The sequence below is a fragment of the Anaerobiospirillum sp. NML120511 genome, from assembly GCF_023050955.1.
GTDB lineage: Bacteria > Pseudomonadota > Gammaproteobacteria > Enterobacterales > Succinivibrionaceae > Anaerobiospirillum.
The window spans coordinates 1-44,134 of the sequence record NZ_JALKIK010000039.1 but is presented as its reverse complement, the minus strand read 5'-3'; the positions used below and the strand labels follow the sequence as shown (position 1 = coordinate 44,134).

Below are 44,134 nucleotides of genomic sequence, written 5' to 3'. Positions count from 1 at the left end.
TAGCGATTTTTCGCTATTTTTTATCACTCCATAGATACATCATTTTCAGTTTAAAAAACCTCAAAACTAGATACTACTTTTGAGGCTTTAATTAAGCAAATTTTGCTTTTTTTGATGTGTGGCTATGTTACAAAATAGAATGGAAAGCACTATTCGCAATCAGGCAAATATCTCTGAAAATCAGTCTGATGCACGCAGCAGAATTCGTGACACAGACTTCGCCTCTGAGACTGCAGCTCTGACTCAGAACAATATTATTCAGCAGGCTTCTCAGACTGTACTGGCCCAGGCTAACCAGCGTCCAACTATCGCCCTGAGCCTGTTAGGCGGTTAATTATTACAGATTTCTTTCTCTTTTATCATCGAGGCGGGCTAACACCCGCCTTTTTATTTCGCGTATAAATCCATTTAAATCGATATAGCCTGTATTATGTTTTATAGTGTATTTTGCGTCGCTTACCATGTTGTAGCTCGACAGGATATTCATGTGTTTGCTGTATCGGTATAGGGAGTGCTGCTATAGCTGCGTGAAATGCGGGCGGCATGAAAGAATAAGTCAGGTTGCGGGTGGCTTCTGGACACTGGTGATGTGCGCTGCGGGAAGTGGTGGCGGGGATTTGTTGCTGGGAGGTTGCAGGGAGTGGTGGAGGGGATTTATCGCTGGGAGGTTGCGGGCATAAAAATGGGGGCACACTGTTTGTGGCCCCCGCACCGATTGAACTTCCTTAATAAATGGAACTTTTTGCTGTGATGCACTGTTTCAGGCAAAGAAATCAGGACTGTGTTCCTGACTTATAGCAATCTTGCCGGACGGTTGAACCGGCATGGCCTTCAATGGCCTTTAATATGTGTGTATTACACATCCCATGAATGCGGGATAAACAATATTCTGCAGATACTTTTAATCCTGTCCCGGTAATTTTCATACCGGGACACAACTGCGGGCTTTAGCCTTATTACAGACTGTGGCATAGCAGTTCTTTTTCTGGCCTCCTCATGGCCAGCTGAGCCCGATTAACAGTCGGAGCAGCCGGCGCAGACGATCTGACCATGACATGGCATGTCTGGCATGTCGGGCATATTGCGGCACGTCGTGGCCTGTAGCTGCTCGTCGTGGCATGTCTGGCATATCTGGTATGTCGGGCATGTTGGGGCATGCTGCGGCATTTTGAGGCACGTCGTGGCATGTTGCGGCATGTCATGCCTGTATATGCGCGTTATGGCATATGTACGGGGCATGTATCAGCGCCCGGCCTGAATACAATCAGGCCTGCATCAGGCTTCCCAGAGCACCGGTATTCTTGTCCGGATGCTCGCCTGTCTGCTGGAAAATAACCCAGTTGGCTACATTGGTAGCATGATCGCCAATACGCTCCAGGTACTTGGCCATCATGATAAGGTCCACAATGGTCACTGGTGAGTGCCCCTGCTCAGTGATCAGCGAAACCATCTGATCACGGGCCTTTACAAGGTAATCATCAACTATGTCATCGCGCTCGATAACCTGATTTGCAAGTGCCAGATCCTGAGTTACAAAAGCTTTGATAGCGTCATTAACCATGGCACGTGCGGCTACGGCCATGTCCTCGATAAGCTTGAAGTTGCTTTTTTCAGTGTAGTCGAGGTTCATGACAATTTCAGCAATGTCACTGGCCTGATCGCCAATACGCTCCAGATCAGTAATGAGCTTTAAAGAGGCACTGACCAGACGCAGATCAGAGGCAATAGGCTGCTGATGAAGGATGATGCTCAGACAGAGGTTTTCAATCTCACGCTCTTTCTGATCGATCACGAAATCGGACTGATAAATGCTGCGGGCCAGTTCCTGATCGCCCTGCTGCAGAGCCTTGATGGCATCGTTCAGAGCGTTGTCGCACAGTTTACCCATGGACTCAATTTCGTCACACAGGTTGCGCAGCTGGTGGTTGTAAAGTTCACGCATGGAATTATCCCTATACTTGTTCTGCAGGTAAAACAGGCCTGATAAAGTTTGCTGACATATGCTGTAAACGCAACGCCGTAAAGCTCATAAATGCGTGGGGGGCAATGCTTTGCCTCTGCCTGTCCAGGTTGCTGTTCTGTCAGGCATACCGAGCGTTAAGGCGCACTTGTCGGTGTGGTGCATGGGGCACGCAGTGCCGCATGCGTCGCACTTTGCGTACGGTGAACGCTGATCGCGCGGTGCATGGTGTGCGCGCGGCCGCAGTTCGTTGGTTTTGCAAATGTCAGTAAGCCTGATCCGTCATCATGTCCTCGATGGCCGCCTCTGCCCTCTATCCCATAAAGCAGAGCCTGCAGCCATTGTTGGACAGTGCATGTATCTACCTTGTGACCGGCACAATGCCTGATGATTCAGGCACAGTCGTCGGCATTGATGTTCATAGCACTGTTTTCACGCTGCTATGTGCCTGTCTGGCAGCAAAGCGGCGTAAAAGCCTGGGCTGTAGCAGTCCTGTGGTGCCACCACAGCCGCAGGAATATGATGACGGGCAGGTCTGTTAACCGAAACGGCCAGTGATGTACTCTTCGGTACGCTTGTCCTGAGGCTTGGAGAAGAGCTCATCAGTATTGTTGAACTCAACCAGATCGCCCAGCAGGAAGAAAGCAGTGTCATCGGAGATACGAACAGCCTGCTGCATGTTGTGGGTAACCATGATGATGGTGTACTTGTCCTTGAGCTCAACAGCCAGGTCCTCAATCTTGGAAGTGGAAATAGGATCCAGAGCGGAGGTTGGCTCGTCCATCAGAAGTACCTTTGGCTGTACGGCCAGAGCGCGGGCAATGCACAGACGCTGCTGCTGACCACCGGAAAGACCAAGAGCAGAGGTCTTGAGACGATCCTTGACCTCATCGAAAATGGCGGCCTGTCTTAAGCTGGTCTCAACAATCTCGTCAAGCTCACTGCGGTTTTTGACACCGTGAGTACGTGGACCATAGGCAATATTGTCGTAAATGCTCATTGGGAAAGGATTTGGCTTCTGGAATACCATGCCTACTTCCTTGCGCAGAGCAGATACATCGATGGACTTGTCGAGAATTTCCTGACCCTGATACTCAATGGAACCAGTAGTGGTAACACCTTCAACCAGGTCATTCATGCGGTTAAGAGTCTTGATGAAGGTGGACTTGCCGCAGCCGGATGGGCCAATGAATGCGGTAATGGCATTGGACTTAATCTGCATGTTGATGTCCTTGAGGGCGTGGTGATCGCCATTGCCATACCAGAGGTTGAAGTTGCTGACGTTGAAAACCAGGTTGTCAGATACAGTATTGATCTCGCTCATTTTTGTATTCCTGCCTCATGGGCTTTTATCAGCTGCCGTAAGCTCTTTGCCAGGCCGGCTCATACCATGTTCACATAGCCGGTCTTAACCGGCTGGGGAAGACCAGTAACAGTATTACAGTCACTGTCACTGCTGGTCCTTTACTGCCAGTGATTCTCTGTTCTTTAGTGGCAGCGGCATGAAATGCCTGAGCAGCTGTGGCCTGAGGCCATGTAATTCTTTGCGTTAAGGAAACAGTTCAATCAGTGCCCTCAGGGCGGCACCATACCCTCTCTCTTATGTCTGAGTATTGTTAAGATGTATTCAGTTAAGGCATCTTGCAAGGCGCCAGGCTGTGCAGGCGCCTGTTGCAGCTGTGGGCTGCATCATGGTGTCCTAGACGCGGGCCTTGCCAGCGCGGCGCTTGAGACGTGCTCCCATGGTGGATGCCATGAGGTTGATGATGAAGCTCATAATCAGCAGGATAGCGGCGATTACGAAAGCAACCTCGAACTCACCCTGCTCCTTGGCGTAAACATACAGAGCTACAGTCAGGGTGGAACCGGAGTTGGCCAGACCATCGATAAAGCCGTTTAAGGTGTGGGCAAAGCCGGCGGTGAACAGCAGAGCAGCGGACTCACCCATCATACGGCCTACAGCCAGAATACAGCCGGTTACGATACCGTCTACGCAGCAAGGCAGAACAACAGTCTTGATAACACGGAACTTGGCAGCACCCAGACCAAAAGCACCTTCACGGTAACCTGATGGAACAGTCTTGAGGCTCTCCTGAGTGGTACGGATGATGGTTGGCAGAGTCATGATTACCAGGGTCAGAGCACCAGCAAGCAGAGAGGTCTGCAGACCGAAGAACTGACAGAAAATAAGCATACCTACCAGACCATAGATAATGGATGGAATACCTGCCAGGGTCTCAATGGCATATTCGATGACATTTACGAGACGGCGTGAGGTGGCATACTCATTTAAGTAGATAGCAGCTCCTACACCTAAAGGCAGTACCAGTACCAGGGCGGCGACAATAATGTAAACGGTGTTGAGAATATCAGGCAGCACACCAATGGAACGGGTCAGATAGCTTGGCTTGGTGGAGATGATCTGCCAGGAAAAATGTGGAATTGACTCGATGAGAATGTAGCCAATCAGGAAGAAAACCAGCGATACGGTAAGGCCGGTGCAAAGGTACATCATTCCTTTCATCAAAGAAGCGTACATCTTGCGCTGGAAGGCATTACGGGATGGAGCAAACACGGCTCCGGTCTGGAACTGGCTCTTAGCTGAGCTCTTACTGCCTGAAGAGGCGGACATGGAAACAGTAGTGTCAGACATTTTATTATTCACAGTATGTGTTCCCCTGAATCACAGGTGTTCAGACTTCCGGCGCTGAGCCCCTTACGGGAGTTTTTCGTTTGTATCTGATCTTGTTACCGGGCCGGAATTAATGCTTTTTGCTGGCCTGTCTGTGACAGGGAGACAGTAAATCTGGTATCGGGCAGCTGGTATGTTGTCCCTGCCCGGCCGTTACAGACTCTCGGGCTCTTACTTCTGGCCTTTCTTGAGAATCATGTTAAGGGTGGCATTGATCATCATGATGAAGATGAACAGTACCAGAGCAATAGAGAACAGAGCGTCACGCTGCAGACCTGAAGCATAGGACATTTCTGATGCCACGGCAGTGGTCAGGAAGCGTACGGACTCGAAAATCGATGGCATGTTAGGAACGTTACCGGCAACCATCATAACGGCCATAGCCTCACCAATGGCACGACCTACGCCCAGAACAACTGCTGAGGCGATGCCGCTCTTGGCAGCTACTACGCTGACACGGAAAACGGTTTCAATCTTGTTGGCACCAAGGGCCAGAGAACCAAGCTCGTACTCTTCAGGAACTGCACGTAAGGCAGTGATGGAGACCTTGATGATGGATGGCAGAATCATGATGGTCAGCACCAGGATAGCTGCCAGGAGGCTGGCACCGTCAGGCAGGTTGAACACGCGCTGAACGAATGGAACCAGGACCAGCATACCGATAAAACCGTAAACTACGGATGGGATACCGGCCAGCAGATCGATTAAAGGTTCTACAGAACTGGCAATGGAGCGTGGGGCAATCTTGGCAAGGTATACGGCGCAGAAAAAGCCCAGAGGAAGACCCAGGACGATAGCACCACCGGTGCCGTAAAAAGAGGTAAGGATGAATGGCAGAATACCGAACTTTGGTTCAGCGGCTGTAGAAGCCCAGGTATCGCCAAAAAGGAAATCGTACAGGCCTACTTCAGCAATGGCAGGAAGACCGGCAATGATAAGGTAAATACTGATGAGGATTACGAGAGCAATGTTGATAAGGCCAAAGCACAGGAAGAAATAGCGTGCTGCCTCTTCAATGTCCCAGCGGGAGGATTTTGTTCTGATCATTTCGGCTAAAAGTTCAATCTGGTTTTCAGGCAGATAAACATTGCTGCCCGATGCGCTTTGCGCAGATACGCCCCAGAACAGCAACTGCTCTTATGCAGTACTCCGGGGTGTCATGGTCTGATTACAAACCTCCTGAGCCGGATTAACACAGGGCCCAGGTATGTCCCGACAGCCTGTGGCTGACCGGATTCTGTTATCTGTGATGTCCTCATCGCAGTTGACTGTCTTAATCGTGAGCAGTACAGCCTGTGATGTCTTTAATCTCCTTCCAGGGCCGTCGGACACGGACGGCCCCAGGAGAGCTGCGCAGCATATGCTGCATACTGTGCGGCCTGAGTATGAGACAGAACACTTTTGTATCTTTATTCTGTCCTTACTCCTGCCCGGGCTGTCACCAGCCTGCCGCCGGGCAGATAAGTTACAGTTGCTTATTACTCAGCTACTGGAACAACACCGGTCATCTTTACGATTTCGGAGGCCTCAGGTGACAGAGCGTACTTGAGGAAGGACTTGACGGCATCAGTCTGCTCAACACCCTTCTTGGTAACCATTAAGAATGGACGCTGTAACTTGTAGGAACCGTCCTTGATGGTAGCTTCGCTGGCAACTACACCACCAACGGAAACAGTCTTAATCTTCTTGCTGACAGCGGACAGGGAGGCGTAACCTACAGCGTTAACGTTCTTGGAAACAGTGGTCATAACGTCACCGGTGGAGGTCAGTTCCTGACGGTACTTGCAGGAATCCTTGGTGTCAGTTACGGTCTCAAAGCCGTCACGGGTACCGGAACCGGCTTCACGGCCGATCAGAACGATTGGGTGATCCTCACCACCAACCTGCTTCCAGTTGGTTACTTTGCCGGTATAAACGTCCTTGATCTGCTCGAGGGTGAGGTCAGAAACAGGGTTCTTAGGGTTAACAACAACTACGATGCCGTCCAAGGCAACAACGTGAGCATCCAGGGTCTTGGTCTCATCACCCTTTAAACCACGGGAAGCCAGACCAATGTCGGTACGGCCTTCAGCTGCAGCGGCGATGCCGGCACCAGAACCGGTTGGGCTGTAGGTGAACTTGATGTCCTTGTTCTTCTCAGTGAAGGACTCACCCAGAGCACCAATCAGATACTCCATGGAAGTGGAACCGTCAGTGGAAACAGAGCCGGCAGCGTGAGCAGGAGCTAAAGCGGCGGCGGCTAACATGGCACTGGCAGAAAGGGCGGCAAATAACTTGTTGAATTTCATGGAAACACTCTCCTTGGTTTTGATGCGCTTATGGTAGAAATCAAAAGTTAAATAAAAAAAGCCCAATTGTTAAAAGGCTGTAAAATACCCCGCTATTTTTTGACCATCCTCACACTTTGCCCTCCGCCCTGCTGTAAGCTTGATAAACAGGCCTTTTTCACAGAAAACCCACACACCATCACCCAAAATACACCAGGATCCCAGTAAGGCCATATTTATCGCGTATTTCCCATGGCTGTGGCCCTCAGGCTTTTATTGTTAAAGAATTGTTAAAACACCGCCCGCCCCTGTAATTTTTGGAAAATATTTATCTATTAGTCCGTCACCGGCACCATATACTCCACAAAAACACTTCAGCCAGACCAATATACGTACACTTACCGCCAAACTGCATCTAACCCCGGACCATTCCCTGTTATCCCATTATTAATAATCCCGCCGGCTCAGGGAGCAGTATCCATATGAAGTCATAGCTGTGCCTTACCGCAATGTATACCCGCACTAATCTTCATGCTTTGCCACATACATATAGCAGTGGAGCTGGTAACACCATGCCCAGACCTTTAGCTTTATATAGCAAGGTCACTTTCCCCGGCATCAGATCTCAATATTGTCATGGCCGATGTTGATGGTGCCTGCCTCACACAGCTCAGCCCAGCACCCAAGCCCGAAAAGTTCTCCGTCTTTGCACCTGCCTAAGATTAGCTTTCTCCCCCTGCTGGTTGCCTGCTTGCACAGCCCATAGCATTCCTTCCCATAAACCAGTAAAAGTCTCTGCCTGCGCAGCTGCCACTGATGGGCGTTCATCTCTGGCAGATGCCTGCCTCACACAGCTCAGCCCCGACCCTAAGCCTGAAAAAGACTCTGCCTGCGTACCCGCCACTTATGAGCTTTCGTTCCCTGCCGGTTACCTGCAAACGTGCAGACACATACTCCCTGCAGCTGTAGACACATACTCCATGCAGGCACAGACGACGTTCAGGATCCAATCACAGAGCGCAGTTCCTTACAACTGTGCAGGCGCCCGCCCAGTTCACAGCCTATGGCTATACTTATGCGTCTTTTACATGGCCCGGGCAATGGACAGCGCTCTGAATCAGCCCCTCTTTGCGCAGAGAAGAATAAGCATGCTGTCAGCAGACAGTCCATCCGGGCATGCTCGTAACGATTGCACTCTCGTTCGTGATCCTGATGAAGACTGCCAGGCTCTATGCCCTGTTGCCCGGACCACTTCTTTCCCTGTGACGCTCTTTGCTTGGGAGCTGCTGCACAGTGCCAATAAATAAGCTGTAAAGATGACCAGATCGGCTGTCCATGCTAATCACAACAGCCTGAACGCACCCATGCCCCACATGCATACGCATGGATTTATGTCCGGCATGCTCACAGCCATATACCCCCATGTCTCTCCGGCATGCCCAAAGGCATATGTTTGGATGTTTATCTGGCTGGCTCACTGGCATATACATGGATGTGCGTCAGGGTGGCTCACTGGCATATGCCGGGGGTGTGTCTTGCAAGTTCAGGCTCACGATCATGCTGGCCCTGACTGTCTTTGCGTGCAGGGTATTGCGATTTACAGTCACGGATATAAATATGATATATATCGCTTTCTGTCGTTGTCTCTACCCTGCAGTGAGTAGATAGCCTTTTTCCTGCCTCTGGTATATGATAGGGCCACTCATCCATAAAGGTCAGTCAGCTGCTGTATGCTCTTAGTGCTCACAGTCAGCTTATCCTCCCGGACCGCTCAGGTCCTGCGGCAGTATCAGCCTTTACCATCTGCCGTATTATCTGACCAGTCACTTATTGAATACCGATCCATAACATTATGGCTATCTACTACTTCCTGTTATTCGTAGGAACAATGTACAGCTGGCTGCCCATGGGCTAGGTCTCAACAGCAGCATACTCTCTGTTCCACCTGCGTATATACGCAACTGTATCGAAGATAATGCACCGCAAGGCAAGGCCACTGCCTGCCTCTATTACAGCTCCGCAGCTGCATAGGATAAGTGCTCTGTCTTCAGACAGCCTGTGCAGCAAAGAGTACAGATGATCAGGCACTTGCCTGTCATCTCAGTGCAAGATACGAATTTCAGGCAGAGTGATAAGTATTCCCGCCCCGTGGCCCGGTAGTGTTACCTGTTAATTGCTCCATGGTGACAGCCCGGCTCCTGCCTACCTGAAAATACCCTTTAATAAAAACCGGCAGAACTTTGCTCACTGCTCCGGGAAGTCCGGCGCAGTACCGTTCAGGGCTCACCAGCTTTATGTCCGGCCTGTCCATCCATGATGGTCAAGCTCAGGAACCTGATACTGCGCACGCTTTGCGCCACATGCATCATGACCTTATGAGGCTCAAAGCCCATAAGTGCTGGCACTGCAGCCAGCGATATTGATGAGTGGACGGCCTCATGCGTCCATCCAATGCACATGCCCACAGACATAATCAGGCCGCCGCCAGGCACTACGAGCAAAGACAGTCCAGCCGCATAAGCTGCCAGCTTACCAGTTCTGCAGCCTCAGCTGCATTCTAAAGCTGCCGCTGCACGGTAAGAACAGTGCTCAGTCACTATGGGCTCGAGCACGCTACTGCGAGGAGCCCAGGATGATGCTGCAATGACAGATATCAGGCCAGGCAATACCCGTGGAAGCATAAATAAGGCAGAAAGGCGTAAGACGCCCAGTTCAAAGCCGAGTTCATTCATGCATAAGGACGCATGTTTTCCCGACCGCTGGTCTCAATGACCAGCAACAGTAAGACGTCCGGTCATAAAGATTAAATGAAGCCTGAAAGTCAGGCATAAGGCGGCAATCTCAGGCCTGTGCATTTATACCTGGGAGTATTGCCAGCCACGGTGGCATTTGCCGCCGACTGTCCTCAGTAAAACAGGATTAGTCCATGTCCAATAACGAACAGATTCATGGCGCAGCTGACACAGTGCCAGAGCATGACTGTGTGCCGCCTCTTAAAGATGAGATAAAAGATACCCTCAAGCTTTTTGGCCCTGTTTTCCTGGGCATGATTGCCACTACAGCAACAGGTGTGGTTGATACCATCATGGCCGGTTATGCAGGCTCAGTGCACCTTGCAGGTGTGGCTATTGGCGCGTCCTTCTTCTGGCCGGCTGCTCTTTTTGTTATTGGCCTTGCGCTGATTGTTCAGCCAACCGTAGCCCATCTGCGTGGATCAGGTGACTTCGACAAGATACCGGTTCAGGTATGGCTTGCCACTGTGGTGGTGCTGACCGCCTCATTTATTGTGGCCGTGGGCACCAGTCTTATGCCTCTGCTCTTTGACCTGCTTACTGATGCCGATGAGCAGATGATGTACATAGGACGATGGTATCTGATTTCCACAGCTGCAGGTGTTCCGGGCTTTGCCCTCTTTGCCCTGATGAGAAATTACTGGGAGGGACTGGGGGTTACAGTTCCATCATCGGTCTTTGGCTTTTTTGCTCTCTTTATTAATATCCCGCTCAACTACATCTTTATTTTCGGCAAGTTCGGTGCGCCTGAACTGGGCGGTATCGGCTGTGGTGTAGCCACAACAGCTACGGTCTACATTACTGTCATCCTCATGTACTTTTACGTGCGCCGGGCTCCACGCTTTGCCAGCACCCGTATTTACGGCCGTACCTACCCGGTAAGCTGGCATCAGATAAAGAACTATCTGGCCCTGTCCGTGCCCCTTGCACTGTCTACCACCATTGAGATGACATGTTTTTCCCTGGTAGCGCTCTTCCTTGCGTCATTTGGCGCTGTAACCGTATCAGGCCATACCATTGCCATGAATGTCTCGGGCGTTATCTACATGATTCCGCTGTCACTTGCGTCAGCAGTGGCCATACGAACCGGTGCCGCTCTGGGGGCTGGTCACTGGCAGCGTGCCCGTCAGGCCGCCCGCGCCGCCATTGTGCTGGGCCTTATGCTCTATGCAGGCTACTTTTCGGTGCTGCTGGCTTTCAGAGAGCAAATAGTATCCCTGTACAGTAATGATCCTGAGGTAGTAAACCTTGGTATTACCCTGCTGATGTTCTGCCTTGTCTACCTGCTGCCTGAAAACATCATGACTGTAGCCTCTGGTGTAGTACGAGGCTTTAAGGACACCAGAACCATTTTCATTATTACTCTGGCAATTTACTGGGTAGCCGGTCTGCCTCTGGGCGCCCTGCTGGCCTTTGGCTATGCATGGCCTGAAGAGCTGGGAGCACAGGGCTTCTGGATAGGCTTTATCAGCGCTCTTACCTGCGGCTGCGTGCTCTACGTCTCACGCATTATTTATCTTTTTAGCCGCAAGAAGCTGCCGCACACATTCCATATGACCGATCCAGTCATGAAATAACTGCTCCACCAGGCATGCTGCCCTGCCAGGGCCATGCCCAAAGCAAGACGCTGCCAGCCCGGCCAGCCAGCCAGGCAGCTGTCCTGGCCCATACATCCTGAAGCCTGCCATGGAAGCATCATCCAGAGCCTGCAGAGCAGTATGAAAACATTGCCAGTTAAGCAGGCAGGGCATTACCCATATCCTGCCCTGCAATTTGGAAATCTTATGCAGGCTGGGACTGACACTGCCATGCATTGTCCTGCAATTTGGAAACCTTATGCAGGCTGGGACTGCTACTGTCATGACCTGTCCTGTCCTGCAATTTTGAAATATTAAGAAAAAGGAGATTTTGCCATGTCCTTATACACAAGGCCTGAGAGCATCAGACCAACCAACGCACCTAACAGCCTGTCCTCCTCATCATCTTCCTCTAATGAGTGTGCTGCGGGCAGCTCTTTTGTGGAATACGATCTGACCCTGCCAGAGGGTTTCATGGGTGCCGGCTGCGCACATGTGCTGCCAATATATCGGTCAAAAACTTGATTTCCGGGATAGACATTAATTTATGGAAAACACCATTAAGCCTCAGAGCAGCAACAGCAGTGCTGCCCAGATGGAAATTGTTCCTGGTTATGGCCAGGATATCAGAAGAACCTTCAAGCTGTTCTGGCCTATCTTCCTTGGTCAGATTGCTACTACTGCCATGTCCGTGGCCGACACTGTCATGTCGGGTATTGCCGGATCAGTGCAGCTTGCCGGTGTGGCTATCGGCACCTCTTTTTATCTGCCGGCCGTGCTCTTTATCGTAGGCATGTCGCTGGCCATTCAGCCTACAGTAGCTCAGCTGCGCGGATCAGGACATACAGAGCTCATTGCCCGCAAGATGCATCTTGCCACCGTGATTATTCTGGTAACTTCGGTGATTATCGGCATCATGGTCAGCCTTATGCCTCTGATTTACCGCTTTATGCCTGATGTTGACCAGGAAATGGTCAGGGTAGGTCAGGGTTATCTCATTGCTGTAGCCCTCGGTATGCCGGGATTTGCCATGTTTAATATTCTGCGTGGCTACTGGGAGGGACTGGGCAACACACTGCCATCATCAGTATTTGGCATCCTTGCCCTGGTGCTCAACGTTCCCCTCAACTACATCTTTATTTTCGGCAAATTCGGCGCTCCGGAACTGGGCGGTATTGGCTGTGGCGTAGCAACCACTGTTGCTATCTACATTTCTGTGATCTTCATGTTAATCTACATCAAGACCTCAAAGTTCTACGCCCGCTACCGCATTTACGAGCACATGTTCAAAATCACAGCCAAAGAGGTCAAGGAGTTTCTGCACTTTGGTTTCCCTCTGGCTCTGTCTACCACTATTGAAGTAACCTGCTTCTCCCTGGTAGCCGTGCTGCTCTCTCCTTTTGGACCTGTAGTAGTAGCAAGCCATACAGTTGCCATGAACGTGTCGGCCATTATCTTCATGATTCCTATGGCCATTGCCTCAGCTACCACCATACGTGTGGGTGAAGCCATGGGTGCCGGTCACTGGCTGCGTGCTCAGCGCACCGCCATCGGTGCCATCATCATGGGCCTGTTCTTCTACGTGCTGTGCTTTATCATTGTCATTGCCTTCCACGACCCTATTATCGACATGTATACCGATGATCCTGACGTCTTTGTGCTGGGCTCCACTCTGCTGCTGTACTGCGCTGCTTTTCTGCTGCCTGACAGCCTGCAGGTAATTGGCATTGGCATTCTACGCGGCTTTAAGGACTCCCGCACTATCTTCATCATCACCATTGTGGCCTACTGGATTGTAGGCATGCCTGTGGGCTATACCCTGGGATATGGTCTGACTGGTGAACCTATGGCGGCTCAGGGCTTCTGGATTGGCTTTATCTGTGCCCTTACAGCAGCCTGTCTGCTTTATCTGGCCCGTACTTTCTATCTGTTCAGGACCAGAAAACTGCCAAAGACCTTTGTCCTGTCCAGCTCGGACGTCATGGATGAAGTACGCGAAGAAGTTATGAAGAGCAACGAGCAGGCAGAGCGCGACTTCCTTGCCCAGTCAGGCCACCAGGCCTCCGCTGACGCCAATATGATCGCGTCCTCGCAGTATGCCACCGGCTCAGCCAGCACAGCTGCAGCAACCGCCGCTCAAGCGGCTGACAACGGCAGCCAGTCATATGAGCAAAGTGGACGCTAATAAAGCGGTCACAGCCTTGATAATAATCGCGCAACTCCATGCGCACTGACCGTTAATCCGGTTCAAGCTCAAAGGGCCTGACAGTATTACTGTCAGGCCCTTTTTCATTACAAAACAAGTTGTAAATTATTTGCCAGAACAGGTGCAGGACGGGCACGCGTCTCTATGAGCGACAGCACGTAGCTGCCGCCACCTTTGTCATTACTGTCACTGCCTGCTCCCCTCAATACTCATCTCAAGCCCAAATTATGACTGCCTGCCATCAGCCCACCGTATCCAATATAGCAGAGCGTTACAATTAACTGCCTGATGTTCAAATACTCGTTGAGCTAAGATGCAGTGCATAACTGTGGGCATAAGAGCCTGACAACAGTATGAGTAAATTTGCCTGGCATGACGCGGCATAGCATAGCCTGCGTGGCGTGCATGGCATGACGCAGCATAGCATAGCCTGCTTGGCGTCGTTTGCATGGCATAGCCTGCGTGGCGTCGCGGCATAGCATAGCCTGCGTGGCGTGCATGGCATTGAGTGGCGTGGCATGGCGACAAATGCAGCTTAAGGTTGAGAACTGACTGCGCGCATAAATCAACTGTCGACTATAAACTAACCTCAGGCCATGCGTTCATTCATGCATGCATGCATACATGGATGTATGGATGGATGCACGCTTCATCTTTACCACGAGACACGTGAGCCGGGAATTAATTCCCCATCATACCTGCATGATAATACTTTATAAAATATTTATTAGTTACAGTACATGATTAGCGCACGTAATGCTCCCTTATGGTGGGTGATGCTTAAGGGATCAGTCTGGAGATCCGGCTTTTATAACACTTTATAAAATGAAAGAGGGAGCACTCTTTTTATCGAATGCTCCCTCTGTGAGGTGATTATGGATTGTGCTTTAATGCAGCTCCAGGCTGCAGGTCTGTCCAGGGCCCCCGATCGGGGAGCCGTGGCGGTCAAAGCTGCTGTGACAGCATGACACTCAGGGCAACCGGAGCTGATATGGTGTTTTTGGCTGTGGCTGTTTAGCCCAGAGTCTGGATGGTTATTACAGTCATGGCGGTACTGTCAGGACCTGCCGGACGTGAGAATGAGTAGGACTGGCTGCTGGTTACACACTGCCACTTGTAATTGCCTTCCATCATCTGAACCTGATCAAGGCTGGTCTCGCCGAAGAACTCAATAAGGTCTTCGGTACATTCATTGATGTAATCTGCCTCACCTTCGGCACGGCATACGAACCAGTTGCAGATCAGGCACAGCTCACGGGCACTGCCGTAAACACTGGAGCCTGCATCTTCCCACCACTTGAGAATGGTGTCAAAGGCAAAATCAAGGCGCTGACGGTCCAGATAAACAATTGAGTGACGATAGAGTTCGTAATCAAAGTTTTCATGCTCAGTAGCCAGCTCCATGGTACGGCTGAGCTGATCACGGGTCAGACGCTTATGAGCTGAAATGGACTCATAGGCATCGTTAGGCAGCAGGAAATTCTGGGCATAGCTGTACACTACCGGTACGCCACGCTTGATGTAGTTTGCTACCTTGTTGTTGATATCAGCAAAGTTGCCTGCAATGATATCGTGATGGCTGGTAATGCCATAAGGGCCGGTCAGGAAGTAGTTCTGTTCAGCAAGGATATTTCTGATGCTCTTAAAACTCTGATCGTAACCCATGGCCTTGAGATTATCTGCTATGTCATACAGATCCATGATGGACCACATCAGAGGTGTTTTGTCAGAGCTGCCGCTGGAGCGCTGCAGAATCTGATTAATGGCGGCAATGAGATTAGGATCGCGATTGCCTGCCGGGGCGCGGATCAGATCAAGGGTATCCATGGCAGTACCGGTGAAGAAATTTTCACGCTTAATCTGATCACGTACCTTGTCAAATATGGACTGCACATGGCCGCGCTCTTCACCAGGGGCATGCTGATAACGCGTTGGATTTGGCTGGGCTGGAGTAATACCGTAACCTGCAGAGCTCTTGTAGGAGGCAGTCATGGCCTCAGGAGAATCTCCGGCAGCCACGGCAGCAGCAGCCTGTGGAACACGAACACGGCTCTGGCGTGGTCCACCAATAACACAGACCGCTCCATCAGGACGAGCTCCTACAACAGCTGTGCCGCGCAGTTTGGCCAGCTTGTTTTCAATAATGCTTTCGACCTTACGCTCACCAGCTGAGATCTGCTCACCGCTAAGACCGGTCATGAGGCTGATCATCTCAAATGATGCCGGGCCCTGCATTCTGATCAGGGCAGCCACCATGGCTCTGCGCCTGCTTTCATCTCCGGCGCAGACAGTATCAACAACCCAAAGAAATTCTCTAATCCTGTCTTTATCCATACACTCACCAGAAAATACCAGTTTACCAGGCCGTCCGATCCCCGCCGGCCGCACAAATCCAAAGTTTTACACCTAATTTAGCACATAGGCGTATGGCCCCGTCCTGCAGCTGACCCCTTTTGAGATCTGTGCCGCCTCATGGCCATGAACATTTTTACAAAATGTGCGCCTCCGCACTTTTGCAACAAATTATCATTTTTAAAAATAAAGCACATTCAGACGGGACCTTGAAGTCCTGTTACTAACACAGTGAAATATGTTGAATTGACCCTGATAATCAGGCTCGAGTATCGGAGCTTAAACTTAAGCAGCCCGTTACAGTCACAGCGTAGAGCCTGACGTGCCCAAAGAGCCATATCTGCAAAACTCAGGCCGTTTTTATTCAAAAAAGCCCATAGATACCGGCTTTTTGAGCGTTTATCCCATAAAAATGCCCGCTGTAAACATCAGCTATTAACATGACAGCCTGTTGTCTGAAGCAGCCCGAATCCCGGGAGTGCACTTTCGACCAGCAAAACAGGCAATACGCCAAAAAGCTGCCACATCAAAACATCAGCGCACCACCACCAGAACCAGCAGCCTCAGCACCAGCAGCTCCAGCAAGCCAGCCCCAATTGTGAGCAGGTTACTTTACTATACAATTTCACATGCACCTTGCACTTGTGTCTGCTGCCAGCAGATCATCCCGGAAACTCAGGCGTTAACACAGAGCACAAAGGCCACATAACAGCAAAAACACATGGCCGTGGCATCGCACATAAGACTTTATAAAGCGCGCAATAATCTACGCACGAAGCCTCACTACAGAGCTCTCAAAATCCACTCACACACAGCCTCCACACACCATCTGCCCATCCCATATGAGGCCCAGCCGCCCCGTACAGGAGCCCACGACACCGAATCGACCTGCCCGCCCGCCCTGATGCGACTCCAGATGCCACAGCATCAGGACTGATTGTTTTCCTGCACTCATGAGCTGACTTTTCCTGACCTGCATGTCATTTAATCTGTTGGCTTACTGTCACTGAACAGCATGATTCATACATGTCACTTTATAAAACAGTAAGCAGTATCAGCCTGCCCCTCCTGTGTTTACATGTTCTTACTGCCTGCAGGGCGGCCCCGCTTTGCAGGTGGCTCAGGTGGCAAAACCGATAAAGATGATGCATAAAGTTAAACAGAAAGTATCTGCTCCTGATGGTTGTCCGGGCTAAAGCCTGCTCCCACTAATCAGCATGGTGCCTGCGAAAGTTGTCATTGGGATACATATTGCCATTGGGCAGCAGCTGGCCAGTTGTGTAGCGGCGACGTCCGCCTGTAGACGGGTCTTTGTAGTAAACGGAGACCTCTTTGGAGTTCCTGTCGGCAGCAGCCAGGTCAGGTACAGTTATATCCTGCCTGTCTCTGTAGATATTTCCCATAAATATAGAGCCATGGTTCACGCAACATACATCAGGCTCCTGAACATTCAATGCCATATCAAGGCAGGCAAAAAGCCACACCTGTCGCTTATTTATCATGTTTGTCAGGTCGTTGCTCTTTAATATATGAATCAGATGTAAATTTTGCTTATGGTCAAAGGGGCGGCCCCCAAAAACAACAAAGCCCATATCCTGGCAACAGGTATGGGCAATGGATGATATTTTTCAAACGCCTATTTTACGCCTGCGCAGCCGCTGCGGATGAAACTGTCGCTGCGGCGCCAGTCTGACAGCGGGCAGCCGTTGCAGCTGCAGCGTGCAGCGGCAGCATGCAGCTGCATTGTGCTGCCTGCTTGCGCTGCGAGCTGTCAGGCCATGGCATCAGCTGGAGCTGTCGTTTTTACGGCTGGAGCTCAGTGAGAACCAGTGCAGATAGTACCACCCGTAGAAGCACAGTATGAGCACGGCAAGGCCAATGAAGGATACCCAGTAGCGCCATGGCTCTACGTCGGTGACGCTGGAGCGGCGGTCACTGGAGGCAAAGTTGCCAAAATGACAGCCCTTAGGGGTGCACTTGATCTCACGGCCGTAACCGCCGGCATTATCCCAAAGATAGTGAGGGAAGCGCAGCACAATGCCATCCTGAGCAAAGCGACGCGAGCACTGATCGACAAAGTTGGCCATGAAATTCATAAGGGCCTTAGGGTCAGCGCCCAGACGGCGCATGTCGATATAGCTCACGCCCGGCTCAATGGTCAGCTGATAATTGGAGGCTGAGAACTTGCCACTGTATGAAATTTCATCAAGTGGAGTACCGTCGGCATCAGCATCAACACGGATAGTGACATTACGGCCCAGACGGATATTGCCCTCCACATAGGTGTGGCTGGTCATGCCATTGACATAATCAAGCACGGAGTTGGAGCGCAGAATCAGTGTTTTAATCTGATTGATGGAGCCTGCCGGACCGTTGAGGCTGAGAATGCCGTTATAGACAGTGACACGGTTGGCTCTGACATTGCCAAGAACGGTAGATTTACCTGCAAAATTGCGTACATTCAGGGTTGAGCCTGAGATATCACCGGAGAGCACTACACGTGACTTTTCATTACCAAGGAAGGTATTGCGCTGACGGTCGGTCATCAACGGCTGATTGTTCTCATCAAGGAGTACGCCCAGATTGACATTGGTAGTCAGATGACGGTCGATAATGGTTCGGGCCGTGAGATCGGCTGTGCTTTCATCGCGCGGATACTGCAGAACGGCATCAAGAAGAGCACTGTTGCGGCCGTCATGAACGAGAATAATATCGCCCCTGCCATTGGCACGCGGATTCCAGGAAGAAAAAATGCCGCCATTGACCACAGCCTCAGAGGTGATGTGAATATTCTTCACAAAGGAGGACTCGTCAATCATAATGGCGGCCTGAGCTCCCTCAACCACACCATCGATAATGAGATCGCTTACGGCAGGACCATTGATATCATCGGTAAGAGGCACAGTAGCCGCCTCCTGGGCGTCAGCCTGACCATGCAGATAATCAAGAGTGCGCACACGGGCCCAGGAACCACGGTACTCAATGAGATCAGAGTAGATATTGGATCCCATGTCCACCTTGATGCCTACACCATGGCGGCCCATAGCTCCTACATAGCCTGAAATATAGGCACTGTTGTCACGGCCGTAAGTAAAGCCTATACCTGTCGAATCATTACCTGAGGTCACAATGGATGAGCCCGGGGTCTGCCAGTAATAATTGGAGCTGCCGTCAATACGCACTCCAACTGATCCCTCACCAATGGAGGAAACAATGGCATCATGCACTACGTCATTGTAAGAGCCGTAAATATGCACGCCTGTACCAAGAGGCATGCGTGATGGGCGCTTGACATTGTAGGTACCGGCCATGTGGTCATAAAAGGCATAAGGACGGCGGGCATAACGGGTGATGCGGTACTGTGGGGTTCCAAAGCTGTAAATGGAATTGCCAAAGAACTCACGAGGTTCGAGGCTGTAGCCCAGATCCGAGAGCAGTGCCATTTCAAGCTCGACAGGAAGAGTGTAATTCTTGTACTGATCGGCTGACAAAATGGTATTACGCAGCATCAGCACCGGACGGCCCAGACGGGTAAAGGTCAGAGGAATACCGTAGAGATCGACGGCCTTATCGATGCCATAGCCTGTGGCTACATAATTGCCGTCCTCATCAACACCACCACGACGGTCATGGCCGCTGACCACATCCATGTCAGCAGCCAGATCAATGAGCCTCTGCTCATCCACAGTGCTGCCCTCAGCAGAGCCGCCGGTGCTGCCTGCGCCGCCTGCGCCGGTGGCGCCTGCTGCAGCGCCTGTGGCGGCACCACCAGCCGCGCCTGCTACGGCACTGGCAGCAAGCACGGCAGCGGCTCCCTCAAGCTGCTGTACCTCACGGGCAGCCGCCTTATCTGCACCTGCAGCCGAAGCGGAGGTCGCTGCTGCGACAGATGCTGCATTGACTTCAGTTGACTGTGAGGCACGGGCCACCACATCAGGAACATGCTGCGAGGCTGTGCCCTGATGGCCATGAATTAAAGAAGCCAGATCAATACCGCGCTGATCGGTAAGCTGAGCCTGCTGATGCTGCTTTACCTTAATGGCCTCCTCAGAGGCGCGCCTGCTGGCCTCAGCTGCTGCCTGAGCACGCAGCAGTGCATCACGGGCCACGCCCTCATAGGCAAGAGCCTGAGGAGCGATATTTACGTCAGGCGTACCAAGATTGAGGGTACTGCGTGAGTGCAGATTGAACATACTGAGCTCATTGCCCGGACTCAACAGACGGTTGACCTCAAGACCAACAAAGTAAAGCTGGCAGCGCCTGTCAGCTGAAAAAGGAGTGCAGTCAGGCGCAATGGTTCGATAGCCCGTGTTCTCCCTGACAAACTGCTTGAGCTGCGGGGAATACAGATGACGGTCAAAGGAGTGCAGAGGAGCGGTAAAGACGTCCTCAGTCCCTGAGTAACCAGAATGAAAGCCAATCAGGCGCGCACCGGTATCCATGCCCTGAGCAAAGAAATTGGCCTTGAGCACATTAGGGGTAATCTGACGCGGCACGCCTGTATAAATACCCTCTTTCTGGATATCAGGAATAGGCATGGTCAGCAGCACAATACCGTTGTACTGCTGGTCACCACGGCACTTGCCCTTGAGATCGGCCTCAATATAACTAAGGCCGGCACAGGCCCCCTCAGTATGCAGGCGGTCGCGCACCATGGACAGATGATAAAGGGGATAGGAAGAGCTTGATCCGGTCAGGCTGACCATATTGCCATACTCACTGGCTGGCTTTTTCCTCTCAGCACCGGCTGCCACCATGCCCTGGCCATTTGCAGGGGCCTTGCCCTCAGCATGGGCCTTGCCCGCAGCATGGTCCTTGCCACTGGCACTGGCAGCAGCCCCGTCCTTGAGAGGATCGGGACCACGGCCCAGAGCTACGCCGGGACGCTCCTGGCTTAATTTGTGGGCATCGATAAAGAAGGTAGGAATACGATAGCTCGATGCCTGAGGGGTATACATGTGAAAGAGATAGGCAAGGAAGGAAATGCCTTTGTGCAGCTCTTCGGCCATGGCCTGCTGACGGCTTTCATAAGGAATGAGCATGCTGTCATCAAGCTTGCCCGGCAGAATATTAAGCAGCTCCTCAGATCCGTCTGCAGTGCTCATCAGTGTTTCCACATCACCAAAGACATGCAAATTGAGATAGCGGCTGTTGGCGGCGCTGATATCATCTACAGGATTGGCCTGAGCCCTGTTGATGCCAATTCCGAAGATACGGCGCAGCAGCGATGGCTGATCGTCTTTTTCAGCCACAGGGTCGCGCATGTTCTGATTGCCTGAGTAAACGGCAGCAGCACGGGCACTGGCGGCATCATTTTTGGCCGCATGTGAACGTGAGGCAGCATCCACAAGACGCTCTCCGGTCAGTGGACCGCGTCCAGGGCCGGACTCGGCCCCATTGCGCTCATGCAGTCCGTCCTGAGCTTTCTGAGCCTGCTTAAGATCAGCACTGGCCTGAGCCTGAGCCTGGGCCTGAGCATGGGCCTGAGCCTGAGCCTGGGCCTGAGCCTTGGCCTCCATGGCCTCCCTGGCCTGCTCTTCAAGACGGATAAGGGCCTGCTGGGCAGCAAGGCTCTGCGATCCCTTCATGGACATGTGACTGCCGTTGCCTGCAGCTGAGTCCTTGGCTGCGACGGCAGCACTGGCGGCAACCTCTGCTGGCGCTGCAGCTGAGACACTGCGGGCCTGTTCATAATCATGAACAGCCTTCAGATCACTTATCTCACCCTCAGCAGGTTCAATAAATTCATCGCCAGTATCTTTGCCTTCGGCAGTACGACGGTTGAGGTCAGCGGCAACCTGAGCCTGGCGGGAAATTTCACTGCGGGCCTTGGCACGGGCACGCTCAAGGGCCTGAGCACGCTCAGCCTCGAGATCGTTGATATGGGTGCCCTCATACTGGATATCATAATCAATGGCCAGGACGGCAGGACTGCTGAGCATCATGGCCAGCGCCAGTGACAGACAGCTGCGGCGCAGACCGGCCCCGGTACAGTTGCTGCCATACCCTGCGCCCTGTGCGGTATGGGCAGCACATGGTGAGAATGCATCACGCTCAGGTGCTGCACGCTCAGATCCATGAAGAACATAACGCACTGTGCTCTGCAAGGAGCGCAAAAGTTCCATACCAACCTCGAACAAGCCGGCCGCCAAGGGCCCCGCCGGCTCCAATATGATGCCAATAAGTAAAAGAAATGCTGCCCAGGCCGCACATAAAGCCGGACATAAAGCCGGCCAGGCTTTCGCCCCAGCGCCGCCGGCAACAGGGCAGCTGGCGACAGGCCTGCTGACGGCCGACCGTTATCGGGATTACACAGCGCAGCTCTTATTTAAGTACAGCAATGGTCCTGATGACAGATCGCAAACGCAGGCAAAAATCAAAAGGAAGTGTCCTGCATGGCTGGACGCTTACGCCTTGCCAAAGCTGCATGCCCCCCCTGTGTCCGCTGCAGCTGACGTCGCAGCAGTTCAGTTGCTGCAGCTGACGGCATCAGGACTGGCGGCGTCAGACAGGCCATATGACGGCCTGACTGGATGAGGTTTACGTTGCGGACAGCATGTGTTCAGCATGGAATGCCGGGTACTGGGAAAAGGCCGGCGTCCCAGGGCCTTTGCGCAGCGACCTGTCGGGCCGGAAATGACTTATCCTGGGGTCCATGTTGTGACCTGTGGGATCATACTCCAGTATGGCCATTTTTTCTAATTGAGCGGGCCTGAGCCCATAAGTTAAAACCCCGTCAGACTTATATGGTCGGACGGGGCTTTGGGGCTGAGGCCAGGTCTGCTGCCGTACCAGCAAGCCATGGGCGGCATGGCCGCCATGACCAGCCGGGCACAGCCTGGCAGAGCGTGCGGTGACAGGCGCTTTAGAAAGTGGCCGGGTTGAGGAGCACCACACGGCCGCTGCGCTCAGACAGGGCCTGCTGGAGGATTTCCTGATTGATTTCAGGACGCTTGAAGAACTCCTCCTGCTCTTTGGTAAAGGTAAATGGCAGGTTCTTGTCCAGAGTTTCAAATTCCTCTTCGTTCATTGACAGAGGCTGGTGAACCTCAATATAGAGATTGCCCTCGGCATCTTCGGCTGTCTTGATTGGCTCGTTGATAAACTGCACGCGTGTACCTACAGGGACATTGTTGTACAGGTATTCAATGTCCTCATTGCGCAGACGCACACAGCCATGACTTACGCGCAGGCCGATACCAAAGTCAGCATTGGTGCCGTGAATTGCGTACAGACGACCAATGTAGATAGCAAAAAGGCCCATAGGATTGTCAGGACCGGCTGGCCATACTTTTGGCAGAGTTTCACCACGGGCGGCGTACTCGGCATGCATTTTTGCTGTAGGTGTCCAGGTTGGATTGGCGCGCTTGCGCTCCACCCTGGTGGTCCAGTTAAGCGGAGTATCGGTACCAAGCTGACCAATACCAATTGGCAGCACCTCTACCTGATCATTGTGATAGTAGTACAGGCGCATTTCCGGGCTGTTTACGATAATGCCCTGGTGCAGGGTGTCAGGCAGGATAACGCGCTGAGGAATGATGAGATTGGTGCCATTGACCGGAACAATAGGATCGACGCCAGGATTGGCCTCGATAAGATTGGACAGGCCCAGCTGATAGCGTGAGGCCACAAACTCAAGAGTGGTAGTGCCACTGCGGGCAATCTGATAGGTGGTGTCCTCGCCTACTACCACAGTCTTTTCATCATATGGGTAGGCAGCTGCATGAACATTCATACTGGCACTAAAGGCGCCGGCTGTCAGCACCAGAGCGGCGCAGGAAAGTGCCATTTTGCCAAAGGCTCTATCTGACCATGAAGAGGAACAGCTGAACATAATCTCTTACCTGTATATCAATTCTTTTCTCTGCAGCCGGAGGCAGTGCTCTGAGCTCCCGCTCACCTGATTTACTGTCCGGCCGGTGATCACATTACCGGGCCCTGCAAGGCGCCCCAGGGTAAGTGAAATGCATGTGAATGCAGCCATAAAGAGCCTATCTTATCTTTAATACAAGCGCTTTTCCACTGTCAGAGCGCGCACCCGGTACAGCACGTGTTCGCTATCACGGCCCCTGGCCTCCAGACGTACGGCAGGTCACTGGCCGCCTGTCTGCGGCCAGTTAAGCCCTGCCAGCCCGACCGGGCTGTCAGGGCGGGCAGCCGTCCGGGCTGCCTGGTGGCCAGCTGTAACAGTGAGTATTTTCATCACCTGCCCGGCCGCCGGACTTACTGCTACTGCCCGGTTCTGACAGGTACTGACAGCGCGGGGATAAACATTATGGGACCGGCGCTGCAGCCGGTCCGATCCGGTCCTGCCCGGATGCCATTTGTGCCGGCTGCCTTTACGGCGCGCGGCAGTGCATGACTGTGCATGGCTGTGCACTATGGCAAGGCACAGGCTCTGATATGCACCATAATTGGGACTTGTCGGCGCTCACCTGCGTTTTGGCCGGGGCTGCCCATGCCGGAGCGCAGCTCAGGCTTCAGGCCGGACGGCGCCATTACGGCCCGGACAGTACTCCCGGCCGGGCCCTTACTGACGCGGCCGCTGCTGTGGCGACTGTGCAGCGACAGCGGGGCAACAGCCCGGCGACTGGGCGGCAGCTGCGGCCGGGTGGCTTTTTGCAATAGCCCTTAATTCTTTTGGGCAATCATGGCACAATATCCCATCTTAACAACAGTTAAGGTTGAGCAGTACCACGGCAGCCCTGCTGGCCCCATATTAAGAGGACCGGGCGTAGCCCCGGCAGACGACACGGCAGCAGCCGTGAGCGTACCCGGGCAGGTACCTAAGCTCAGTTGTCTGCACTGACACTGTGCCCGTTGCGTATTTACAGGCCCGGACGGGGCCGCAGTACGCAGTCAGGGTGCGGTTTCAGTCTAGACAAGTTAGCTTAGCTCAGCCTTAGAAACAGCCGTCCCGGAGGTACCGGGACGTAAGGCTGCGCCGGCCGGGCATCCCATGGACAGCCCGGCCGCTGTCAGCGAGATTTTGTGAAATTTTGGGAGCAAGTACCTATGGCAACCACCAATGTTGCATATAACCCGCAGGAGCTCGAGTCTGAGGTACAGAAGTACTGGGATGAGCACAAGACCTTCCAGGTGAAGGCAGATTCTGCCAAAGAGAAGTTCTACTGTCTTGTAATGTGGCCATACCCGTCAGGCCGACTGCACATGGGTCACGTTCGTAACTACACCATTGGTGACGTAATTGCCCGCTACCAGCGTCTTAACGGCAAGAATGTAATCAACCCTATGGGCTGGGACGCCTTTGGTCTGCCTGCCGAAAATGCCGCCATTCAGAACAATACCCATCCAGCAAAATGGACCTACGCCAATATTGACTACATGAAGCATCAGCTGGTCTCTCTTGGTCTGTCCTATGACTGGGCCCGTGAGATTCCATCCTGTGCTCCTGAGTACTACAAGTGGGAGCAGAAGTTCTTTACCGACCTGTACCGCAAGGGTCTTGCCTACAAGAAGGTTTCCAACGTCAACTGGTGTCCACACGACAAGACCGTGCTGGCCAATGAGCAGGTAGAAGACGGCTGCTGCTGGCGCTGTGGCACTGCCGTTGAGCTGCGTGAAATCCCTCAGTGGTATCTGAAGATTACCGACTATGCCCAGGAACTGCTTGACGATATTGACAAGCTCGAGGGCTGGCCAGAGCGCGTACGCACCATGCAGCGTAACTGGATTGGCCGCTCTGAGGGTCTTAATATCACCTTCAGCATTGAAAACTCCGATGAGACAGTAGAGGTTTACACCACTCGTCCTGATACCTTCATGGGTGTAACCTACATGGCTATTTCAGCAGGTCACCCTGTTGCAAAGCGTGCTGCTCAGAACAATCCTGAGCTTGCTGCATTCTGCCAGGAATGTCTGACTCACAAGTTTGCCGAGGCTGACATTGCCACCATGGAAAAGAAGGGCATGGCCACCGGCATTAATGCCATTCATCCTTTAACCGGTCAGCCTGTTCCTTTAATGGTAGCCAACTTCGTAATCATGGATTACGGCACCGGCGCTGTTATGGCTGTACCAGGCCACGATGAGCGTGACCATGAGTTTGCCAGCAAGTACGGTCTGCCTGTCAAGCAGGTTATCGCTCCTCTGGACGGCTCTGAAATCGACGTACAAAAAGAGGCCTATGTTGAGCATGGCAAAACTGTAAACTCAGGTGAGTTTGACGGCCTTGATTTCAAGGGCGCCTGGGAGGCTATTGCCAGCAAGCTCGAGAGCATGGGCATTGCAAAGCGTACCGTAAACTTCCGTCTGCGTGACTGGTGTATCTCCCGTCAGCGCTACTGGGGTGCTCCTATCCCAATGCTGACTGTTGAGGAGACAGGCGAGCTCGTACCTGAGGTCGAGGAAAATCTGCCGGTAATTCTGCCAGAGAACGTCAAGATCGACGGCGTTAACAATCCACTGACCACTGACCCTGAGTGGTACATGACCACTTACCAGGGCAAGGCCGCCCGTCGCGAGACCGATACCTTTGACACATTCATGGAGTCTTCCTGGTACTATGCCCGCTACTGCTCTGCTCACTGCACCACTGGCATGGTCGATGACGAGGTCAACTACTGGCTGCCAGTAGATCAGTACATTGGCGGTATTGAGCACGCTGTTATGCACCTGCTCTACTCACGCTTCTTCCACAAGTTAATGCGTGATGCCGGTCTGGTTAAGGGTGATGAGCCATTCAAGCGTCTGCTCTGCCAGGGCATGGTGCTGGCTGATGCCTTCTACTATGTCAAGGACGGTACCAAAGTATGGGTAAGCCCGCTCAAGGCTAAGGTTACCCGTGATGAAAAGGGCAACATTATCGAGGCTGTGGATGATGAGGGTAACTCCCTGACCCACGCCGGCATGATCAAGATGTCCAAGTCCAAGAACAACGGCATCGATCCTGAGGATATGGTCAAGCTCTACGGCGCTGACACCGTACGTCTGTTCATGATGTTTGCCTCCCCTGCCGAGCTGACCCTCGAGTGGCGTCAGTCCGGTGTTGAGGGTGCCCGCCGCTTCATTCTCAAGCTGTGGAACCAGGTAAACGATCTCATCGCTTCAGGTCCACGTGTGGAGCTGGACAAGAGCAAGCTCGATGCAAAGGGCCGCAAGCTGCGCCACATGCTGCACACCACCATTGAGAAAGTAACCGACGACATTGGCCGTCGTCAGACTTTCAATACCGCCATTGCCGCCATTATGGAGCTGCTCAATGAGACTGCCCGTTACGATGGTGATGACGAGACTGCACGTGCTCTGCGCTACGAGATTTACAACACTGTAGTGGTCATGCTCTACCCTATTATTCCTCATATGTGCTTCAAGCTCTATGAGATGCTGGGTAACACTGACGAGCTCGATGAGACCGCTACCTGGCCGGTAGCCGATCCTGATGCCTTAAAGGCCGAGGATCTGCTTATCGTAGTTCAGGTCAACGGCAAGCTGCGCGCCAAGATCACTGTTGATGCCAACATGTCAGAAGATGACATTAAGGCTGCAGCTCTGGCAGATGAGGCCGTAGCCCGCAACCTCGAGGGCAAGGAGCCTAAGAAGGTAATTTACGTCAAGGGCCGTCTGGTCAATATCGTAATTTAATACAGTGCCCGCGCTGCACCTGGCGCCGGGCCAGAGCCCGGCCCCTGCAGCGTCTGCATGCCCACAGCCCGCCTTTATGGCGGGCTTTTTTATGCCCCCATGTGGCATTATAATGAGCACTCATTCATATATCAGGGCTCACGGCCCCTAAGTGCCGGTGCCGGTGCCGCCGCGCTTCAGGCGGCAGCTCCAGGCACATGGCCACCTGGCCGTGGCCACAGGCTCAGCCTGATGGTCAGGCCATGGCCGCCCCCTGCCAGGCCTGAAGGCCTGCACAGACAGTTTTATCGTGGAGTTAAACCACTATGCTCTCAGGAATTTTTTCATCAGCTCCGGCAGCACTGCGTCGCAGTACCTCTGTGCTCGGCCGCGTCCTTGCCGCGCCGCTGCGTGCCTTTGCCATGACAGGCCGCGCCGCCTCAATGCCTGTACGCATGCTGGCCGTGGCCGCCGCCACCGGAGTACTGGTAAGTGGCTGTGGCTTTAATCTGCCCAATCAGGCCCCTCTTGATGAAACCATTCCTGAAATTGTAGTCACAGGTGATTACAACAGTGACTTCTACCGCAAGGTAATTTTGCGCCTCAAGGCCAATGGCGTACGTGTCCATGCCCAGTCGTCAGACTATGAGCCGGAAAATAACGGCACCATCCCAAGCCTGATGATTCCTCATCCTGACATTTCCGACAATGTGGTATCGGTAAACTCCCGTGCCCAGGCCATTGAAAATGCCATTGTGATTTACGTGGCCGCCACCCTGAGCGTACCTAATCACCGTCCTATAGTGATGCGCAACTCCATTACCCGCTCAGTACTTAACAAGCCAGGTCAGTCTCTGGCAGCTGACACTGAAAAGAGTACAGTTATTGAAGAAACCTTAAGCCAGCTGGCTGACGACCTGGTCTTCCGTCTTGGCTATCTGGGCCGCTCTACCGACCCTGATGTGGCCGTGCCTCAGCCTTATGAGCTGCTATCTTCCGATGAGGAAAGCATCGATCCGGGCGAGCGCTCTACCGGCATGACTCTCATTGAGGCCCTGCAGGCACAGGACAGCTACGAAAGCGCCACCGGCACTGTTGTGACCCTCGATCAGCTCGACAATGGCAATGCCCTGCTGCGCCGTACTCCGGCCACCGCAGCTCCTGTTGGCGCGCCACTGCCAGGAGATCCTGGTGAGCATGTACGCAAGGCCCGCAAGTGGGAGCTGCCTGATGTGCGCCCTGAGCGTCTGCACAAGGCACCAGTAGCACCATACTGATGTCCAGCCCCATTGAGGGCCGTCCGTAGCCCTGCCCCTGAGGCCTGCAGCAAGAAGGGTGCCGCCTGCCGGAGACCTCCTGCAGGCGCGTCAGCGCATGATGGGGCTATGCATGCTGTGGCAGCACACGCTGCCGCAGGCAGCGGCGACCGGTACGTGATATTTATTCATTGTGAGCCAGCCTGAGTGCCGGGCACTGAAGTGCCATGCAATCAGGCTTCACTGTCATAAAGAGGCATGCAGCGCGCCCTGACCAGGTCAGGCGCGCAGCGTGTAACCTGCCATCAGGCGCCTGTGCGCCCCTGAGCCTGAGGAAAAGCACTATGGCCTCCACTAAAACTGCCCAGAGCGATATTTACCTTATCTGCTGTGATGATCCCATGCTCAGGCTGGAGCGCTCTACGGACCTGATTACCAGAGCCCGCAAGGCCATGCCTGATGCCGAGTTTCTGCTCTACACATTTTCGGAAATCAGCGGGCCCGGTGGCCCCAACCTCAAGGAAATTGAGTCGGAAATGGCCGATCCCGGCCTTTTTGGCGGAGACCGCATTATCAAGATTGTGCTCAGGGACTATGATGCCACTGCCGTAGAGCTCTTTAAGGTTATTGCCGCTTCTTTCCGTCCCGGCCTCTTTGTCATTGTGGAAATGAACCGCATTAACGCCTCACTTAACAAATGCGAGCCTAAAAACCCTGATGAGCTGCGCAAATTTGCCAGCTTTGTGGCCGGTTCCGATGGTGCCCGCGCTCTTGAGCAACAGAACAGCGGCAAGAAAAAGAAAGAGAGCCGTGGTACCCGTGGCGGCATTGAGGCCCGCAAAAAGGAGGCCCTTGCCTGGCTTAAGGGAGCCGGTGCCAGCATTGAAATTATCTATCCGCCTGAGGGCGAGCAGCTTAAGAGCTGGATTACCACTGATGCCCGCAAATATGGTCTGACCATCAGCCCTGAGGCCCTTGATTACATTGCCAGCGCCTGTGACAACAATCTTATGGTCATAGACCAGTCCCTGCAGCTCATGCAGCTGCTCAGATCGGAAAGCTCCACCTCAGGCCCGCTTACTCTTGATGAGGCCGATACCTACTTTGCTCAGGATGCCCGCTATACAGGCTATGAGCTGCCGGTAGCCATACTCAATGCCGAGCCGCTCAAGTCCCTCAATATCATCAGCTCATTCTGCTCAGCAGAAAATTCAGGCCTGAACACAGCCCTAAACCTGCTCATCATGCGCCTTGATGAAAGCCTCAATGCCGTATACAGAGGCAAGATGGAAAACATAGGCAATGCCGACGATCGCAGCATTACGGCCTTTTTCATGAAGAACAATATCAAGGTACGTCAGGCTCAGGACGCCCATCTCAAGGCTATCAGAAAGATGCCGGTTGAAATGCTCAACTTCCTTACCAGCTGCCTTGCCGAAGCATCCCAGGCCTACTCCAATTATGATCTGGAGCGCGCCTACCTGGCCCTGCAGCGCATGGCCCTGGGCCGCCACCGTGAGGCCCACTGCCTCAACACCACCTTTGCCTGATCTGCCCACCTGCCATGGCCACCTGCCATGGCAAGGACCATAGCCGAACCATGTCAGACAAAGTCAGGAGACTATACCGTGGCTCAGCTACAGCCCCGGCACAGACAGAGCAATGATGAACACGCGGAGGCCTGATGAAACGCATTGCCTATTACGGCGGCTCTTTTAATCCCGTACACATGGGCCATATCAGAACAGCCCAGCAGGCAGTAAAAGAGCTGGAGCTGGACATGCTCTACTTCATGCCCAATGCCGTACCGCCGCATAAAAGCGCCCTTTATCTTGACTACCAGATAAGAGTACAGCTCCTTGAGCTGGCCCTTGCCGATGTCAGGGCCGCAGCCTCAGCCGCCCCGTCCTCCCAGTACGGCACAGCCATCTCATCTCCAGCCATTGATGACAGCAATGCCGACAGTACCGCCGACAGCGCCGTCGGTGGCGCCGCTGCAGGCAATAAAGCTGATGAGGACGCCGGCACAGCCTCCCGCATGGACATCTCGCTTGTTGAGCATGATCCCACCATGAAGCACTTTACCCATGGCACTCTGACGCGCCTCAAAGAGCTTCATCACGATGCAGACCTGATCTTTATTCTGGGCATGGACTCGCTGCTCAAGCTTGATACCTGGAAAAACTGGGACCGCCTTATCGACCTTGCGTCCATTGCCGTGCTGACCCGCCCGGGCTACAGCCTTAATGACCTGCCCCCGGCAGTGCGCGAGCATATCAATACAGTCAACGCCCGCCATGCACAGCACCGTCTGCCTGACAGTCAGCCTGACAGCCATGCTCCCGTCCCGGGCCATGGCACAGCCCCAGGCACTGCCACTTGCACTGGGACAGCCACTGCCAGTGCCAATGGCATGGGCATGGGCATGGGCATGGACCATGGTCAGTCCGCTCACAGCTGCGATGGCGCTGCGGGAAACAGCTTTATCTTCATGAACAATGCCGACTTTGATATCAGCTCCACTGAGCTCAGAGCTCTGCTGAACACTCCTGAGCTGGATCTGAGCCCTGAGCAGCAAGAACAGCTGGCCAGATATCTCAGTCCCTCAGAACTTAATGCCATCAGGAAGCTGGGCCTTTTTGCCCCTGCTGCCCCATAAATATCAGTCCAGCCTGGCACACCTCCCGGCACAGCTACCGGCACAGCGCCTCCTGTGGCCTGTGCTATCATTACGGCACTGTCTGCCCGCCAGACCGGCTGTTGCAGCACAGGCGCAAGCGCCCTGCCGCGCAGTAAAGCCGCCAGCCGCTGGCCACAGACTGCGGCCGCGCGGCCTTGCGGCTTTGCGTTATGGCTGCAGGCCGGCCTCAGGTGAGGGCGGCCTGCCCGTGAAATTGTCTAATTTAGGTTTTTGCTATGGAAGCACATGAGTTTGATCAGAAACTGCCCGCCCTTATTCTTGAGTATGCCGCTTTTACCGAGGGACTTAAGAGCTCGGTAACGGCCGCCCGTATTGGCGCTACCAGCCTTAAGAATGCCAGCGGCAAACCTGCACCTAAGTGGCCTTATGATCAGGTTTACATGTGCATCAATGGCGTCTTTTACATGAACTACAGGCTCAAATATCCACAGCTTGAGCCTTATATGGAACACGCAACTGAAGAATATTACGAGGCTGAGCAGCTGTGTGCCGTTCTTGCCTGGGAAAAGCTGCGCAGTATTTACCATGTGGAGAAAACCCAGTGGGATGAAAGTCAGCTTGATGTGCCGGCAACAGCTTTTGCCCATATGCCTCAGTGGGCCATGTGTATCAACATCACCAATCAGGACATGATCTGGGATGATAAAAAGCCTTATGGCATTATCTTCCATCGCAGCTTTGGCATCATGACTCCGGAAAACAGCGATGCAGCTGACTCCGCCGTTGACGGTGAGCCTGCCGGTGCCCCTAACAATCTGAGCTCAGTAATAATTCTTGAGGACGGCACCTTTGTGCAGGGACCTTTTGTGGACCTGACCTTCAAAGGCACGGTAAACGAATTCCTCGAGCAGTTTACAAAGGGCATTATTATCGAGTGTAGTGATGCTGAATCATGCAGTGACAAGGACAAGGCCATAGTTATTGAGAACCTTCAGTCCTACGATAAAATGGCCCGCCGTGCCCTGTGCATATATCTGCACCTGCTCAACAATATGGGCAGTCTCGTTGATGCCTCAGGCAAGTCCGTAAAGGCACCGGGCAATCCTCAGCCAACCAAAACCAAAAAGGGCATGCGTCTGTTTGGCGCTGACCACACTTTCTGCGCCTGGGTCAAATAAGCCAGGCCGCATAACACCACTCCCACCAGGCGCGCCCCAGTCTGACCATAACGGCCCCCAGTGCGGCCCGCCCAGTCCACAATGCAGCCATTTGAGCTGCACCTTACGGCCCTGAAGCATCAGCCCCTGGCTGCACTTTACGGGCCTTTGTTTTTCTTCGACCAGGCTGTTTCCCATGTCCAAGCGCTCCGCATCCTCAGGAAAATCAACCGGCAGGTCATCCCGGGCCTCTGCAGCTCCAGCCACAGCCCCAGACGCTGACACCAGCATCAGTGCGGCAGCTGCAGTCACTGGCACCGCCAGCTCTGGCGCAGATGCAGCAAGCTCGCGAGCCGCTGCGGACACTGGCAGAGGCCCTGGCAGTGCGGCTCACACTCATGACAGCCATGACAAAGAGCCCTTTGAGCCCGGTCTTTTTGCCGGGCTTGAGGGTGACTTTGGCCGTGATGAACCTGAAGAAGAGCAACCATCTCAAAGCCGGTCCGGCAAAGGACAGAGATCTCAGTCAGACAGGGGTGCCAAAGGCAAACGCGCTACCAGAGGCAAGAGTCGCTCTGGAGATGGCAGCTCAAAAGATCAGAGCATAACTGACGCTGAGGCAGATGATTCAGGCTCTGTAGCCGTCGATACGGCAGCCGGTGAAAGCGCCTCAGGCAGCGGCAAAGGCGCATCCGGCCGCAAGGCCAGTGACTCTGGCAGCAAGGGCGGGAAAAAGAGCAGCCGTGCCGGATCGGGCAAGGGTAAGAAAAAGGATAAAGATCCGCTGCCTCAGTCTGATCTCTATGACAGTCTGCCTGAGAGCATGAAGCGCATGGCTCAGGGCATCAAGCCTGAAGAGCCGCCACCACCTCCTGAGGAGGATATTAAGCGCTGGGTAGCTCAGGCAACCCGTGCAGAGGCCCCTGATCCTTTTGAGGCCGTAATGGGCTCCGATCCGATCAGCCGGGCCAGCAATCCCATAGGAATTGGTTCATTTTTCCAGGATGATGAGGAAAATGATGCCTCCTATGTGGTGGATGAAAACTCGCGTCTGCGCTACCGTCCTACAGAAAAGCAAAAGCGCCTGCTTGAGAGCATGCCTCCGGTGCTCGATGCTGAGGACCTGCGTGAGCGCCGTCATGACAGAAGCTTTAAAAGCAGTGCCGAGCTTGATCCCTCGGTAGACCTTACTGAGCTTGAACTGCTGCGCAAGCGCAGGCTGTGGGAGCGCTTTTACCGACGCCTTGAAGAAAGGCTGCGCGATGAAGATGAGCAGCGCCGTCAGGGTACCCATGCCGAACTGCAGGTAGAGCGCATGAACTCTACCTCAAGTGATTACTTTGGTCCCAATCTGCTGGCCACCGAGGGCCGTGGTTCCCAGTCATTTTTTGCCGAATCTGATATCAGGGCGGTAAATGACAGCAATTATGTGGACGAAAGTAATTCGCGTATCCATATTCCCAACACCATGGATCCGCCGCGCCCGCTTTTTATCACCACTCATCTGGAGCGCCCGGCCAAACCAAATCTGCGCTCACTGCTTGAGAGCACCTACGATGACCTGGCTCCGCTAAAGCAACCGTCAGCCCCGCCAGCTTCTGCCGCCGCAGCAGCTGACGCTGCCGCCACAGCCCGGGACGCCGCTGCAGCAGCTGCGTCCCGTGTGCCAGCTGCTCAGGCGGAGGCGACTGATGCTGCAGCCGGTTTGACTGCAAAATCGGCAACTGATGGCGTTGTGCCTGAGGGTGTGGTCAGAATGCATCCTGCTGCCCGTCGGGCAGCGAGCAGTCCTGCTGGCGTAAGGCGCAGTGAGCTTGATGAGATGGTACGTCGCGGCACGGCAGCCGTAGAGGCGGACAGCCCGGCTGGCTGCAGCCACAGCGCCGCAGGCAACAGCCACAGCGCCGCTGGCGGCGCTGCTGGCGGTGGCAACGTACGCGAGGTGCGCCTGGGCATTGAGGCTGCAGCCCGTTCGCACTCAGGTGAAGAGGCTCAGGGCAAACATGCTGCCTGTGAGAGCCTGATGAAAGCTGTCAGTCAAAGCCGCCGTCATTACAGCCTGCATGTCTCAGGCCGGCTCACAGGATCACCTGCTGCCGGTCTTATGACCATGCAGCAGCAAATCTGTTTTGTTGTTGATCTCACGGGTATGCCCTGCATGCCGCTTAACCGTGATGAGGCTGACTTTCTGATTGCTGCCGGTGAGGCCGATGCTGTAGAGGATGACGTTATCAGACTGCGCATGCGCCGTGATGACGCCCTGCCTAATGAAAGTTATGTTCACGATCTGACATCTGCTGCACTGGATATTCCGCCACCTGGCTCCATACGACTGCTGGTAGAGCTTGGTGACTGTGCTCTGTTGCGTGTAGTTAATGGGCAGGAGCTTATCCATCAGGAAAAATGGCTGCTGCCACCGCTGCTTGATGATATCTGCCATGGCCGCCTGACTGAGGTCGATGAGGACAGTGAAGACAGCTCCCGCCCTGACCGGTCTGACTCCTCCTCAGCCGATACAGAGAAGACGGGCTCACAGGAGGCTTGCTGTCATAAGACATCCTGTCAGGAGCTGGCCACTGAGGAACTGTCAGGGCCGTGTGCTGGAAACATGAGCGCATTAGCTGGAGCACCTGGCACCTTCTTTGGTATCGACTGGGAACACAGCGGTGTTCAGGACTACCTGCAGCTGCGTGCTCAGTCTGTAAAAGCTGAAGTGGCGGCGTCTGATGACGCTGAGGATAAGGCATATGCCTCCGGGACTGAGGCTTGCGGAGTGGCTGGACGGGTGGCTGGCTGTGCCGCCCTTGACGGCATGAGCATGAGTTTTGGCGATGGCAGTGAGCCTGAACTTGAAGAGTCATTGGCCGACGCAGTTAACAGTCAGGTCAGGACTGCACGGCCGCGCTGCATGATGCGCCTTGCTGACGGAAGGGAGATTGATCTCAACAGTCCTGAGTTTGAAAGGCAGCTTAACAATCTGCTGGGCGACTACTGCCGCGCTCTTGCCGGACGTGTCACCCGCCTGCGCAGCCTTATGCCGGTCTCCACTGTGGAGACTGCTGCATTAAGCTACAATTACGATCGCATTTTCACCAGCTGACCAGGCCACAACTGGCAAGGTTAAGGCCCTGATTACTAAGCCGGCCTGTATGTCTGGCTCCAGAGCCTGAGCCCCATGGGCCTGACATTTAACTGGTAACGCTACACGTGTCTGACAACGGACCTGACAGAGGAAATAAGCCATGGAAAAACATGACCAGGAATTTATCACTTCCCTGATCGACTATTGCAATGACAGGCTCGAGCTCATCAGTGAGTTTGATACTCTGGCTGACAACTTTGCGGCTCTGTTTGCCTGCCATGAGCGCATGAGCGCTGCCCTGCCAGCCGTAAACAGTACCCCTGTGTCAGATGAGCGCTCAGGCAGTGATGCCGACGAGTCAGGAGCGAGGGAAGACAATGCTCCGGTATTAAATGACAAGGGTGAAGAGCTTACCGGTGCAGCTCTGGAGGCTAACCGCGTTATCAGCGCTATCCTTGACCAGTATAAGAAAAAGACCGCCGCCCGCAGTAACAACTCTGGCAAAGCCAAAGCAAAGAGCAAGGCCCGAGACGCTGCTGCAGACAGCTCTGCCAAGGGCAAGGGTAATGGCAAGGTTAACGTTAATGGCAAGGGCAAGGGCATGGCCACAGGCAATGCTCATGAAGCCGGTGCAAAAGGCAGTAATGGCCACAGCGGTGGTCAGGCTGATAAGGCCCATGCTCAGGATAAGGGCAAGGCAAAGGGCTCTGCCCGTCCATTTGCTGTCAGCCTTGATGAAGTATCCCATCCTGAGAGTGTTTATGCCGATTACTATGAATTTGCCGGTATCTTTACTGAAACAAAGGATAAGGAGCAGCTCTTTGGTGAGTTTTTAAATCCTGAAAGTGAAGATCACGACACTCTCTTTGAGAACATTGGTATTTTTACCCATGTGCAGACTGCAGCTCTTAACCGTCAGGTAATTAAGGTAAATGAGGATGCCAGCCGCTACTGCGACCTCAACAACCTGCTCAATACCTGCGATGTACTGAGCTCACTGCCATGCTGGAATGTGATTCTGGACCTTTCGGCCCTTAAAGATTGCGGTCCTGTTCAGGGCATGATGTTCTCCCGCCTTACTCTGGTACGTCCTGACAAAGCAGAACAGCCATTTACCTCAGCTGCAGCCGATGAGGCCTTTTTCCTTGAAGAGCCGGCTCTGGCACTGTTAATTGACGGTACCTGGGAAAGCATAGGCATGGGTGCCCTGCTTGATAATGACCGCACAGTAAGTGACCTGGTTCGTGAGCTGGCCTCGAACATCAGCAACTGGACTTACAAAGAGGGAGATATCCCTACTCTGTATGAGCGCGAGCAGCTGCCAGAGCCGGACTGGGATGAGACTGAGCATATTATCGACCCGGCCTTAAGCAAGGACAGACTGGCCACAGCCCTGTACCACGCTTTCCGCTATCTGGTTCATGTCATTACTCATACCGAGCAGCTCAAAGATGAAAAGGGCAATACCGCCCTGCCATCAAACTACAGCGGCCCGGCCCTGCCAGCAGACAGTGAGAAATTCATCGAGGTCCTCAAGGCCCGCCTCAAGAGCGAAGAATTCAGCGTACTGACCTTCTAACCACTAACAGACCACCATCGCGCAGCATGACTGCCATGCTGGCCATCATCGCGCTGTCCCACTGCCAGACTGGCCGTACGCACGACTGACAGGCTGCAAGCCATGATTCCAAGTATCCATGAATGATGGATGCCCGGGAAGCCGGACAGCCAGGCTCACCTGATACCAGACAGTAAGACAGCCATGTGAGGCTGATAAGCTATTTGTAGGCATGGCTTTATTACAAGCCTCTGCAAAGCAGCAGCTGGTGCCGTCTCCATCATGGTAAGCAACGCAGCTAATTATCACTCAGGGGCGCAGTCTGCAGGGCATAACACAGCCCATACAAATGGCAGCGGCAGCTCAGGTCTGAGCCTGTCTCCATGCTCAGGGCCGGTTTATACCGGCCCTGCTGCATTTCAAGAGCAATAGCTCTGCAGCTGCACCAGCCTGGCGGCAGATGCACCAGGCTGCATTTCCGGGCCAGCTCATCTCTTTCTTTGCTCCGACTCATGCTCATGAGTCATACTGCAGTTTTATAAAGCTCTATGCTGTGCTCAGTCCAGGACAACAGTGACATAATCATGTCCCCTGTTCTACTGGCTGATCCATGACAGTTAATACAGATTCAAGGCTCTGGCCGCTGCACGTTATGGCTGCACTGACCTCATGTTGTGCCCTTGCACCATGGGGCCCTTATTCATGGCAAAAGCTCTTGCAAAATCGCCCCTTGTGGGGTATAAACTATCGATTTTGTTCACCAGTGGCTGCAAAGGCCTTTTATTGGCTGAAACTGACATAATTCAGAGGGAAAAGTACTCTGAAGATGCCTGCGGTGACATCCCGGGATGACAGTTCCCGGAGAGTTAAGATTAATTTAGGAAGTATTTTCTTTGTACAGCTCAAAAGATTACACCACTGAGCAGCTCCTTGAGCTTGCCCTTGCCTCTCTTGATTCCTCCAAGGCTCAGGACACTGTCCATATTGATGTTCATGAGCACTGCTCCATTGCCGATGTCATGGTAATCACCACCGGTACCTCCAACCGTCATGTCAGCGCCATGGCAGACCGTCTGGTTGAGTATCTGGCCAAACACGACATTCACGGCGTATCTGTCTCAGGTGAGCAGGAAGGCAAGTGGGTAATTGTTGATATCGATACCGTAATGGTACACATCCTTCAGGAAAGTGAGCGTCAGCGTTATCAGCTGGAAAACCTCTACAAGTGCATGGCCGCAGGCCTCACCGAAGACGAGGCCTGATACTGAGGCGGCAGCAGCAATGAAATTTATTCTTCTGGCTGTAGGCACCAAAATGCCAGCCTGGATTACTACCGGTTTTACCGAGTATCAGAAGCGTATGCCTCCCCACATGCAGCTGGTTCTTCAGGAGATTGAACCGGTGCGCCGTACAGGCAAGAGCACCTCGGACAAGGCCAGGGAAATCGAGGCCAAAGCCATTCTTGAAGCTCTGCCAAAGCGTGCCCATGTGGTAGCACTTGATGAACATGGCCGCCAGTACACCTCAATGGAGCTGGCCGACAAAATTCATGACTACCAGCAGCTGGGCAGCGATGTGGTTATCATCATTGGTGGTCCTGAGGGACTGACCCGTGAGGTGCTTGATCGGGCCAATGAAACCATTTCCCTGTCAAAGCTGACCCTGCCTCATCCGCTGGTACGCGTATTCATTGCAGAAACGCTCTATCGCGCCTACAGCATAGACGCTGGCCTGCCTTATCACCGTGCCTGACAGATAAGCCGCCCAGGTCCGGACCTGACTCTACGCCTGAGCACGGCTTACAGCGCCCGCGCCACAATGCACTCGCGCCACCCGGCGCTGGCAAAACCGGTCCATTGTCCCATGCTAAGCCAGCATAAGTGCTGGCACTGCGCAGGCATAACCGGTCCATGGCCCCATGCTCAGTCTGCATAAGTGCGGGCACAGCGGCAGTTCAGGCCTTATCATCAGGCTGTCAGTCTGTTAATCATTGACATAGTCTGTAAGTCTGTTTTTCGATGAACCTGCCTGATACTTTGAACTTTCAAAGTGGCAGGCGGTCATAAAATAAATATCCTGGCCATAAGGTAAGGTCTTCGGCTTACCAGAGAACTGTTTCGTTATGGACGGCCAGGCAGTGGCTTATCCCCCATGAGGTCAATCAGGCCGGTGTGCGGGGTATTTGTTCTGTGATATTGCGGCTCATGTCAGCCAGCAGGCTGCATGATATTGCCCGGATTAGGTACAGGCCCTCTTTCCTCTTCAATCCGTCTCTGACTGACTGCCAAAGCAGCTGCAGAGCCCTTTGTGTGTATTCAGGTAGCCTTCGTGTTGTTCAAAAAGCGCAAACCAAAGAAGCGTTCGATTTTCCAGGAAAAGGTCGAGAAGGTAAAAAGACCTTCTTCCCAGTCAGGCGTAGACAAAAGTGAAGAGCAGGAAGTCCGCATTTTCAGACTGCGTGTATTCCTGGGCTGCCTGGTCGTAGCTCTGTGCTTTTTAATTCTCTTTGGCAACCTCTACTATCTTCAGGTCATGTCCCATGAGGACTATCAGACCCGCTCCAATGTAAACCGTATTCGCGTACTGCCAGTAGTCCCGCAGCGCGGCATTATCTACGATCGCAATCATGTGGTACTGGCCGAAAACCGTCCGGTATTCCATCTTATTATCTTTCCAAACAAGGAAATCTCCACCCTCGATACGGTCAGAAACCTTGACCGTCTGATGAAGCTTGGCCTTACTCAGGCTGACATTGACAATATTCTGGCTCTGTCACGTACCCGCCAGCGTTTCAAGGGTGTGGAAATTGCCGACTCTCTCAGTGAAGATCAGATCTCCACTTTCTCAGTAAACCGTCACAAGTACCCTAACGTTCAGATTTCCTCTGATCTCAAGCGTTACTATCCTTTTTCCAGCACTACTACCCATGCTATTGGTTATGTTTCCCGTATCAATGCTGATGACGTGGAAAAGCTGACCGAGCAGGGCAAAATTGAAAACTACGAAGGCACCTCTGCCATCGGCAAGCTGGGTATTGAGCGCTTTTATGAAGATGAGCTTCACGGTACTACAGGATCACGCGAGGTTGAGGTTAACAGCCACGGCCAGATTCTGCGTACTCTCAAGTACAACCCTCCTGTACATGGGCGCGACATCACCCTGACTCTGGACATACGTCTTCAGTACTATGCCCAGGAGCTGCTTGGTGACATGAAGGGAGCCATTGTAGCCATGGAACCGGCTACAGGCGGTATTCTGGCTTTCTACTCCAATCCATCTTACGACCCTAATCTGTTCGTACGCGGTATCCGTACCCGTGAGTATTCAGCTCTGCTCAATAACCCGGGACGACCTCTTATTAACCGTGTTACTCAGGGTGGCTACTCACCGGCCTCCACAATCAAGCCGCTGCTTGCCATCATGGGTCTGAACGAAGGTCTTATTACCCCTACCAGCTCGTTCTTTGGTGGACCATCTTTCAGTCTGCCAGGCTCTACCCACCGCTTCCGTGACTGGAGAGCATGGGGTCACGGCTGGCTGGACGTATACCGTGCCATTTCTCTTTCGGCCGATACTTTCTTCTATGACCTTGCTCACAGGGCTACCATTGATACTATTAACAAGTATCTTGATCTCTATGGCTTTGGTAAGGCCTCTGGTATCGATATTCATGAAGAGTCCCTTGGTATCAATCCATCTCAGGAATGGAAGCTCCGCCGTTATAAGCAGGGCTGGCATATAGGCGATACTATCCCTATCGGCATCGGACAGGGCTACTGGACCACTACTCTTATTCAGCTGGTCAAGGCCAATGCCATGCTGGCTAACCATGGCCGCTTTGTTACCCCGCATCTGATGAAAGATGTGGTTGACCCAAAGAGCATGAGCATCATCCATAACTTTGAAGATCCTGACACTGGCAAGAGACTTAAGGTCAAGGACAAGAGTTATTTTGATGTGGCTCGTGCCGGCATGTACCTTGTTATCAACAGCTCTGAGGGCACAGGTCGCCGTGCCTTTGCCAAGACCGAATACAAGGCCGCCGGCAAGTCCGGTACCGCTCAGATTGTGGCCATCAAGCAGGGCGAGAAGTATGACGCCAACGCCCTGAAGACCGAGCACCGTGATAACGCACTGTTTGTAGCTTTTGCCCCTTACTACCGTCCACGTATTCTGGTGGGCATCATTCTTGAGAATGAAGGTGGCGGTTCCTCTGTAGCAGCACCGGTAGTACGCAAGATCATGGACCGCTACTTTGAGCTCTACCCATCAGGTTACATGGGCGAAAAGGTCCCACAGACCATCAAATTTGGCATGGGTGGCACAGTAGAGGTCAAGTAGTGCAGCTGTTTACAACTGAGCGCAAACTCATGCTCGAGGCCCACTGATCACGTGCAGTCGTCTGGTATCTGCTGTCAGAGCAGGTAACAATGCATGTAAACAATGCACGTAACCAATGCAGTACAGTTGCTAATCCTTTTTAATCTCCCCCTGACTGAGGGCAGGACAAATGGCAAAATCAGATTTTGACGCTTTTGAGAGAGCCAATGGCGGAAAGAAGCTGCCGCTGCTGGTGCGCTGGCATATTGATCTGCCACTGCTTATTGGCCTGCTTATGACCCTGGGCCTGTCTCTTTTTGTCCTGTATTCTGCCTCAGGACAGCATATTGAAATGCTGGAGCGTCAGGTGGTGCGTACCAGCATGGCTTTCCTTGCCATGGTGATTGTTGCGCAGGTACCGCCTAAATTATTGGCCAAGACAGCTCTTTATACCTACATTGTATGTCTGGGCTTTCTGCTGATGGTGGAGCTCTTTGGTGATATCTCCAAAGGCGCACAGCGCTGGCTTAATATCGGCTTTATGCGTATTCAGCCATCTGAGTTCCTAAAGCTCACCATGCCTTTGACCATTGCAGCTTTCCTCTCCCGCGAGAGCATCCCTCCACGCAAGATAAATATCATTATTGCCTTTGTTCTGGTGGCTGTTCCTACAGTGCTCATCGCCATGCAGCCTGACCTTGGTACCGGTATTCTGGTAGCAACCTCAGGTATTATTGCCATATTCCTTGCAGGCCTGAGCTTCTGGTGGATTGGTGGAGGCGTGGTACTTGGTGCTACGGCGCTGCCTATCATGTGGAATTATGTGCTTCACGACTACCAGAAACAGCGCGTACTGACACTGTTGAACCCTGAACGAGACCCTCTGGGAGCTGGCTACCACATCATCCAGTCCAAGATTGCTATTGGATCAGGAGGTATCTACGGAAAAGGCTGGCTGCAGGGCTCACAGTCCCAGCTGGACTTCCTGCCAGAGCCTCATACCGACTTTATTTTTGCTGTGCTGGCTGAGGAAACCGGACTTATAGGCTTTATTATCCTTATGTCCATTTACCTCTTTATCATTGCCCGCTGTGTCTATATCAGCTTTAACGCCAGAAGCAACTTTGACCGTATCCTTGCCGGCACCTATACCTTTACCCTGCCTTTCTATATATTCATCAATATCGGCATGGTAAGCGGCATTCTCCCTGTAGTAGGTGTACCGTTGCCAATGGTCTCATATGGCGGAACGTCCATGATTATTCTGGCGATTACATTCGGCATCATTATGTCGATTCACACGCACAAGAAAATCAGTATCTTCGCCAAAAACACCTGACCAAAAACACTTTCCAAATCTTTTAAGAACATTTTTTCACAGGCTCACCCTCACGGGTGAGCCTTTATTTTTCTTTATCTTTGTCCCTGCCCCTTAGCCTTTGCCCCTGCCACTTACAATCCCCCTGTCCTGCCCTGTCCTGCCCTGAACCGAACTGGCATACCGTACCCTTTCGCACTGGCCCAGCACAGAGCCGCCCGGCCGTACCTTTCCTAACCTGTCCCACCATAATCAGCCGAGCCTTGCGCCTGTATTACATGCAAGGAAGTCATAGTCTTATGCAAAAACATGATCGCTCTACAAATCATTTTAAATTGGCATCAAACGAACTCATCCATATACAGTGAGCCATGATTTTGTCTATGAAACGCTCAACATGATTAGAAACACACCAATTTAAATACTATTATGAGGACACTGCAAATATCTTATTGAGCATAAAGATATATTGCATAAAAGCCATATATATCGGTATTTGCGCAAGATCTTACGCCAAAATTGTCACATCTATATTTGATAGATTAACTGAAGAAAATCCATATGTTACAGGTAACGAAGAGCGATAAATACTCAATGCAATCATGTCCGTTAAGGATGCGAGAGTATTTAAATTGAGCAGACGTATCGACAGTTGCATGCTTAGGTCGTACGCTGCCAGGAGAGATCAAGAGGTTATCATGGCTATTTATGTCAACACAAACATATCCAGCCTCAATGGTCGTCGCTATCTGAACAATGTACAGAATCAGCTGACGACAACCTACCAACGCCTGAGTTCAGGTCTTCGAATTAATTCTGCCAAAGACGATGCTGCTGGTTTGCAGATCAGCTCACGTCTGACCACTCAGATCAACGGTTTAAATCAGGGTAACCGCAACGCAAACGACGGCATTGCTTTCGCACAGACCGCCGAAGGTGCCATGGATGAAATTACTGGCATGCTGCAGAAAGTACGTACCCTTGCAGTACAGGCCAATAACGGCACCAACACCACAGAAGATAAAAAGGCTCTTAGTGCCGAAGTAGATTCACTTCTTGAAGAAGTGCAGCGCGTAGTCCAGCAGACCACTTTTGGTGGTAAAAGCATCCTTAATGGACAGCAGAAAAACTCCCTTTATGGTATTGCAGCAAATGGCGGTGCTGCAGGCAACGATGCCAAGATCTCATTTCAAGTAGGCGCAAACAGTGGTGACACTATCGAGCTTACAATGAAGAACCTTGGTCTTGTTAGCATACCGATATTTTGGGGAATTATGTAGACTTATAAAATAATGAAAATGGCCGAATAAAAATGAAATCAATTATGAGCACTTGCCATGAATAAAATTGATGAAAGAACCCCGCTTGCTGCA

At 52.8% G+C, this 44,134-nt stretch carries 23 protein-coding genes and 2 pseudogenes; 16 read left to right on the top strand and 9 right to left on the bottom strand.

The window, feature by feature from the left end; translation table 11 throughout:
* Nucleotides 1-127: 127 nt before the first annotated feature.
* Nucleotides 128-334 (top strand): annotated as a pseudogene (locus MXE39_RS10135) (flagellin); the annotation flags it as partial.
* Nucleotides 335-1,264: 930 nt separating this feature from the next.
* Here MXE39_RS10135 and phoU read toward each other — a convergent pair.
* The 5 genes from phoU to MXE39_RS10110 form a co-directional block, all read right to left on the bottom strand.
* The gene (gene phoU, locus MXE39_RS10130) at nucleotides 1,265-1,942 is read right to left on the bottom strand and encodes a phosphate signaling complex protein PhoU (protein WP_246977232.1); all 678 of its coding nucleotides are present in this window, start codon (nucleotides 1,940-1,942) and stop codon (nucleotides 1,265-1,267) included.
* 556 nt (nucleotides 1,943-2,498) lie between these two features.
* Entirely contained in the window at nucleotides 2,499-3,284 is a 786-nt protein-coding gene (pstB, locus tag MXE39_RS10125) for a phosphate ABC transporter ATP-binding protein PstB (protein WP_246977231.1), read from the bottom strand.
* A 375-nt stretch (nucleotides 3,285-3,659) separates the two neighbouring features.
* Nucleotides 3,660-4,613, bottom strand: a complete 954-nt coding sequence (gene pstA / locus MXE39_RS10120; protein WP_246977230.1) for a phosphate ABC transporter permease PstA — start codon at nucleotides 4,611-4,613, stop codon at nucleotides 3,660-3,662.
* Nucleotides 4,614-4,823: 210 nt separating this feature from the next.
* Nucleotides 4,824-5,699 (bottom strand): phosphate ABC transporter permease subunit PstC, encoded by an 876-nt coding sequence (gene pstC, locus MXE39_RS10115; protein ID WP_247074044.1) that lies wholly within the window; start codon nucleotides 5,697-5,699, stop codon nucleotides 4,824-4,826.
* A 431-nt stretch (nucleotides 5,700-6,130) separates the two neighbouring features.
* Entirely contained in the window at nucleotides 6,131-7,006 is an 876-nt protein-coding gene (locus tag MXE39_RS10110; RefSeq protein ID WP_247074042.1) for a phosphate ABC transporter substrate-binding protein, read from the bottom strand.
* Nucleotides 7,007-9,845: 2,839 nt separating this feature from the next.
* Here MXE39_RS10110 and MXE39_RS10105 point away from each other — a divergent pair.
* From MXE39_RS10105 to MXE39_RS10095, 3 genes are all read left to right on the top strand, one after another.
* Complete coding sequence (locus tag MXE39_RS10105) at nucleotides 9,846-11,288, top strand: MATE family efflux transporter (protein ID WP_246977227.1); 1,443 nt, start codon at nucleotides 9,846-9,848, stop codon at nucleotides 11,286-11,288.
* 336 nt (nucleotides 11,289-11,624) lie between these two features.
* Complete coding sequence (locus MXE39_RS10100) at nucleotides 11,625-11,813, top strand: hypothetical protein (protein WP_246977226.1); 189 nt, start codon at nucleotides 11,625-11,627, stop codon at nucleotides 11,811-11,813.
* Between the two features lie 22 nt (nucleotides 11,814-11,835).
* The gene (locus tag MXE39_RS10095) at nucleotides 11,836-13,473 is read left to right on the top strand and encodes an MATE family efflux transporter (RefSeq protein WP_246977225.1); all 1,638 of its coding nucleotides are present in this window, start codon (nucleotides 11,836-11,838) and stop codon (nucleotides 13,471-13,473) included.
* Between the two features lie 1,035 nt (nucleotides 13,474-14,508).
* Here MXE39_RS10095 and MXE39_RS10090 read toward each other — a convergent pair.
* The 4 genes from MXE39_RS10090 to MXE39_RS10075 form a co-directional block, all read right to left on the bottom strand.
* Complete coding sequence (locus MXE39_RS10090; RefSeq protein WP_246977224.1) at nucleotides 14,509-15,828, bottom strand: hypothetical protein; 1,320 nt, start codon at nucleotides 15,826-15,828, stop codon at nucleotides 14,509-14,511.
* A 1,226-nt stretch (nucleotides 15,829-17,054) separates the two neighbouring features.
* A complete protein-coding gene (locus MXE39_RS10085) occupies nucleotides 17,055-17,438 on the bottom strand; it encodes a hypothetical protein (protein ID WP_246977223.1) in 384 nt (127 codons plus the stop codon).
* Between the two features lie 192 nt (nucleotides 17,439-17,630).
* Entirely contained in the window at nucleotides 17,631-21,971 is a 4,341-nt protein-coding gene (locus MXE39_RS10080) for a hypothetical protein (RefSeq protein WP_246977222.1), read from the bottom strand.
* A gap of 740 nt (nucleotides 21,972-22,711) precedes the next feature.
* The gene (locus MXE39_RS10075) at nucleotides 22,712-23,680 is read right to left on the bottom strand and encodes a L,D-transpeptidase family protein (RefSeq protein ID WP_246977221.1); all 969 of its coding nucleotides are present in this window, start codon (nucleotides 23,678-23,680) and stop codon (nucleotides 22,712-22,714) included.
* 1,181 nt (nucleotides 23,681-24,861) lie between these two features.
* Between MXE39_RS10075 and leuS the strand changes: the two genes are divergently transcribed.
* From leuS to MXE39_RS10015, 12 genes and pseudogenes are all read left to right on the top strand, one after another.
* Nucleotides 24,862-27,450 (top strand): leucine--tRNA ligase, encoded by a 2,589-nt coding sequence (gene leuS / locus MXE39_RS10070; protein WP_246977220.1) that lies wholly within the window; start codon nucleotides 24,862-24,864, stop codon nucleotides 27,448-27,450.
* Nucleotides 27,451-27,755: 305 nt separating this feature from the next.
* The gene (gene lptE / locus MXE39_RS10065) at nucleotides 27,756-28,706 is read left to right on the top strand and encodes an LPS assembly lipoprotein LptE (RefSeq protein WP_246977219.1); all 951 of its coding nucleotides are present in this window, start codon (nucleotides 27,756-27,758) and stop codon (nucleotides 28,704-28,706) included.
* Between the two features lie 323 nt (nucleotides 28,707-29,029).
* Nucleotides 29,030-30,235, top strand: coding sequence for a hypothetical protein (locus tag MXE39_RS10060; protein WP_246977218.1), 1,206 nt, complete (start codon nucleotides 29,030-29,032; stop codon nucleotides 30,233-30,235).
* A 134-nt stretch (nucleotides 30,236-30,369) separates the two neighbouring features.
* Nucleotides 30,370-31,344 carry an adenylyltransferase/cytidyltransferase family protein gene (locus MXE39_RS10055; protein WP_246977217.1) on the top strand — a complete coding sequence of 325 codons (975 nt, stop codon included), beginning with the start codon at nucleotides 30,370-30,372 and terminating at the stop codon, nucleotides 31,342-31,344.
* A 257-nt stretch (nucleotides 31,345-31,601) separates the two neighbouring features.
* On the top strand, nucleotides 31,602-32,504 hold the full coding sequence (locus MXE39_RS10050; protein ID WP_246977216.1) for a hypothetical protein: 903 nt from the start codon (nucleotides 31,602-31,604) through the stop codon (nucleotides 32,502-32,504).
* Nucleotides 32,505-32,679: 175 nt separating this feature from the next.
* Entirely contained in the window at nucleotides 32,680-35,583 is a 2,904-nt protein-coding gene (locus tag MXE39_RS10045) for a hypothetical protein (RefSeq protein WP_246977215.1), read from the top strand.
* 142 nt (nucleotides 35,584-35,725) lie between these two features.
* Nucleotides 35,726-37,144 (top strand): hypothetical protein, encoded by a 1,419-nt coding sequence (locus MXE39_RS10040; protein ID WP_246977214.1) that lies wholly within the window; start codon nucleotides 35,726-35,728, stop codon nucleotides 37,142-37,144.
* A gap of 872 nt (nucleotides 37,145-38,016) precedes the next feature.
* The gene (rsfS, locus tag MXE39_RS10035; RefSeq protein ID WP_246977213.1) at nucleotides 38,017-38,385 is read left to right on the top strand and encodes a ribosome silencing factor; all 369 of its coding nucleotides are present in this window, start codon (nucleotides 38,017-38,019) and stop codon (nucleotides 38,383-38,385) included.
* A 19-nt stretch (nucleotides 38,386-38,404) separates the two neighbouring features.
* Complete coding sequence (gene rlmH, locus MXE39_RS10030; protein WP_246977212.1) at nucleotides 38,405-38,875, top strand: 23S rRNA (pseudouridine(1915)-N(3))-methyltransferase RlmH; 471 nt, start codon at nucleotides 38,405-38,407, stop codon at nucleotides 38,873-38,875.
* 576 nt (nucleotides 38,876-39,451) lie between these two features.
* Nucleotides 39,452-41,464 carry a penicillin-binding protein 2 gene (gene mrdA, locus MXE39_RS10025; protein WP_246977211.1) on the top strand — a complete coding sequence of 671 codons (2,013 nt, stop codon included), beginning with the start codon at nucleotides 39,452-39,454 and terminating at the stop codon, nucleotides 41,462-41,464.
* A 169-nt stretch (nucleotides 41,465-41,633) separates the two neighbouring features.
* A complete protein-coding gene (gene rodA, locus MXE39_RS10020) occupies nucleotides 41,634-42,782 on the top strand; it encodes a rod shape-determining protein RodA (protein WP_246977210.1) in 1,149 nt (382 codons plus the stop codon).
* 677 nt (nucleotides 42,783-43,459) lie between these two features.
* Nucleotides 43,460-43,879, top strand: a pseudogene (locus MXE39_RS10015) (flagellin); the annotation flags it as partial.
* Between the last annotated feature and the right edge of the window lie 255 nt (nucleotides 43,880-44,134).

Coding starts and splice junctions, on each gene's coding strand:
- MXE39_RS10100 (WP_246977226.1), top strand. CDS start 11,625: ATGTCCTTATACACAAGGCCTGAGAGCATCAGACCAACCAACGCACCT.
- rodA (WP_246977210.1), top strand. CDS start 41,634: ATGGCAAAATCAGATTTTGACGCTTTTGAGAGAGCCAATGGCGGAAAG.
- MXE39_RS10050 (WP_246977216.1), top strand. CDS start 31,602: ATGGAAGCACATGAGTTTGATCAGAAACTGCCCGCCCTTATTCTTGAG.
- MXE39_RS10080 (WP_246977222.1), bottom strand. CDS start 21,971: ATGGAACTTTTGCGCTCCTTGCAGAGCACAGTGCGTTATGTTCTTCAT.
- MXE39_RS10105 (WP_246977227.1), top strand. CDS start 9,846: ATGTCCAATAACGAACAGATTCATGGCGCAGCTGACACAGTGCCAGAG.
- MXE39_RS10060 (WP_246977218.1), top strand. CDS start 29,030: ATGGCCTCCACTAAAACTGCCCAGAGCGATATTTACCTTATCTGCTGT.
- leuS (WP_246977220.1), top strand. CDS start 24,862: ATGGCAACCACCAATGTTGCATATAACCCGCAGGAGCTCGAGTCTGAG.
- MXE39_RS10045 (WP_246977215.1), top strand. CDS start 32,680: ATGTCCAAGCGCTCCGCATCCTCAGGAAAATCAACCGGCAGGTCATCC.
- MXE39_RS10055 (WP_246977217.1), top strand. CDS start 30,370: ATGAAACGCATTGCCTATTACGGCGGCTCTTTTAATCCCGTACACATG.
- pstB (WP_246977231.1), bottom strand. CDS start 3,284: ATGAGCGAGATCAATACTGTATCTGACAACCTGGTTTTCAACGTCAGC.
- lptE (WP_246977219.1), top strand. CDS start 27,756: ATGCTCTCAGGAATTTTTTCATCAGCTCCGGCAGCACTGCGTCGCAGT.
- pstA (WP_246977230.1), bottom strand. CDS start 4,613: ATGTCTGACACTACTGTTTCCATGTCCGCCTCTTCAGGCAGTAAGAGC.
- MXE39_RS10085 (WP_246977223.1), bottom strand. CDS start 17,438: ATGGGCTTTGTTGTTTTTGGGGGCCGCCCCTTTGACCATAAGCAAAAT.
- MXE39_RS10040 (WP_246977214.1), top strand. CDS start 35,726: ATGGAAAAACATGACCAGGAATTTATCACTTCCCTGATCGACTATTGC.
- rlmH (WP_246977212.1), top strand. CDS start 38,405: ATGAAATTTATTCTTCTGGCTGTAGGCACCAAAATGCCAGCCTGGATT.
- MXE39_RS10090 (WP_246977224.1), bottom strand. CDS start 15,828: ATGGATAAAGACAGGATTAGAGAATTTCTTTGGGTTGTTGATACTGTC.
- MXE39_RS10075 (WP_246977221.1), bottom strand. CDS start 23,680: ATGTTCAGCTGTTCCTCTTCATGGTCAGATAGAGCCTTTGGCAAAATG.
- phoU (WP_246977232.1), bottom strand. CDS start 1,942: ATGCGTGAACTTTACAACCACCAGCTGCGCAACCTGTGTGACGAAATT.
- MXE39_RS10095 (WP_246977225.1), top strand. CDS start 11,836: ATGGAAAACACCATTAAGCCTCAGAGCAGCAACAGCAGTGCTGCCCAG.
- pstC (WP_247074044.1), bottom strand. CDS start 5,699: ATGATCAGAACAAAATCCTCCCGCTGGGACATTGAAGAGGCAGCACGC.